General features: G+C 53.0%; 60 protein-coding genes, 3 tRNA genes and 2 pseudogenes (1 of these 65 only partly in view). 39 read left to right on the top strand and 26 right to left on the bottom strand.

What is annotated here, in order from left to right:
- Nucleotides 1-809 carry the 3' portion of an NAD(P)-dependent oxidoreductase gene (locus ACP5H1_RS00325; protein ID WP_427970744.1) on the top strand. Its footprint begins 79 nt before the window's first position, so 809 of the gene's 888 nt are visible here — the last part of the coding sequence; the start codon falls outside the window, past its left edge; it ends in the stop codon at nucleotides 807-809.
- Here the strand turns inward: ACP5H1_RS00325 and hmgA are convergent.
- From hmgA to ACP5H1_RS00305, 4 genes are read right to left on the bottom strand one after another with little or no spacing between them, the layout of a single operon-like run.
- On the bottom strand, nucleotides 806-2,056 hold the full coding sequence (hmgA, locus tag ACP5H1_RS00320; protein WP_427970510.1) for a hydroxymethylglutaryl-CoA reductase (NADPH): 1,251 nt from the start codon (nucleotides 2,054-2,056) through the stop codon (nucleotides 806-808). The two genes, ACP5H1_RS00325 and hmgA, sit on opposite strands and share 4 nt — an antisense overlap.
- Complete coding sequence (locus ACP5H1_RS00315) at nucleotides 2,049-2,468, bottom strand: Zn-ribbon domain-containing OB-fold protein (protein WP_427970508.1); 420 nt, start codon at nucleotides 2,466-2,468, stop codon at nucleotides 2,049-2,051. Before ACP5H1_RS00315 ends, hmgA begins: the two co-directional genes overlap by 8 nt.
- Before the next feature lies 1 nt (nucleotide 2,469).
- Nucleotides 2,470-3,615 carry a thiolase family protein gene (locus tag ACP5H1_RS00310; protein WP_427970506.1) on the bottom strand — a complete coding sequence of 382 codons (1,146 nt, stop codon included), beginning with the start codon at nucleotides 3,613-3,615 and terminating at the stop codon, nucleotides 2,470-2,472.
- A 10-nt stretch (nucleotides 3,616-3,625) separates the two neighbouring features.
- Nucleotides 3,626-4,681, bottom strand: a complete 1,056-nt coding sequence (locus tag ACP5H1_RS00305; protein ID WP_427970504.1) for a hydroxymethylglutaryl-CoA synthase — start codon at nucleotides 4,679-4,681, stop codon at nucleotides 3,626-3,628.
- Between the two features lie 138 nt (nucleotides 4,682-4,819).
- On the opposite strand from ACP5H1_RS00305, the gene ACP5H1_RS00300 reads away from it, so the two are divergent.
- The 3 genes from ACP5H1_RS00300 (at nucleotide 4,820) to ACP5H1_RS00290 (ending at nucleotide 6,010) form a co-directional block, all read left to right on the top strand.
- Nucleotides 4,820-4,922, top strand: a tRNA-Lys gene (locus ACP5H1_RS00300).
- 136 nt (nucleotides 4,923-5,058) lie between these two features.
- Nucleotides 5,059-5,730: a hypothetical protein gene (locus ACP5H1_RS00295; protein ID WP_427970502.1), complete on the top strand. Its 672-nt coding sequence runs from the start codon at nucleotides 5,059-5,061 to the stop codon at nucleotides 5,728-5,730.
- A 94-nt stretch (nucleotides 5,731-5,824) separates the two neighbouring features.
- Nucleotides 5,825-6,010: a chromatin protein Cren7 gene (locus ACP5H1_RS00290; RefSeq protein ID WP_013266950.1), complete on the top strand. Its 186-nt coding sequence runs from the start codon at nucleotides 5,825-5,827 to the stop codon at nucleotides 6,008-6,010.
- Between the two features lie 67 nt (nucleotides 6,011-6,077).
- Here the strand turns inward: ACP5H1_RS00290 and ACP5H1_RS00285 are convergent, their stop codons facing one another.
- Nucleotides 6,078-6,344: a hypothetical protein gene (locus tag ACP5H1_RS00285; protein WP_427970500.1), complete on the bottom strand. Its 267-nt coding sequence runs from the start codon at nucleotides 6,342-6,344 to the stop codon at nucleotides 6,078-6,080.
- Nucleotides 6,345-6,457: 113 nt separating this feature from the next.
- Between ACP5H1_RS00285 and ACP5H1_RS00280 the strand changes: the two genes are divergently transcribed.
- A complete protein-coding gene (locus ACP5H1_RS00280; RefSeq protein ID WP_427970742.1) occupies nucleotides 6,458-8,476 on the top strand; it encodes a 3-hydroxyacyl-CoA dehydrogenase/enoyl-CoA hydratase family protein in 2,019 nt (672 codons plus the stop codon).
- Between the two features lie 154 nt (nucleotides 8,477-8,630).
- A tRNA-Gln gene (locus ACP5H1_RS00275) sits at nucleotides 8,631-8,722 on the top strand.
- A gap of 5 nt (nucleotides 8,723-8,727) precedes the next feature.
- Here ACP5H1_RS00275 and ACP5H1_RS00270 read toward each other — a convergent pair.
- Nucleotides 8,728-9,558 (bottom strand): D-aminoacyl-tRNA deacylase, encoded by an 831-nt coding sequence (locus tag ACP5H1_RS00270; protein ID WP_427970498.1) that lies wholly within the window; start codon nucleotides 9,556-9,558, stop codon nucleotides 8,728-8,730.
- Between the two features lie 83 nt (nucleotides 9,559-9,641).
- Between ACP5H1_RS00270 and ACP5H1_RS00265 the strand changes: the two genes are divergently transcribed.
- Together ACP5H1_RS00265 and ACP5H1_RS00260 are read left to right on the top strand one after the other, a co-directional pair.
- Complete coding sequence (locus ACP5H1_RS00265) at nucleotides 9,642-9,962, top strand: hypothetical protein (RefSeq protein WP_427970496.1); 321 nt, start codon at nucleotides 9,642-9,644, stop codon at nucleotides 9,960-9,962.
- Between the two features lie 77 nt (nucleotides 9,963-10,039).
- Nucleotides 10,040-11,425 (top strand): FAD-dependent oxidoreductase, encoded by a 1,386-nt coding sequence (locus ACP5H1_RS00260; RefSeq protein WP_427970740.1) that lies wholly within the window; start codon nucleotides 10,040-10,042, stop codon nucleotides 11,423-11,425.
- Nucleotides 11,426-11,696: 271 nt separating this feature from the next.
- On the opposite strand, the gene ACP5H1_RS00255 is transcribed toward ACP5H1_RS00260, so the two are convergent.
- Entirely contained in the window at nucleotides 11,697-12,155 is a 459-nt protein-coding gene (locus tag ACP5H1_RS00255; RefSeq protein WP_427970494.1) for a DUF120 domain-containing protein, read from the bottom strand.
- Between the two features lie 25 nt (nucleotides 12,156-12,180).
- Between ACP5H1_RS00255 and ACP5H1_RS00250 the strand changes: the two genes are divergently transcribed.
- A complete protein-coding gene (locus ACP5H1_RS00250) occupies nucleotides 12,181-13,422 on the top strand; it encodes a hypothetical protein (protein ID WP_427970492.1) in 1,242 nt (413 codons plus the stop codon).
- 47 nt (nucleotides 13,423-13,469) lie between these two features.
- Here ACP5H1_RS00250 and ACP5H1_RS00245 read toward each other — a convergent pair whose 3' ends face one another.
- Nucleotides 13,470-14,858, bottom strand: coding sequence for an MmgE/PrpD family protein (locus ACP5H1_RS00245; RefSeq protein ID WP_427970490.1), 1,389 nt, complete (start codon nucleotides 14,856-14,858; stop codon nucleotides 13,470-13,472).
- Nucleotides 14,859-14,929: 71 nt separating this feature from the next.
- Here ACP5H1_RS00245 and ACP5H1_RS00240 point away from each other — a divergent pair, with 71 nt between their 5' ends.
- Nucleotides 14,930-15,955, top strand: a complete 1,026-nt coding sequence (locus ACP5H1_RS00240) for a hypothetical protein (protein WP_427970488.1) — start codon at nucleotides 14,930-14,932, stop codon at nucleotides 15,953-15,955.
- Here ACP5H1_RS00240 and ACP5H1_RS00235 read toward each other — a convergent pair.
- Genes ACP5H1_RS00235 through ACP5H1_RS00215 form a run of 5 tightly spaced genes read right to left on the bottom strand, consistent with a single transcriptional unit; the run spans nucleotide 15,852 to nucleotide 20,696 of the window.
- Nucleotides 15,852-16,511, bottom strand: a complete 660-nt coding sequence (locus tag ACP5H1_RS00235; RefSeq protein WP_427970486.1) for a tRNA(Phe) 7-((3-amino-3-carboxypropyl)-4-demethylwyosine(37)-N(4))-methyltransferase — start codon at nucleotides 16,509-16,511, stop codon at nucleotides 15,852-15,854. The genes ACP5H1_RS00240 and ACP5H1_RS00235 overlap by 104 nt on opposite strands.
- Nucleotides 16,489-17,307, bottom strand: a complete 819-nt coding sequence (locus tag ACP5H1_RS00230) for a class I SAM-dependent methyltransferase (RefSeq protein WP_427970484.1) — start codon at nucleotides 17,305-17,307, stop codon at nucleotides 16,489-16,491. The genes ACP5H1_RS00235 and ACP5H1_RS00230 overlap by 23 nt, the downstream gene beginning before the upstream one ends.
- Nucleotides 17,300-18,448: a PUA domain-containing protein gene (locus tag ACP5H1_RS00225; RefSeq protein ID WP_427970482.1), complete on the bottom strand. Its 1,149-nt coding sequence runs from the start codon at nucleotides 18,446-18,448 to the stop codon at nucleotides 17,300-17,302. Before ACP5H1_RS00225 ends, ACP5H1_RS00230 begins: the two co-directional genes overlap by 8 nt.
- Complete coding sequence (locus ACP5H1_RS00220) at nucleotides 18,438-19,763, bottom strand: glycerate kinase type-2 family protein (protein ID WP_427970480.1); 1,326 nt, start codon at nucleotides 19,761-19,763, stop codon at nucleotides 18,438-18,440. The genes ACP5H1_RS00225 and ACP5H1_RS00220 overlap by 11 nt, the downstream gene beginning before the upstream one ends.
- Before the next feature lie 6 nt (nucleotides 19,764-19,769).
- Nucleotides 19,770-20,696: a hypothetical protein gene (locus ACP5H1_RS00215; RefSeq protein ID WP_427970478.1), complete on the bottom strand. Its 927-nt coding sequence runs from the start codon at nucleotides 20,694-20,696 to the stop codon at nucleotides 19,770-19,772.
- 126 nt (nucleotides 20,697-20,822) lie between these two features.
- Between ACP5H1_RS00215 and moaA the strand changes: the two genes are divergently transcribed.
- On the top strand, nucleotides 20,823-21,935 hold the full coding sequence (gene moaA, locus ACP5H1_RS00210) for a GTP 3',8-cyclase MoaA (protein WP_427970476.1): 1,113 nt from the start codon (nucleotides 20,823-20,825) through the stop codon (nucleotides 21,933-21,935).
- Here moaA and ACP5H1_RS00205 read toward each other — a convergent pair.
- A complete protein-coding gene (locus tag ACP5H1_RS00205) occupies nucleotides 21,850-22,752 on the bottom strand; it encodes a UbiA family prenyltransferase (RefSeq protein ID WP_427970474.1) in 903 nt (300 codons plus the stop codon). The two genes, moaA and ACP5H1_RS00205, sit on opposite strands and share 86 nt — an antisense overlap.
- Nucleotides 22,753-23,088: 336 nt before the next feature.
- Between ACP5H1_RS00205 and ACP5H1_RS00200 the strand changes: the two genes are divergently transcribed.
- The 4 genes from ACP5H1_RS00200 (at nucleotide 23,089) to ACP5H1_RS00185 (ending at nucleotide 24,494) form a co-directional block, all read left to right on the top strand.
- Nucleotides 23,089-23,346 (top strand): hypothetical protein, encoded by a 258-nt coding sequence (locus ACP5H1_RS00200; RefSeq protein WP_427970472.1) that lies wholly within the window; start codon nucleotides 23,089-23,091, stop codon nucleotides 23,344-23,346.
- Nucleotides 23,347-23,766 carry a hypothetical protein gene (locus ACP5H1_RS00195; protein WP_427970470.1) on the top strand — a complete coding sequence of 140 codons (420 nt, stop codon included), beginning with the start codon at nucleotides 23,347-23,349 and terminating at the stop codon, nucleotides 23,764-23,766. It begins immediately after the preceding gene.
- 5 nt (nucleotides 23,767-23,771) lie between these two features.
- Complete coding sequence (locus ACP5H1_RS00190; protein WP_427970468.1) at nucleotides 23,772-24,239, top strand: hypothetical protein; 468 nt, start codon at nucleotides 23,772-23,774, stop codon at nucleotides 24,237-24,239.
- Nucleotides 24,240-24,421: 182 nt separating this feature from the next.
- Nucleotides 24,422-24,494 (top strand) — tRNA-Ala (locus ACP5H1_RS00185).
- A 13-nt stretch (nucleotides 24,495-24,507) separates the two neighbouring features.
- On the opposite strand, the pseudogene ACP5H1_RS00180 reads toward ACP5H1_RS00185, so the two are convergent.
- Nucleotides 24,508-25,477: pseudogene (locus tag ACP5H1_RS00180) on the bottom strand (aldo/keto reductase); the annotation flags it as partial.
- 67 nt (nucleotides 25,478-25,544) lie between these two features.
- Nucleotides 25,545-26,291 carry a hypothetical protein gene (locus ACP5H1_RS00175; protein WP_427970466.1) on the bottom strand — a complete coding sequence of 249 codons (747 nt, stop codon included), beginning with the start codon at nucleotides 26,289-26,291 and terminating at the stop codon, nucleotides 25,545-25,547.
- A 25-nt stretch (nucleotides 26,292-26,316) separates the two neighbouring features.
- On the opposite strand from ACP5H1_RS00175, the gene ACP5H1_RS00170 reads away from it, so the two are divergent.
- From ACP5H1_RS00170 to rpsB, 12 genes are all read left to right on the top strand, one after another.
- The gene (locus tag ACP5H1_RS00170; RefSeq protein ID WP_427970464.1) at nucleotides 26,317-26,451 is read left to right on the top strand and encodes a hypothetical protein; all 135 of its coding nucleotides are present in this window, start codon (nucleotides 26,317-26,319) and stop codon (nucleotides 26,449-26,451) included.
- Between the two features lie 164 nt (nucleotides 26,452-26,615).
- The gene (locus ACP5H1_RS00165; RefSeq protein ID WP_427970462.1) at nucleotides 26,616-28,823 is read left to right on the top strand and encodes a sodium-translocating pyrophosphatase; all 2,208 of its coding nucleotides are present in this window, start codon (nucleotides 26,616-26,618) and stop codon (nucleotides 28,821-28,823) included.
- A 203-nt stretch (nucleotides 28,824-29,026) separates the two neighbouring features.
- Nucleotides 29,027-29,410 (top strand): 50S ribosomal protein L7Ae, encoded by a 384-nt coding sequence (gene rpl7ae / locus ACP5H1_RS00160; protein WP_427970460.1) that lies wholly within the window; start codon nucleotides 29,027-29,029, stop codon nucleotides 29,408-29,410.
- 12 nt (nucleotides 29,411-29,422) lie between these two features.
- Nucleotides 29,423-29,944: a 30S ribosomal protein S13 gene (locus tag ACP5H1_RS00155; protein WP_427970458.1), complete on the top strand. Its 522-nt coding sequence runs from the start codon at nucleotides 29,423-29,425 to the stop codon at nucleotides 29,942-29,944.
- A complete protein-coding gene (locus tag ACP5H1_RS00150; RefSeq protein ID WP_427970456.1) occupies nucleotides 29,922-30,455 on the top strand; it encodes a 30S ribosomal protein S4 in 534 nt (177 codons plus the stop codon). The genes ACP5H1_RS00155 and ACP5H1_RS00150 overlap by 23 nt, the downstream gene beginning before the upstream one ends.
- The gene (locus tag ACP5H1_RS00145; protein ID WP_427970454.1) at nucleotides 30,436-30,831 is read left to right on the top strand and encodes a 30S ribosomal protein S11; all 396 of its coding nucleotides are present in this window, start codon (nucleotides 30,436-30,438) and stop codon (nucleotides 30,829-30,831) included. Before ACP5H1_RS00150 ends, ACP5H1_RS00145 begins: the two co-directional genes overlap by 20 nt.
- Nucleotides 30,832-31,042: 211 nt before the next feature.
- On the top strand, nucleotides 31,043-31,906 hold the full coding sequence (locus ACP5H1_RS00140; protein ID WP_427970452.1) for a DNA-directed RNA polymerase subunit D: 864 nt from the start codon (nucleotides 31,043-31,045) through the stop codon (nucleotides 31,904-31,906).
- On the top strand, nucleotides 31,903-32,259 hold the full coding sequence (locus ACP5H1_RS00135) for a 50S ribosomal protein L18e (protein WP_427970450.1): 357 nt from the start codon (nucleotides 31,903-31,905) through the stop codon (nucleotides 32,257-32,259). The genes ACP5H1_RS00140 and ACP5H1_RS00135 overlap by 4 nt, the downstream gene beginning before the upstream one ends.
- Before the next feature lie 11 nt (nucleotides 32,260-32,270).
- A complete protein-coding gene (gene rplM, locus ACP5H1_RS00130) occupies nucleotides 32,271-32,726 on the top strand; it encodes a 50S ribosomal protein L13 (protein WP_427970448.1) in 456 nt (151 codons plus the stop codon).
- Between the two features lie 7 nt (nucleotides 32,727-32,733).
- Nucleotides 32,734-33,225: a 30S ribosomal protein S9 gene (locus tag ACP5H1_RS00125; RefSeq protein WP_427970446.1), complete on the top strand. Its 492-nt coding sequence runs from the start codon at nucleotides 32,734-32,736 to the stop codon at nucleotides 33,223-33,225.
- A 7-nt stretch (nucleotides 33,226-33,232) separates the two neighbouring features.
- Nucleotides 33,233-33,472, top strand: coding sequence for a DNA-directed RNA polymerase subunit N (locus ACP5H1_RS00120; RefSeq protein ID WP_427970444.1), 240 nt, complete (start codon nucleotides 33,233-33,235; stop codon nucleotides 33,470-33,472).
- Nucleotides 33,469-34,188, top strand: coding sequence for a 30S ribosomal protein S2 (rpsB, locus tag ACP5H1_RS00115; protein WP_427970442.1), 720 nt, complete (start codon nucleotides 33,469-33,471; stop codon nucleotides 34,186-34,188). Before ACP5H1_RS00120 ends, rpsB begins: the two co-directional genes overlap by 4 nt.
- Before the next feature lie 24 nt (nucleotides 34,189-34,212).
- On the opposite strand, the gene ACP5H1_RS00110 is transcribed toward rpsB, so the two are convergent.
- Entirely contained in the window at nucleotides 34,213-34,410 is a 198-nt protein-coding gene (locus ACP5H1_RS00110) for a hypothetical protein (protein ID WP_427970440.1), read from the bottom strand.
- A 90-nt stretch (nucleotides 34,411-34,500) separates the two neighbouring features.
- Here ACP5H1_RS00110 and speD (ACP5H1_RS00105) point away from each other — a divergent pair, with 90 nt between their 5' ends.
- Nucleotides 34,501-34,884 carry an adenosylmethionine decarboxylase gene (speD, locus tag ACP5H1_RS00105; protein WP_427970438.1) on the top strand — a complete coding sequence of 128 codons (384 nt, stop codon included), beginning with the start codon at nucleotides 34,501-34,503 and terminating at the stop codon, nucleotides 34,882-34,884.
- Between the two features lie 41 nt (nucleotides 34,885-34,925).
- Here speD (ACP5H1_RS00105) and ACP5H1_RS00100 read toward each other — a convergent pair whose 3' ends face one another.
- From ACP5H1_RS00100 to ACP5H1_RS00090, 3 genes are all read right to left on the bottom strand, one after another.
- The gene (locus ACP5H1_RS00100) at nucleotides 34,926-35,300 is read right to left on the bottom strand and encodes a NifB/NifX family molybdenum-iron cluster-binding protein (protein ID WP_427970436.1); all 375 of its coding nucleotides are present in this window, start codon (nucleotides 35,298-35,300) and stop codon (nucleotides 34,926-34,928) included.
- Between the two features lie 123 nt (nucleotides 35,301-35,423).
- Nucleotides 35,424-35,924, bottom strand: coding sequence for a DUF2258 domain-containing protein (locus tag ACP5H1_RS00095; protein ID WP_427970434.1), 501 nt, complete (start codon nucleotides 35,922-35,924; stop codon nucleotides 35,424-35,426).
- 75 nt (nucleotides 35,925-35,999) lie between these two features.
- Nucleotides 36,000-37,001, bottom strand: coding sequence for a hypothetical protein (locus ACP5H1_RS00090; RefSeq protein ID WP_427970432.1), 1,002 nt, complete (start codon nucleotides 36,999-37,001; stop codon nucleotides 36,000-36,002).
- Between the two features lie 237 nt (nucleotides 37,002-37,238).
- Between ACP5H1_RS00090 and ACP5H1_RS00085 the strand changes: the two genes are divergently transcribed.
- Nucleotides 37,239-39,218 (top strand): AMP-binding protein, encoded by a 1,980-nt coding sequence (locus tag ACP5H1_RS00085; RefSeq protein WP_427970430.1) that lies wholly within the window; start codon nucleotides 37,239-37,241, stop codon nucleotides 39,216-39,218.
- 27 nt (nucleotides 39,219-39,245) lie between these two features.
- On the opposite strand, the gene ACP5H1_RS00080 is transcribed toward ACP5H1_RS00085, so the two are convergent.
- On the bottom strand, nucleotides 39,246-40,346 hold the full coding sequence (locus ACP5H1_RS00080; RefSeq protein WP_427970428.1) for a hypothetical protein: 1,101 nt from the start codon (nucleotides 40,344-40,346) through the stop codon (nucleotides 39,246-39,248).
- Nucleotides 40,347-40,449: 103 nt separating this feature from the next.
- Nucleotides 40,450-40,926, bottom strand: coding sequence for a MogA/MoaB family molybdenum cofactor biosynthesis protein (locus ACP5H1_RS00075; protein ID WP_427970426.1), 477 nt, complete (start codon nucleotides 40,924-40,926; stop codon nucleotides 40,450-40,452).
- Nucleotides 40,927-40,999: 73 nt separating this feature from the next.
- Between ACP5H1_RS00075 and ACP5H1_RS00070 the strand changes: the two genes are divergently transcribed.
- From ACP5H1_RS00070 to ACP5H1_RS00055, 4 genes are read left to right on the top strand one after another with little or no spacing between them, the layout of a single operon-like run.
- Nucleotides 41,000-41,824, top strand: a complete 825-nt coding sequence (locus ACP5H1_RS00070; protein ID WP_427970424.1) for an S-methyl-5'-thioadenosine phosphorylase — start codon at nucleotides 41,000-41,002, stop codon at nucleotides 41,822-41,824.
- Nucleotides 41,811-42,662 carry a hypothetical protein gene (locus ACP5H1_RS00065; protein WP_427970422.1) on the top strand — a complete coding sequence of 284 codons (852 nt, stop codon included), beginning with the start codon at nucleotides 41,811-41,813 and terminating at the stop codon, nucleotides 42,660-42,662. Before ACP5H1_RS00070 ends, ACP5H1_RS00065 begins: the two co-directional genes overlap by 14 nt.
- Nucleotides 42,663-42,706: 44 nt before the next feature.
- Entirely contained in the window at nucleotides 42,707-43,030 is a 324-nt protein-coding gene (gene pth2 / locus ACP5H1_RS00060; RefSeq protein ID WP_427970738.1) for a peptidyl-tRNA hydrolase Pth2, read from the top strand.
- Nucleotides 43,031-43,088: 58 nt separating this feature from the next.
- On the top strand, nucleotides 43,089-43,823 hold the full coding sequence (locus ACP5H1_RS00055; RefSeq protein WP_427970421.1) for an MBL fold metallo-hydrolase: 735 nt from the start codon (nucleotides 43,089-43,091) through the stop codon (nucleotides 43,821-43,823).
- A 69-nt stretch (nucleotides 43,824-43,892) separates the two neighbouring features.
- On the opposite strand, the gene speD (ACP5H1_RS00050) is transcribed toward ACP5H1_RS00055, so the two are convergent.
- Nucleotides 43,893-44,342 (bottom strand): adenosylmethionine decarboxylase, encoded by a 450-nt coding sequence (gene speD, locus ACP5H1_RS00050; RefSeq protein WP_427970419.1) that lies wholly within the window; start codon nucleotides 44,340-44,342, stop codon nucleotides 43,893-43,895.
- Nucleotides 44,343-44,574: 232 nt separating this feature from the next.
- Between speD (ACP5H1_RS00050) and trxA the strand changes: the two genes are divergently transcribed.
- On the top strand, nucleotides 44,575-45,024 hold the full coding sequence (gene trxA, locus ACP5H1_RS00045; RefSeq protein ID WP_427970417.1) for a thioredoxin: 450 nt from the start codon (nucleotides 44,575-44,577) through the stop codon (nucleotides 45,022-45,024).
- The gene (locus tag ACP5H1_RS00040) at nucleotides 45,003-45,647 is read left to right on the top strand and encodes a hypothetical protein (protein ID WP_427970415.1); all 645 of its coding nucleotides are present in this window, start codon (nucleotides 45,003-45,005) and stop codon (nucleotides 45,645-45,647) included. Before trxA ends, ACP5H1_RS00040 begins: the two co-directional genes overlap by 22 nt.
- Nucleotides 45,648-45,708: 61 nt before the next feature.
- On the opposite strand, the gene ACP5H1_RS00035 is transcribed toward ACP5H1_RS00040, so the two are convergent.
- Complete coding sequence (locus ACP5H1_RS00035) at nucleotides 45,709-49,161, bottom strand: S53 family peptidase (RefSeq protein WP_427970413.1); 3,453 nt, start codon at nucleotides 49,159-49,161, stop codon at nucleotides 45,709-45,711.
- A gap of 266 nt (nucleotides 49,162-49,427) precedes the next feature.
- Between ACP5H1_RS00035 and ACP5H1_RS00030 the strand changes: the two genes are divergently transcribed.
- Complete coding sequence (locus ACP5H1_RS00030; protein ID WP_427970411.1) at nucleotides 49,428-49,850, top strand: ASCH domain-containing protein; 423 nt, start codon at nucleotides 49,428-49,430, stop codon at nucleotides 49,848-49,850.
- A gap of 21 nt (nucleotides 49,851-49,871) precedes the next feature.
- On the top strand, nucleotides 49,872-50,711 hold the full coding sequence (locus ACP5H1_RS00025) for a KaiC domain-containing protein (protein ID WP_427970409.1): 840 nt from the start codon (nucleotides 49,872-49,874) through the stop codon (nucleotides 50,709-50,711).
- A 117-nt stretch (nucleotides 50,712-50,828) separates the two neighbouring features.
- Here the strand turns inward: ACP5H1_RS00025 and ACP5H1_RS00020 are convergent, their stop codons facing one another.
- Together ACP5H1_RS00020 and ACP5H1_RS00015 are read right to left on the bottom strand one after the other, a co-directional pair.
- Nucleotides 50,829-51,200, bottom strand: coding sequence for a hypothetical protein (locus ACP5H1_RS00020; protein ID WP_427970407.1), 372 nt, complete (start codon nucleotides 51,198-51,200; stop codon nucleotides 50,829-50,831).
- Between the two features lie 117 nt (nucleotides 51,201-51,317).
- Complete coding sequence (locus ACP5H1_RS00015; RefSeq protein ID WP_427970405.1) at nucleotides 51,318-51,692, bottom strand: cupin domain-containing protein; 375 nt, start codon at nucleotides 51,690-51,692, stop codon at nucleotides 51,318-51,320.
- Nucleotides 51,693-52,707: 1,015 nt separating this feature from the next.
- Between ACP5H1_RS00015 and ACP5H1_RS00010 the strand changes: the two genes are divergently transcribed.
- Nucleotides 52,708-54,243, top strand: coding sequence for a cytosine permease (locus ACP5H1_RS00010; RefSeq protein WP_427970403.1), 1,536 nt, complete (start codon nucleotides 52,708-52,710; stop codon nucleotides 54,241-54,243).
- A gap of 154 nt (nucleotides 54,244-54,397) precedes the next feature.
- Nucleotides 54,398-54,864 (top strand): annotated as a pseudogene (locus ACP5H1_RS00005) (malate dehydrogenase); the annotation flags it as partial.

The raw sequence follows: 54,864 nt of genomic DNA, 5'->3' as shown, positions 1-54,864 counted from the left end.
CTGGCCTCCTCGCTGGAGTTTACAACAGGACAAGGGCCAGGGCCGAGGACTTTCGCAGGTCGTATCCCCAGGTCGAGGTGTTCGCGACGCCGTCGGATCTCGCAGATAGGGTGGACTACATAATTACCGTGCTCTCCGACGATAATGCTGTAGGTGCCGTGGTCAGCGGCCTGCTGCCCCACCTCAGAGGTAAGGTGCTCATAGATATGTCAACCATATCCCCCACCACCAGCGTCTCATTAGCTAAAGAGGTTAGTGACGTCGGAGGGGTAATGTTTGATGCGCCCATGATGGGCACGTCTGTAGACGTTGAGCAGAAGAGGATCACCGTTCTTGTAGGAGGGCCGAAGGATCGCTATGCGGAGGTTGAGCCTATACTGAGCGCCACCAGTGGCAGGGTAGTTTACGTGGGACCTAACGGCATGGGGCTTTACATGAAGTTGGCCGGAAACATGATATTTGCCATATTTATGAACGGCCTCGCGGAGGCAATAAACTTCGCCTCGAGGGCTGGGCTCTCGCCAGACCAGATAATAGACCTATTTCTTAACATCAGCGGCACCAGGTCCCCCAGCAGCTCGCTTAAGGTGCCCAAGATGCTGAACTCTGATTACAGCGTGCAGTTTGCCCTTAAGCATATGAGGAAGGACACCGAGATCATGATCAGGGAGGCTCAGAAGCTGGGCGTGCCAGTGCCCCTGACATCCTTAGCATCCAATATGTTTAGGATGTCCGAGGGGCTAGGGCTAGGGGACTTTGACGTCTCAGCGATAGCCGAGTTCTACAGAAAGCTCTCCCAACAACGTTAGCCGCGGCCCCTTCCTAGCCTTTCATGCGCTTTTGCGAGCTCCCCAGCGACTTGGGAAGCCAAGAGGTTGAGCTCACCGGCCAAGGCTACGGCCGCGACTATTTCCGCCAGCTTAAGCGCGTTTACTCCCGGGGGGTTCCCACCGCCGGCCACTCCCAAGAGCTCCAGGGCCTCCCGCTGGGTTGGAAGCCAGGTGCCGCCGCCAACAGTGCCTACCTCAAGGCTGGGAAGTGTAACCGATATGTAGAGGTCGTCGCCTCTGACCTCGGTCCAAGTGTATGCCGTGCTGCTCTCAACGACTTGTGCCACGTCTTGGCCCGTGGCTATGAATATCGCCGCTATTATGTTGGCAACATGGCCATTAAAGCTGGGGCTTCCGGCCACTGCGTTGCCAAGGAGGTTCTTTGATTTGTTTATGAGGTCCACGCCCTCTGGCGTAGTCCTCATGAGGTCCCTGAGCACGTCGCCCTTGACTATGGCCTCTGAGACCACGTACTTGCCTCTTCCCAAAAGCCTGTTTATGCTGCTTGGCTTCTTATCACTGCACAGGTTGCCACTAACGCTGAGGCAGCGATGCTCACCCTTGTAGTGCTCATCTATATAGCTGCAGAGCAAGTCAGATGCAATGGTTGCGATGTTCATACCCATGGCGTCACCTGTCCTGAACACGAACCTCGGCCACAGGATGTTACCTACGATGTAAGTCTGCACATCAACGAGCTCGCCATGGCGGGTGACTTTCTTAACCTCCTCCCTTAAGGCGTCTATGTTGCCCTTTATCCAGGACGCCAGGGACTGGGCTTCGACTACGCTCGGAGTCCATATTATGGGCGCTCTTGTCATTCCATCATATAAAACCTTCGACCTGGCTCCTCCGCTCATAGTTATTGCCTTGACACCTCTGTTAACTCCTGCAACGAGCGCCCCCTCGGTGGTGGCCATAGGTACATAGAATTCCCCTCTGGCGTAGTCTCCCTGAACTTTGAGGGGTCCAACAACGCCAAGAGGTATCTGGGCCGCGCCTATGGGGTTCTCTATATTATGTCCAACAACCCCCACGAAGTCTATAACTGTTGACGCTATGGAGGTCAGCCTCACGTTGTACCTCCTTTCAAGGAACAGCCTTCTGACGAGGGCCGCTAAGTTAGGGTTGCCAAGAAAGGAGTCAAGCCTGCTGAGGCTGAGCTCCCCGGACTCAAGCTTAGAAAGGGCCTCTTCAACTTTGGAGCTCAGCTCCCCGTTAGACATCAGGTACACCCATGGAGGGCCTGAACTTCAGCGCATAGTATATTAGTCCCGCTTCCCTGTCTACCCTGGTTCTCCTCAGCACGGCCTCAACCTCTAGGCCTTTCTTGAGCTTTGAGGGATCAGTGACGTCGGTTAGCTCAGCCACTACCTTAGTGACTCCAAGGTCTATTAGCCCCACGTACACCGGTGAGTACTCTTTGGCGCCCTCAGGAATAGTATAGACCGTGGTGTATGAAATTAGCCTGCCCCTCTTTGGCAGGTCCACGAGCTCTAGGTCGCGGCTGCCGCAGTATGGGCACGCCTGCCTCGGAGGGAAGTGCACGCGGCCGCAGGCCCTGCACTTGGCTCCCTGGAGCCTGTAAAGGGAGAGCTTCATCCTCCAGTACCTAGGAACTGAGAGATCCATGGACATCTCACTCCACCCCCTCCACAAGCGCAACATAAGAGTTGGAGCCCACGCCATTGATTGAGACTGCCAGTCCCTTCCTTGCCCCCCTCACCTGCAGTCCTGGGAACTTGCCAGCGACCTGCAGGGCTACCTCGGCCACCTGGTAGACGCCGGTAGCACCTATGGGGTGCCCCCTAGCCTTGAGGCCTCCGCTGGGGTTCACCACTGGCCCCTCGCCACCCGCGGAGAACCTGCCGTTGGCAACTAGCTCTGCGGCCTTGCCGCGGGGCGATAATCCTATGGTTTCGAGGGTAAGCAGCCCCATTATCGTAAACGAGTCGTGGAGTTCTATAACGTCGACGCCGTCAGTTGATGTGATGTTCTGAAGCCTCCTGTAGGCCTCGGCTAGACTGTCTATTATGAGCGGGTCGTCAGCTAGCTCAAGGGATCCAAGGCCCGTGGCCGACTCAACGGCAGTTATTTTGGCCAGTGGGCTCTTGGACGAGTCCTTGCTGGAGAGCACCAGGGCCGCTGCACCATCGCCTAAGGGGTAGCTGTCGAGCAGAGTTATGGGGTCTGCCATAATCTGCGACTTGGACACCCTCTCCGGCTTTATGGCGAAGTTAAGCATTGCATATGGGTTCTCCTTGGCATTATTATGCATTAACGCGGGCCAGTAGGACAGCAGATCACGGTCGACGTTGTAAGTGTCTGTGTAAATTCTAGTAAGCATGGCCGCGTCGGCAGCGAAGCCCACGTTATAGAAGGACCTACTGTTGGCGTCAAACACCATTTGCAGATGCCTGTAAGTCTTTGAGCTCTGGAACTCCGTAACCTTTTCAACGCCCACGACTAAAACTTTGTCAGCTATGTTGGACTCTATTAGGGAGTGCGCCACGGCGACGGCAGCTAGACCTGAGGCTTCTCCAGCCTCCACCTTCACGGCTCTGACGCCCCTGAGCCCTAAACTTACGGCGAGGTAGCCTCCAAGGTCAAGCTGCTCGTCCTGCACGCTACTGAGCGCGTTAGACACAACTATGTAGTCTATTCCTGAGGCGCCCCCGGCCTGGTCAATGGCGTTGAAGGCTGCCTCCGCGGCCAGCTGATAGAGGTTCTTCTCATAATGTCTCTCAACCTTTACCATTCCAGCGCCTTCTATGTACGAGGCCATGGTCTCACCCCTACTTAATTGTAAAGATGATGCCCCTGCTCTTTGAGTAGAAGCCATAGTCAATCACCACCTTGCGCGCAAGATACTGTTCAACAGTGGGTGCCAGGGCCTTCCTCTCCTCGATAGAGTCCGTGACCACTATGGAATACGCGTCGCTGCCGGCGCCACTACCAAAGGGCGCCAGGAGTATCCTGTCCCCCGGCTTGGCTTTATCGAGTACCTTTGCAAGGCCTAGAAGCGCGCTGGCATTGTAGGTGTTCCCTATCATAGGCGTCACCAGGCCTTCCTTGAGCTGATCCATAGTGAAGCCCAGGTCGGTGCCAACCTTAACTGGGAACTTGCCGTTGGGCTGGTGAAATATAGCATATTTGAAGTCGCTGGGCCTCAGGCTGGTCCTCTCGAAGAGCGCCTTAACGGCATTCTCTATGTGATAGAAGTAGGCCGGTTCGCCTGTGAAGCCCTCGCCGTGAAGGGGGTAAGGCTCCTGGGCTCTCCTCCAGAAGTCGGGGGTGTCTGTCACGAAGGTGACGGAGTCCTCAATTATGGCAGCTGAGCCCCTCTCGGGGCCTATAACAAAGGCCGCGGCACCGCTCGCAGCTGTGAACTCCAGCACGTCACCTGGATTTGCCTGCGCGGTGTCGCTGCCAATAACAAGGCCATACTTTATGAGGCCTGAGGCAACCATCCCTTGCAGGGCCCTCATGCCCTCACTTGCAGCCCTGCAGGCGAACTCGAGGTCGCTTGCCATAGTATATGGAGTTATGCCAAGGGCCTCGGCAATTATGGTCGCGCTTGGCTTAACGGCGTATGGTTTGGACTCAGTTCCAAAGAATACGGACTGTATTTCACTGGATTTTATCTGAGCCCTAGCTATGGCGTTCCTGGCAGCCTCATAACCCATGGTAGTGGAGTCTTCGTCGGGGCCAGCAACGGCCTTCTCCTCCATGGCCAGCCCCTTATACTGCTCTGGGTGCCAGCCCCAGATCCTCGCTATCTCGCTCATGGGAAGCCTATAGGCTGGGATGTAGGCCCCCCAGCCATGTATGCCCGCTCTAGGTCCTGACACGAATAGCACCGTGGGACCCTTGCCCTACGGGTTAAAAAGCATATAGACACTTGACAGTAGCTCTATAGACAGTTGTCTAAACAGGCTTTCTCATAAAGATTCTTAAGCGGGTCTCCTTGCTCTATGCCTCCTGGCTGTGGGCCCGTAGCTCAGCCAGGTAGAGCGGCGGGCTCTTAACCCGTAGGCCGCGACGCCTAGCCGCGGGCGGAAGTCCCGGGTTCGAATCCCGGCGGGCCCGCCACAGCCCTGAAGGGCTCCTTGACTTTGTAACATTTACTTTAGGCCTCGGTCCGCAACGTTTCAAAACACTTTGGGGTGATGAGATTCTCGTAAGAGCTGGCACTTTTTAAGAGGGGTCATAGCAGGGAGGGGGCTTAGTGTACAGCTATTGGGAAGAGGTGGCAATAGCAGTAGCTATGGGAGCGGAGCACGCTGCGGAGCCCGATCACATAGTTACTATGAGGTTGATGAGATCCCGCAGGGACATGCTCTACTTTGGCGCGCTTCACGGGGTCGGGTTTCTTCTGCTCTCAATTCCCTTAGCTCTTGCTGTTATAGAGGCTGGCCTGAGGCTGGGCTTCATAAGCATTATTGAGATAACAGGGTATGTAGTTGCTATAATATTTGTGGTGATACTGCTCTACTCATCATTGATGGACAAAGAAGTAGAGATACCAGCTGGTGGAAGCGGTCTGGCCCAGGGAGCGTTAGCGGTAACTCCGTCGAAGCTGCTGGTGCTAGTTATGGCAATAGCCTCAGGAACTTATGAAGGCGTGTTCATCTTATTAGCGTTCTCCGCCGCCTCCTCGCTAGTCATGCCAGCCATAGGGACGCTGGCCTCTAGGGTGCCCGCAAACCTAGCCAAGATATTAGACTTGTATATTAGACTTGTCGCTGGGCGTTGCGACTCTGTTGTTCTTTTTATCGCTTCTCCTCAAGATTTTCTAGTGGTTCACTGCCCTAGAACTCAGGCGACTAACAGGCGCATCACGACAGATGTCCCACTATTATTAAAGGAAACCTTTAATAATACTTTTAAAGTTCTTTAGCATAGCTCCTTAATTTATTTTAAATTGCTCCAATAACACTTAATAGCTTAGGTTGAAAACAATACAGCACGAGACTAAGGGAGGTGCGTGGTAGATGTCCAAGCTCCCGGCTGTAAAGGTAAAGGATCCAACCACGGGCAAGGAGGTAGAGCTCTCGCCCATAAAGGTCTGGACCCTGGCACCTAAGACCAGGAAGGGCGTCAAGATAGGCCTCTTCAAGAGCCCTGAGAGCGGCAAGTTCTTCAGGGCTAAGGTCCCTGACGACTACCCAGCCAAGTAACTGGCTGGACGTTAGGGACAAATGCAGAAGTTAATAAAACTTTTTCTTTTGTTCTCGGCTCTGTTCTTTATGCGTTATTCTGCTGCGTGTTGGCGTTTAGAACATTTATTATTACCTGGACAAGGTGTTGCGGCTTTGTATACCACTTATCGTAGGTGTACTTCTGCCCCCTGAACGTCAGCTCCACGTTGTCGTCGGCGTCACGAATGCTCATGAGCTCAGAGCCCTCGCGAGTTATCGAGAGGGCGTTCTTACCCTTGTTCTCGACCTTTATGTTGTACTTGCCGGCATCCTTAGAGAGCATCTCTCTGACCTGAGAGAGGTACTCGCTCATTTAGGTTCACCTAGGGGCTCAGATTTAAGCAGCCTTATAACCTTTTTGTTATATGTGTCCCTAAATTTAACCCATTTAATATTAGGGTTTAAACTAGCTGTCAGGGACACTTGATGGTCTCAGCGAATGACGTGAAGCAAGTTCTGGTTGTTGGAGCTGGCACGATGGGTCATGGAATAGCTGAAGTCTTTGCTATAGCGGGTTACAACGTTTTCTTGGCGGATGTAAATAGGCAGATACTTGACTCAGCAATGGACAAAATTAGGTGGAGCCTCTCGAAGTTGGCCGAGAAGGGGCAGCTAAAGGAAAGCGTAGACTCCGTGATGTCAAGAATAACAGCTGTTATAAGCGTCAATCCCGACGGGAGTTTCAGTAATGACTTGGCTGCCGCCGCCTCGCAGGCAGACATGATGATAGAGGCTATAACCGAGAAGCTTGACGCGAAGCAGGCGTTATTCAGGTTTGTAGATCAGCACAGGAAGGGTAAGATTATAATGGCCACCAATACCAGCAGCCTGCCCATAACTGAGATAGCATCGGTTACATCGTCGCCGGAGCTGGTAGTAGGCATGCACTTCTTCAACCCGCCACCGTTGATGCCACTAATAGAGGTCATAAAGGGGGAGAGGACCTCTGATGACGTAGTCCAAAGCGTCGTGGACCTTGCTAAGAGGATAGGGAAGCAGCCGGTGGTTGTCAATAAGGACGTGCCGGGCTTTATAGTTAACAGGATACTGGCAAGGTTCCTCAACACTGCCTGCTGGCTGGTGGCTAAGGGCAGGGCCTCAGTGCTGGAGGTCGACTCAACGGTCAGGTTCTCACTGGGATTCCCGATGGGGGCCTTTGAGCTGGCGGACTACAGCGGCATAGATGTCTTCTACCTGATAGCTGTAGCTATGACCCAGAGGGGGTTCAGGCAGACCCCATGCCCGCTCTTCGAACAGATGTATAAGGCTAACACTCTTGGCATGAAGACCGGCAAGGGCTTCTACGAGTACCCTAAGCCTGGGGCCTACGTGAGGCCTCAGATACCTAAGGACCTGGCAGGCAAGGTGGATCCAGTGACGCTCATAGCCGGCGCTGTGAATGAGGCCGCCTGGCTGCTTGAAAACGGCATAGCTACTAAAGAAGACATAGACAAGGCCGTCAAGCTGGGGCTTGGGTGGCCTAAGGGCGTCTTTGAGCTGGCCGACCAGTACGGCATAGATTCCATAGTTGCCACGCTTAGCCAGCTGAAGCAGGACATAGGCCCTGAGTACTCCCCCGAGCCCCTGCTCACGCAGATGGTCTCCCAGGGGACCCTGGGAGTCAAGACCGGCAAGGGCTTCTACGAGTATGGCCACTACGAGGAGGTGGCCAAGAGCACCCTTATAGTAAGGTACGAGAAGCCCATAGCGTGGATAATACTCAACAGGCCAAACAAGCTGAACGCAATTAATGTTGACATGATTAACGAGCTGTCCCAGACTCTCGATGAAATAGAGCAGAACCCAGACGTCAGAGTGATCATATTAACAGGTTCAGGCAAGGCATTCAGCGCCGGGGCCGACATAACCGGCTTCGCAGGGATAACTCCCATACAGGCCGCCATATTCTCAAGGAAGTTCCAGGAGCTCACGCTTAAGATGGAATACTACACGAAGCCCATAATCGTAGCCATAAACGGTTATGCCCTGGGAGGCGGCCTCGAGATAGCAATGAGCGGGGACATAAGGATAGCTGCGGAGACTGCAATGCTTGGCCAGCCTGAGATAAACTTAGGCTTCATACCTGGCGCGGGCGGAACCCAGAGGCTTCCCAGGCTGATTGGAAGGAGCTCGGCAAAACTACTGATATTCACAGGCGACATGGTGTCCGCCAAGGATGCCAAGGAACTGGGGTTAGTGGACTACGTGGTGCCGCCAGAAAGACTAGAACAGGAGGCCAGGAGCCTCGCGCTTAAGCTTGCTGAGAAGCCCCCGTTAGCTCTGCTGGCCGCCAAGCTGGCCGTAGAAATGGGCCTTGAATCTAACATATGGGCTGGCCTGGCTCTCGAGTCTCAGCTCTTCGGCCTGCTTTTCAGCACTAAAGATGTCGTTGAAGGTGTTTCGGCGTTTCTGGAAAAGAGGAAGCCATCATTTAAAGGGGAGTGAGCTCCCATTAAAACTATGACATAAAACTATATTTTAATGGGGTTGTTTACTTGAGACAAAGCCTACCTTTTACTTTTAGTAGTCACGCCTCGATACTGGGCTGGCATTTCGTTTAAAAGGAGGCCGCGCATCTATTTGGATGGCCGGGTGAGGCAGCCGGGTCGTCTAGCGGCCCAGGATGCGGGGCCTTGGACCTCAAAGGGAGGAGCCCCCGTGACCGGGGTTCGAATCCCCGCCCGGCTACCAGCTTTTCATATAAGCTGTGCTTTGACGTTCATGGAGTTGAGCTCATCTATTAACGCTTTTCTTATGGATGAGCTGGCCCCCTTCTTTTCGATCAGGGCAGAGCGGGCGCCGTTAGGAAGAGACTTCTCCACGGCCTGTCTCAGGGCTCCAGGGGCCAGCTCGCCTAGGACGTGCTTTGAAAGTATGTGGCCCATGCAAACCTCTGACGAGAGCTCGAGCTCCGTGAACCTTGCTGGGTAGTGGGTGGAACCAAGCCCTAGGACTGGGCTGCACTCCTGAAGCGCGTTAGAGGACTGCAAAACGTCTGCCACAGCGTTAGCCATGGCCTTTAGGGCCAGCTCGTCGTTCCACTCTTTAGTCGTGCTGCCGATTTCTATAAAGACGAGCGGCTTCCTGTTAGTGGTGGGGCCATGATGAGTCGCCTCAAGAGATATAGCATAAACCTCCAGCAGGCCTAGCTCCCTGGCATGATAGTAGTACCTCTGCAGAAGAGGCTTAGCCAGATGGGCCGGCGCGAAGGAAAGCTCGGCCGGCCTGCCCCCAAACAGGGCCTTAGCTGTAGGGTTTCCTGTGAAATGCACCGTGAGTGACTTCTTACCGCTCTCCGATTCGTGCCTTGATAGGACTATTGCAGCGTCTGCGCTGGGCTCGGGTGTCTTGTCAAGGAACTCGAACTCCGTCTGATCGGCATCAAAGCCCGCTATCACCGCGTTCTCAGCCTTATAACAAATGGAGGCTGCAGGACACGATGTAGGCTTAGCATTGATGAGGTTTATCAAAATTTCCGATGCCCTGACGCCCACAGGGTCCCTAAGTGAGAACACGACTGAGAGCATGCGCGGCGCCTTCTTAGATGAGGAAACCGTACAGCATAAAATAAGGTTTTCCCATAGCCTACTACGTTGGGCGGGAACCGCTAATGGGCACGTCAAAGGTTACTTTTAACATAATATATGAGGATCCTAGCCTAATCATTAGGGGACTTGAGGCCATAAGGAGGGACTTAGAGAGAGCCAACTGCGCAATGACAGTTGGCCCCTCATGGATTGTGGCCTCGTGCAGAGGCACCTTTGTTAAAGCACTCGCACTCCTTCCTGAGGGTATAGGAGAACCTTTGAGGTCTCATAGCTCCATAACAGTGACTGCGGAGGGCGAGCCCAGCGAGCTAGTCGCTATCTCTGGGTTGATTCTTGAGATAGGCAAGTCGACAGGCGGCGGCGTCCTGCTCTCTCAGGAGTAAACCTTTAAGGAGCCCCACGGGGTAAGGATGTTCTAAGTATGCCACTTTAAATCCTAGCCCTTAATATAAATTACTTGGTGAATGCCTTGAGCAGAATAGTGATTATAGGTTCTGGGGCCGCTGGAATGTCGGCGGCTTCGAGGGCCAAAAGGCTTAAGCCTTCAAACGAAGTGATAGTTATAGACTCCAGCAGGTGGGTAAGTTTTGCGTTCTGTGGGCTGCCCTACCTAGTTGGCGGTGAGGTTAAGGATCTCGATGAGCTCCTGTATTATCCTCCAAGCGAGTTTACTAAGAGGGGGATAGATCTTAGACTCAACAAAACGGTTATTGAGGTCGACCCCGACTCTAAGAAGCTTACATATGTAGATAACAGCACGGGGACTAAGGAAAGCCTTGAGTGGGACAAGCTTGTTCTAGCCACAGGCGCTAGGTCCAAGGCGCCTAAGCTTTGGCCCGAGATAAAGGGGGCCAGGAACGTGTTCTATATAGTGCACATGGAGTCAGGCCAACAGATAAGGGACTACGCAAGGTCCCTAGGGCCTGGCAAGAGGGCTGTAGTTGTAGGCGCTGGCTATGTAGGCCTAGAGATGGCCGACAACTTGGCCAAGCTGGGGCTTAAAGTTACAATAATAGAGGCCATGGGACAGGTGGCCCCAAGGATGCTTGACCCTGAGCTGGCCAAGATAGTAGAGGACAGCATAAGGTCCAAGGGCGTGGAGGTGGTAACTGGCGCGGCCGTCGAGAGATTCAATATAGCAAATAACATGGCCACAGAGGTCGTCACGAGCAAGGGCACTTACCAGGGCGATACGTTTGTCGTGGGTGTTGGCATAGAGCCTAACAACGAGCTGGCCAAGCAGCTAGGCCTTAAGCTCGGCCAGAGCGGCGGCGTCATAGTTGATGAGAGGACCCTCACCAGCAATCCTGATGTCTACGCGGCCGGTGATGTAACTGAACATAAGGATCTTGTAACTGGGCAGCTAGTCTGGAGGCCGTTTGCCCAGATAGCTAACAAGATGGGGCACGTCACTGGCAGCAATCTTGGAGGTATGGACTCGGTCTTCCTTGGAAGCGTTGGCACCTCCGCCTTTAAGGCATTCGACGTCGTAGCGGCGAGGACGGGCTTAAGCGCCTCTGAAGCCTCCAAGGCCGGCTTTAAGCCAGTGGAGGTGTCCCTGGAAGCCGGCACAAAGGCCCACTACATACCAGGGGGCAGCAAGATATCGCTTAAGGTTGTTGCCGACGAGAAGACTGGAAGGCTGCTTGGTGCACAGGCCGTGGGCTTTGACGAGAGCGCCTTCTGGAGGATAAATGTAGTGGCCTCGCTGCTGACCAGAGGAGGCAGTGTGTGGGATCTGTTTAACGCAGATTATGGTTATCAGCCCCTGCTATCGCCCGCGTGGGATCCCTTGGTAATAGCGGCCAGGCTTCTCATGAGGACCTTCGGCGAGAGGCCCTGGTAAAACATCGCGTGGGTTAGGATATTCCTTGGTTGCGGTAGACTTAACAGGAGCTTTTACTGCCGTTGTCTGCTGAGGCTTCTAATGCTGTTCTTTTCTAAACGTCATATTAAAAGGCTTGACCTAAGAATTTATGATATAAGGTTATGGCGCTTTAGCGTAAGTCTTAGGCAATATAAGGGGCCGTATCAGTACGACGAAGATCTACGCACGGCAGTTTACGTCGGCTCACGATTCTAATAAGATGCTAATCATAAGGTGAATTTGGATCTTATTACCCGGGCACTTCTATGGTCACTGTCACCTCCGAGCCGTCCGTTAGGTTTAAGAGATCCCTAAGTTTAATCTCCGCTACGAGCTCTATGACATCACTCTTATACACGGTTATTTCAGGTCTCACTATGAACACTTTGACCGTGTAGTTGAGGAGCGCAGGGTAAGCCAGTACTCTTCCAAGCGTCATGCCAGGGACTAAAGGAGGATCTATTATTACGGGGTCTGCTTTGTTTAATGCGGCAGTAAGCGCACTTACATAAGGCTCCTCCACCTTAAGGTTAAGGGTCCCCGGAAAGGGAGAAAAACCCAAAGCCTTCCTTATGTTCTTTGCATACAGGTTGACGAAGAACTCGCCTTCACCTAAGCCGCTAAACACTTTAGCTTTAATGTCTGCCCTCAACTTCTCATCACAGTAAGTAAGGAAGATCTCAATAATTTTTAAAGTCCCTTGGAACATGCTTCACCTAAGGTGCCATTAGGCATTGAATGTGAGGAGGCTCGCTGCAAGAATTATGGCTCCCTTAATAATTATGCTGTTTGTTGCTGGCATTTTCATAATCTCTTTACAGCCTCGCGCCTTTGCGCAGCTGCCTTTTAGCGTATCCTCCTCGAGTGCCACTAATGGAACTCTTACTGTGAGTAACCTGTTTTATTATATAGAGCTTAATCTGCACAACGGCTTGAGGGCTTCTTCATGGCTTGTAAATATTACCTCCCCTTCATTACTTCCAATAATTCCCACAGGCAACACGCAGGTGCCAAGCCCCTTGATATCAATATCTAGTCCAAACTCAACGGAAGTCCCGCTTCCGGGTAACCTGACGTCAACTACGTGGCTGGCCACTGTGGTGCGAAGCACCAACAACTCCGAGACTTTAAAGTTGATCCCTGCAAGTGACGTATCATACCCATTCGGTATAGTAGTTTATATGACGTTTAGCAGGCTTGAACCCTACGTGAGAGTCCTTATATCAGTCACCAACATGGGGGACAGGCCTGCATTTGCCTACTTAGCTTATGGAGCAGGGGCTGCCGGCCTGACAGGTACCTGGGCTGCAGCAGCGCAGCTTGAAAATGCGTCAAACGGGAGCTTCGAAGTTTTAAGTCTCTCCAACAGCTCGGAGGTCTCAGGCCTTGTATTAACAGCGTTAGCAGCTTATTCTAGCAACTCGACGCCAGCAGCGGCTTTAGGCATAAGTTCTATAGACCATCCATCTTCAGTGGAATTCCTCGAGGGCAAGTTATTTGGAATAAATGAGTCGCAGGCATATATTATCACTTTCGTAAGAACGCCTGTTCTGAAGCCAGGTGACAACTTTAATGTAAGCCTTAACTTATTTGCTGTAGGTTTTAATCCGTTCGAACTGGCCTCTGTAGGCTCCCTGGAGGCTGCTGAGGCCCTATATCCAGGAATAGAGAGCAAGGTGCCTCAGTCGATGAACGTAGATGGGGTGGTCTCCTCGCTTAACACAGAGCTTTCGCTTCTGAACAACAGCGTCAAAAGCCTCACGCAGGAGGTCAATAACCTTAGCGCTAAGTTATATTATTATGAGAGGCAACTATATATAACAAAGAACGCAGAGGGTTACTACGCTCATTTGGCTAGAAGGGGAGGCATATTGGCAGGTGGCATGTTTGTCGTTGGGGTTATCGTAGGTGTTCTGGGAGGCGCATATCTTCTGAGTCCCAGCGGGATTGAAAGAAAGCAAGTTAAGAGAAAGTGACTACCTCATTTACATCGATTAAGAAAAGTACGCATTTTTAAAATAGCTCACATCTGGTCAGCGCGAGAAAGGAGCCTTAAGGCTAGGCTTACATTTGAGCACCTCTCAAAGCTCCAGAGCGTCCTTAGGCCAACATCCATGTCGCTGCTGGGCACGGAGCTTCCCACCAGAGACTTAAACTTCGACTCAACGCCCTCCTTGCTCAGCGGGTTCTTATAGTGGCCTGGCGGATATATCGAGGTCTCTGTGAAGGTGCGGCCATCCTTTAACTTCACTGTTATGGAGTTCCTTATGCCCTCGGGATACAGCTTGTCGCCCTCTGGACTTATGGAAACCTTCATTACCTTAAGCACCTTCCTTACATCGTCAGCTAAGTACCTCTCGGGCCTAAATGTGTCCAGCCAAACCTTGCCGTCCAGCAGGGCAGCAGCTATTATATAAGGCATGCTGTGATCCGCGGTCTCCCTGGTCCTTGGGTCCCACTTCTCAGGGTCCTTAACTATTATGTTATATCCAACGGTGAAGGTTTCAACGTTGACGGACTCTACATCGTCTGGGCCTATGGACCCTGCCTCCTGCCTTATCTTAAGAGCAGCTTCAACAGCGCTCATGGCGTGGTACTCTACAGGCCAGTACTTTATGCTGGTTTGAAGGAGCTTGTAGCCCTCGTTGCCCTCTCCCCCCATCTTTGGTATGTCGAAGGTGTCGCCGCCCAGGGCCACCTTGAAGAGGCCAAACTCGCCGCTGAATATTGGCGAGGGGCCCGTCATGCCGCGCCAGGCCAGGAGGGCTGCAAAGAGGCCGTTGCGCGCTGCGTTAGCAGCGGCGCACCCCTTCCACATGCTCAGCTCCCCGGCCCTCGTCTGCCTAAGGGCGGCGGCGTTTACCGTGGCCAAGTTTATTGCCTGAGTCATCTTGTTCTCGTCAAGGTCAAGCACCTTGCCAGCACCTACGGCTGAGGCTATTGCTATGTAGAGCACGTGGTCCCAGCCCCTGTTCCTGACGCTATATGCATCTGCCAGCCTGGCCGTGACCTCATATGCTGCCACTATCCCCTCTATAACCTTGCGTCCGTCAGCCTCTGCGATTTCAGCGGCTGCCATAACTGGGGCTATGTTGTCGCTCGGGTGAAGGGCCTCGCGCGAGAGGTAGGTGTCGTTAAAATCAAAGTACCTGGCGGCGCAGCCGTTGGCAAAGGTAACATGGTCTGCGGGCCCCATGAACTTTGTTCCCCATATGGTGGCAGGCAGCCTGGAGCTAGCTGATGACTGAGCAATCCACCTAGCTATGCTGGGCGGGGTCTCATTGAAGGCGCCAAGGGCGACGCCTAGGGTATCAACTATTCTCTTCTTAGCTTCCTCTATAACCTCAGTTGGAAGCCTATTAAAGTTGAGGTCAACGGCCCACTTCGCTATGCGAGAGGCTAAGTCCTTCACGTTACCACCACAGGTGAGGGCTCTTTACCCTTATTAATGTCTGACGAAGACACCTGTTACGAAGAGCCGCCTTGCTCACGTACTCGAAGTACCCCTTCATAGTGGATGCCAGAAGGTACCTGTCAGAGGCTTACGGCTACCAGGTCTCGCTTAAGGACCTGGCCGAGGATCAGAAAGTCTTCGAGCTGGCCAAGACAAGGCTCCTTGACGCAGTAAGGGAGGGCAAGGTAAGGGTTTTCCACGAAGTCAATACTGAGGAGGAGGTGGCATCCTTTTACCTGGCAGCTGCGGCGGCCGCGGCGGCCAACTCAAAGAGGCTTGAAGAGATGTTCTCAAAGGCCGAGGCTAGGAGAGCCATGGAGTTCCTCAAAGAGGAGGATGAGGAAACGCTTCTCATGCTAGCAAAAAGGCTTGGAGTCAGCGTGAACCTTGCCCACGTGAAGATACCGTGGTCACAGCTAAGAAATGGTAAGATAACCTATAAACTTCTAAGATATGCAGTCCCCGTATCAGATTACCTTAAGGTTGTGGTCCCTGTGCCTCACGAGAGGTGGTCCTTGGTAAACTCAATGGTTAAGGGCGGTCTCGTCTTTATGGACGAGGAGACCCTGAGGGAATTCTTATCGCTCGCGTCTGAGAAGGCTATCTATAAAGTAATAGATGCGTTGCGCGCTGAGGACTATAAGCCGCTGCTGTTGGCCCAGGAGGCGCTCATTGCGTTAAACGCAAGGGACTCTAAGGTGTCTGTTAGCCAGGAGGGACCTAACGTTGAGGCCTTTCCGCCGTGCATGTTAAAGCTTAAGGAGAAAGCAGAGACTGACGAGGAAATATATGCCTATATTTCGTTCTTAGCGTCCCTTGGGGTTGATCACAAGACCATAGGGGACGAGCTGGCCAGGTTACTTAAGCTGAGCCCTGGAGCCGGAGAGGCTTTGGCCAGGAGCTTGATAGAGGCGGGCCTCGGATCCACTTACAAGACCTACAGCTGCAAGTTCATGAAGAGCAAGGGCCTTTGCCCGATGGATTGTGGAGCCTCTCATCCTCTCCTTGCATATAGGAGGAACCTTGCGAGATTAAAGAAGCCTGTACCTTCATAGCCAGCTCAGATAGCTTGGCAAGCCTCCTCCAGCCCTCCTCCAGCGCGCTGTTAGCCATGTCAACTATAGAGCTCAGCGAGTCAGGCCTAACCATCCAGAGGCCCTGAGACCTAAGTGGCATGGAGAGCTGCACGGCGCTGAGCATCTCTACAACGAACTCCTTTCCGTCAGCCTCTATGTACATTATGCCGCTGTGCTTGAAGCCAGCCTCCCTGGCCGCCAGCATAAGCTGCCTCACAGTCTCAACGCCGTAAACTCTGGCGTGTATTATGGGGCCCGTTACCTTAAGCCAAAGGTTGTCAAAGGGCTTAGCAAGCGCGGATGCCAGCTGATATATGCTTATCTTTGAGTGAGTTTTAAACACGATCCTAGCGGAGTCCCTGAGCCAGTGCCACTCGCCCTCAACAATGGTTATTCGGCCTGTGCAACTGCTGGTAGTCCTGATAAAGGGGCCATTTAACTTCATCAGGTAGCTCTCAGCGCAGGGGTCTAAGTACCCTATCAGCCTCTCCTCAAGGAGCGTCCTGCGAAGCTCATCGTTTTTTAACGTAGACATCCAGTACCACCTGATAAAAGCGGGGTCCTACCATTCTTACTACGCGTGAGGCCTCAAAGCTCCAGCTAATTTCTTCAGCGTTTCTTATATGCTCGGCGAAGAGCTTCCTTGCGTTTTCCTCTGGGTCTTCGCCTTTACTTGCATGTATGTGAAGGTAAACGTGAACGTAGCCTTCACCATCTATGGCATCTACGGCGTACCTAAAGTAAGGTACGGCCAGATCGGGCAGCGGCATAAGAACTCTGTTGGCGACACCTCTGAGCCTCTCCTCTACAACATTTGCGGCGTCCCCAAGGTAAGGTAAAACTCTCCCCTCAACCTTGTTGAGCCTGATGTTCTCTACCATTTTTTCGAATGCGTCCGGATTAATGTCTATGCTGTGGACAAGCCTTGCGCCAGAGTACCTGGCTATTATTATTGAGAATATCCCAACGCCGGCGAACATGTTCACTACGATCTCTCCGCTCCTTACAAGTTTAGCTACCCTCATGTGTTCATAGCTTAGCCTGGGAGTTATGAAGTCCTTAGCTATGTCTACCTTGAAGCTGCATCCGTGCTCCCTGTAAACGGTCTCCGTCCTCCTCTCTCCAGCCAGATACACGAGGTTACTCCTCACCTTGTAGGGCCCTTCGACCGGTCCCTCAGCAAGCCACACGGACTTAATGCTTGGGCTCTTTAAGAGCCCTTCACCATATCTTCTGGCCAGCTCTAGGTCAGGCTTCGTTCCGTGAGGTGGCTTGATAATAGCTATGTCACCGATGACCTCGACTTTAAACCTGGCGTTTTCATCAGGCATCGGGTTTCACCATAAGCGAAATGAAGAAGCCTGGATGGCCGTCCTCAGGTGAAAACCTCAGGCCTAACCCGTTGTAGCTAGCTTCTCTCGGCATTGGATAAGGCTTGACCACCTCAAAGCCCAGCTCTGTAGCAAAGGTTACGTTGGCCTCGTTTTCTATGTCTGTAAGGGTACAAGTTGAATACACAAGCCTTCCCCCAGGTTTGAGCACCTTCCAAGCCTCGCTTATGAACTGCCTTTGATACCTCGAAAGGACTACCGCATCAGCGAGCAACCTGGTATCATATAGCTTAGGGATCACGCCCAGGTTTGTACATGGAGGGTCTATGATCACTAAGTCGGCTTTACCTTCCATGTTAAGCAGCGATGAGGCCCTCCTGGAGTCGCCACCTATTACGTTAACCCAGTCAGCGCCAAGCCTGACTAGGTTATTCCTGAGCTTCTCTACCTTGCTTGCGCGATCTATTGCTATAATTCTTGACTTTCTACCGGCAAGTTGCGCTGCCAGGCTAGTTTTGCCCCCAGGCGCGGCGTTAAAGTCAATGATTGTCTCCCCTGGCGATGGCGACGCTATGGCAACAGCCCACATGCTTGGCAGGCTCTGGCTGTAGATGAGGCCTTCGTTGAAGCCCGGCAGCTCCCTGACCTTAGGGGTGGCGTAGACGGACTTTGTAACTTTAACTGCGATGCCTTTCTTGTGCTCGGCCATTTCTTTGCCGTCCATTATGGCTACGCCCTCCGCCACAGGCCTGCCGTCGATAGTGACTATAGTGACCTCATCACCTGCCTTGACTCTCTCAGCTTTAAGCACGCCAGGTCCGTATAGGTCACTGCCTACGTAGACCGACTCAGCTGACTTCTTATCGGCGACCACTACTTTATCGTGAAGATCCACCTTAAACGGACCCTTCACGTCTACCCAGATGGCGTAAGGGAGCTGTTCATCAACGTAGAACCTAGCGCCACTGCCGGATAGCAGATCTAACATCGTCGCGGTGTCGACTTTAAGATTGTTAACCCTCAGGTAAAACCTCCTGGGAGGCCTCAGAAGAGACTCGAGGAGACTTCTTACGCCTCTCCTTGAGATGGCACTTAACGATTCAAGTAAACCTTGATCATAGATTAGGCTCTCAACGCTCATGGTCGCTCACTAGAATTACGATGACGTTATTAAGGTTAGATCCCGTGGGTCCTGTCTTTATGAGTGCATCAGCGGCGGCCAGGGCATGGTAACTGTCATTCTCGATCAAGGCCTTTACAGGGTTTACGCCAGACCTGTACATTAAGTCTATGGAACCAGGAGTTATAGCTGCCCCAGCAGCGTCCGTAGGGCCATCTATGCCATCGGTTGCCATCGCTATCATTAGGGCCTCATCTCCGCGTATGCCAAGCCTCCTCAGCTCAAGGGCCCAAGAGATCGCAAGCTCCTGGTTCCTTCCCCCAAGGCCGTGGCCTTTAACGCTGACGCTGGTTTCACCGCCAACTACTATAGCTGCCGGCGGCTTCAACGGCACGCCCTTTCTAATGATATCAAACGTTATTGATGCCAGGAACTTACCTACTTCCCTCGACTCGCCCTGGGCAGTCGTCGTCAATATAATAGTATTGTAGCCCTCCTCTGAGAGGGCTTTAGCCACACCATCTACTACATCAAAGGCGCTGGCAACTATTACGTTAGTTACTCTTCTCAGCCGCGGATCTCCAGGCTTTAAGGTCTCCTCAATGGCCCCCTCTTCGCCTTTTCGAAGGACTTTAACGACGCTCTCCGGGGCCTGATCTAATAGCTCATACCTTTCCAGGACTTCAAGCGCGTCGCGAAACGTCGTAGGGTCAGGCGCGGTGGGTCCCGAGGCTATGTCCTCTAGGAAATCCCCTGGCACATCGCTGGCATAGAGGCCGTAGACTTCGGCGTTGCCAGACGCCTTGACCAGGCCTCCTCCCTTGACCCTTGAGAGGTGTCTCCTTACTACATTTATCTCTGATATGGAGGCCCCAGAGTTTAGGAGGAGCCTGTTAATGGCCACTAGGTCCTCGAGGCTAACGCCTTCAATGGGGCTTTCGACCATCGCAGAGCCTCCGCCTGACACCAGGACCACTAAAGGTCTCTCGAGCTCTCCCGCCTTCTTTGCTATCATTAGAGCTTTTTCTCCAGCCCTTAGGCTGCCCTCATCAGGCAACGGGTGGCCAGCCTCGATGATGTTGATGTTGATTTTATCAAGGGCGACGTCATAGCTAAGGCCCCTAGGCTTTACTATAAGGCCTTCAATAGGCTCCAGGCCGCTGCCGTCGATGAAGCCCTTGAGCATGGCTATGGACGCTTTGCCCATTGATATGACTAAATAGCCGTCTTTTAGGGCCTTCACAAGCTCGCGGGCCTTAGACTTGACCTTGCCGTAAAGCGAAGAGGAGTTTAATGAAACATTTATAATTTTCTCCTTGAGCTGCTCAGGCCTCATAGCGTGTCATCCAGGGAATAGGTAGCCAAGCACCCTTGAGTGCTTTTGTTTTGCGTTCACGTTGACCAACAGGTACCTGTCAAGTAGTGGGAGAGGTTTAGATAAGGAGAGCTCCATGGAGCCATTATAGTACCTATCAATGTTTGCCACCACGGCCGTCCCTCCGCCCACCACATGTAAAGTCCCGGAGCTCGGCACCTCGGTCCAAGGATACGCCTTCACTCTTAGGGCCAGCTTACTGACTGTTTTGGACGGATCGGGCACCAGAGCGTAGACTTCCTTAAGTTCATCAACCTCGGCCCCTTTGACTGCAAAACCTATTCTGACCCCGGGCCCCACAGAGTCCACTTCTTCATCGAGCACCTCTATGCTTTTTATTTCAACCTGTTTGTTTATGGGCACCGCGTAGAGCTTATCATGTACGTATACATTCATTTTAGTGTAGCCAAGGATGACAGGCCCAACACCCTTGACTAGGAACGCTCGGTCTATGAATACATAGCTCTCGTCACGAGACGACACTTTCTCCCCATGTGCTAGCAGGGACACGGCGAACTCCGACACGCTCAGCGTGCTGAGCCTCAGGCCACTGCTATTTACTAGCTTCTCCACGCTCTCTTTAGAGTCGGCTGCTGCTAATCCAAGCTGTGAAGATGAGGCGTCAACAAGTGTTAGAAGCTCCCCGTCCCTCCAATCCATTTCATACCCTGTGACCACGACGCCTATGTCGGCTAGAGACATAGATATGGCCGCGTTGATGACAGTGGCTGGGTATTCCGTGGGCACTATTATGGACAAGAGCTTTCCCTCGGAGAGCCTCTTGTAGTACATGAGGAGTCGCCCTTTATCGTTAAGTTTTGCTATGGAACCGGCCAGCTCTTGCGCTCTGTTCATGTCCGCCGATACCAGGGAGGCTATCACTCCGGTTAACAATCCTTAGCCCTAAGAGTGCTCACAGCGCTGGGACTTTAATACACTGTAACAGTCTTAGCGTCCTGGTAGGGCTCACTTGTGCTCCTGAATTTAACCTCCAATGATTTAAGATTAATGGGACGAGCCTTGGATGCGCATATCAGCGACGCCTACGGCAGGCCGCTTGACAACCTTAGAATAGCCGTGACGAGGGAGTGCAACTACAGGTGCTTCTTCTGCCACATAGAGGGCGACCCTTCGGGTGGTCCCGCCAGAATAGGAACCAGCCCGCCTCAGCTCAGGCCAGACGATTACTACGTGGTAGCCGCTGCGGCCAGCAGGCTCGGCATAAAGGCATTCAAAATAACCGGCGGGGAACCGCTGGTGAGGAGCGACATAGCTTCCATAATATCTAACATAAGGGATGCGTCAGGACCTGACGTGGACATATCGATGACGACTAACGGCTACCTACTCTCCGCCTATGCCAAGGCCCTCTACGACTCAGGTCTGAGAAGGGTTAACGTGTCCCTTCACTCGCTTAACAGGGAACACTACAAAATAATAACTGGAGTTGACGGTCTTGATCATGTAATTGATGGCATAGAGAGGGCCTTAGACGTAGGACTTAAGGTAAAAGTGAACGTCACGGTAACCAAAGTTAACGTTAACGACGTGTGGGACATCATAGATTTCGCCTCTAGCAGAGGGGTGGCCGTTCAGCTGATAGAGCTCCAGCCTGTAAACGAAGGCCTTAGGGTCTTCAAAGATATGCACGTTGACTTATCCTCCCTGGAGTCTAAGCTTAAGGAGTACAGCAGCAAGGTGGTGCTGAGGCCTCTTCATAATAGACCCATCTATATTCTTAAGAACGGCGTCACCGTGGAAGTTGTAAAGCCGTTCAACAACCCGCTCTTCTGCGCTGGTTGCCGGAGAGTTAGGCTGCTCTCGGACGGCCGCCTGACCCCCTGCATAAATTACATGGGCCCAGGCGTCAACGTACTTAAAGTGCTCAGGGAGGCGAGGACTAAAGAGGAGGCCATAGATGGCGTAGTGAAGGCTCTAATTAAGGTCAACCAATTAAGGAAGCCCTTCTACATGTGGCCTCTTGGCGGTGATGGCCATACCCTAACCTCCTATAATGTCGCCGGTAGACTTGTGTTGCCTAAGAAGGTTATGTCAATGGCAACGACCCCAGCTGGGCCAACGGCGCGGCCGCATGAGGTACAGCCAAGGGAGCAAATAGGAAAGCGACTATGAGGGTCGGGTTGGCAAGTATGAATATAGATTTAGCAGCCTCTTTGTTGGGCGAGCTGGAAAACCTGTAGACCTTGTAGGCGGCCACAGCAGTTAACGGTGTAAGCAGAATGTCGCCTAGCAGCCCCTTGGAGGTTACGGCCCAGTAGAGCCACATGCTGGCTAACATCACTGTTAAGAGTCCTATTACGGCTGTTGAAACTCTTCTGGGCGGCGCGACGACAGGGTACATGGGTATCCTCGCCTTTTTGTAGTCATCATAATAATAGTACACTATGAACCATATGTGCATGGGTATCCATGCTAAGACTGCCAGGGCAAGGAAAAGGGCCGCCAGGCTATAGCCGCCAGCGGCGGCGGCCCACCCCCCTAGTACTTGCATGACGCCAGCGATGCCGCCAAAGATTATGTTCAGTGGGCTCCTTCTCTTCAGTAGTATGGTGTAAACTGGTATATCGAAGAGGAACGCCAGCAGAACCGCTAGTAACACGTAGAAGTTAAGAGCCATGGCGGCGGCCGCCCCTATCGCTATCATGACCAGCGACGCCGCAAGACCTTCGCGGTAGCTGAGCTTACCAGATGGTATGGGCCTCTTTCTGGTTCTATCCATTGCAGAGTCTATGTCAACTTCCAGGACCATGTTAAGGGCTGTTATACCGCCTATGGAGCCGAGCGATGTTATGGCAAGTAATAGCAGCTTGGTGGCGTCGAGAGGGCCTCCAGCCGCAAAGTAAGCGCTATAAGCCGTAAACGTCAGTAGCCCTAGCTGAGGGGGCTTTGTCATCTCAATTATATATCTTGCTTTTGATAAGACGCTCATGCTTAGCCCTTGAGAGCTGGTATTGCAGTACATATTAAATAATGTCTGTTAATACCTGTATTTGCGCTTAGGAGTTGCGGCAGGGGCTTAGGAACGCGTTGGCGCTAAAAGGTGATAGAGCATTAGCTTAAATTTGATTTAGGAACCCCATGGAACTAAGCCCCTTAAATTGTTATTATGAAATATTTAGCTTCGCATACGTCGTCACTGATGCAGATAAATAAACCTTTTAAAATAACAGTAACAAAGCTAACCAGGGGATTTTAAATGGGGTCATCAACTGAAGGCAGCCAAAATAAAGGGCTAGGCCTGGGTCTTGTAGGCGTGGGCCTGGCCTTGATGCTCGTAGTGTTTTACTTCGCAGTAGCGGCCTACCTTTCCGTGCAAAACGTAGAAAAGTTCAAGTCTACATTTGGCGGCGCTTTGAGCTATCTTCAGGCCAGCGCCTCGGCTAACTCCACCTTTGGGGCTCTGGGCGCATACGCAGACTTGATAATTGTCATTCTAATAATGGTCGTCTTCCTTAGCATAGCCTTAGCCGCAGGCTCAATAATACTCGGTAAGGGCGTCGAACTCCTGAGGGGAAGCAAGTAAATGGTTAGCCTTAGGACTATGTTTATAATAGCAGGCCTTGTAATAGTCTTCGTGATGACCTATCCCTTAGTAGATTTCGTATACTCTGCCGCGTCGCAAAAAGGCCTGTTGAACATAACTGCATCGCCTATGACAGGGGCATCTCCCTGCAATAAGAGCTCAGAGAAGCTCACAGTTACATATAATGGAGCCGCGCCTCTTTATTCTGCATACTTTAGGCTATCTCTTGCCTTGTCTAACGGTGACGAGGTTAACATAACTGTGGCCAAGGCCGCTTTATCACAAGGAGAAAGCTTTTACGTGTGCATACCCTTGGGTTACCTGGAGAACGCCTCCTCTGCAACGTTTGTACTTAGCGGAAATATTTATGGCATATATCCCATCACCCTAAGCCTTAAAGCAAGGCTCAACAGAGGGTGACGTCAATGAACTTAAGGGAGGCGGCGCTAGAGGCGATTAAAGGCGTCGTTGATGGGCTCCTTTACGTGATACTTTATATGTTCTTAGTTCCCTTTATCTTGGGCTTTATAATTCATCAAGCCGGCGTGGAAGGCTACCTAGGCTATCTAACCAGTGCATATCCGGAGGGCATATTAATAACATACATAGCCATCTTTGAAGCCCTGGCAGTGGCCAGTAGAATATTTAAAGATAAAGTCATAAGTCCTTTCCTAAAGTCCTTGGACTCCCTCTTGGGGGTATTAGTAATAGTGTACCTTGTTAACTACATTATGCCTGGAGGCTACATAAGGATATCCCTTGAGCTAACGGCTTATGAAACTGTGTACGTATCTATAGGCATTTACCCTCTGATACTTGCTTTTCTCCTGACCATCTCACTCCCCCTCGCAGTACTGCCGTTCGCGGAATACTTCCTTTGCCGCAGCAGTTAGGCCTACGCCGACCTAATGTGACGTTGGTAAATGAGCGCAATCGACGAAAGAGCTCAAGGTTGAGCGTAGTAAGTTGGAGCCTTCAAGAGCGACAGGACTTCATCGCAATATAGTTTGGTTTTTGGCCCGCGCTAACGTTTATAAGATGTCCTAATCAAGAGTAGTTGGGTGGACCGGCAAGTGGGCCGGTAGCTCAGCTGGAAGAGCGCCGCCCTCGCACGGCGGAGGTCCCGGGTTCAAATCCCGGCCGGTCCACCTGCTCTTGCTGTTTAAACCTGTCGGTCTCGTTAATACTTTCATAGTTTAAGTCAAGGAGGCGAGACTTCCAATAAGAGAGCACCTCCTCAACGGTGCTCTTATCTAAAGGTGGCCTTTCCACGGCTTTTACAAACCTTTGAAGGTCATGCCTTGAAGTTATGTTAGGTAGAACCGAGCTCACGTTCTCATATGCAAGGACGTACTTTAGGGCTAGCTCATAAAGCTTAAGTCCCGCTCTGTTAGCAATATCCGTTAGACCTTTCGATTCAGCCAAGGCACGCTGAATCCATGAGTAGCTCTTAAGGCCTCTGTGGAGGCTTGGACTTTGCTTCAGGGGCCACCTCTCCTCGTCGAGTACGTCTGAGGCGTGCGGTACTCTGATGAACTGAGCAACGCTGTCAAATTTGAGCAGCTCAAGCCCTGGAAGCTGCTCAATTGCATTGAATATGTGCTCAAGCGCCTCGTAACCCATGTAAATGGCGGCCTTGCCCTCCTCGCCCCAGCCTAGCGTGGGCCCCAGCGCGACACCTACCATCTTTGCCTCGCCGCTCCTCTTAACTTCCCTCAAAAACTCTAAGACATCACGGCTCTTAATTACATTCATTATAGGGTTATGCAGCATAAGTATGTCAACATATCCAACTCCGAGCCTTTCAAGGGACCTGGACAGCGCCACTCTAAGGTAATCTACGTTGAAGTTGGGCTTTACACCGCCACAACCGTAAAAGTCAAGACCTATCTTTGTTAAAATAACGACATCGCTTATCCTTGGACCTAGCGACCTGTGAAGGACCTCCTCCCCTCTGCCCCTACCATAGACGTCCGCCGTGTCAAAAAAAGTTTATGCCGAGGTTTAGGGCCTCTTTAATGATATCCTCCGCTATGCTGGTATCAGCGCCCCACTCGTTAGTGACAAGTGACCAGACGCCGACGCCCAGCTCGGAAACCTCTAGGCCGTTCGGGAGTCTCCTATAGTTCATGGGCCGTCGCTAAGGGCCGTTTCAGGGCGCGGCATTAATTTCTTGTACTTACGCGTCGGTGAGGCTCTTAGATGGCCAACCCCTTGGTAGTGCCATAGATATATGAAGTAAGGAACACGCCGCCAAGAACTCTATTAAGCGTGGCCCTATCCTGGACTAGGACTTTGTCAAGTTTAAGGAGGAGGCTAGGGTCCAGGGACCTGGAGGTTAAAGCGATGCCCGAGCCTTTGACGACTTCGCTGGCGAGCTGCATATAGACCTTGACAATACCAGCTATGACGCCTTTTGCTTCGTCAAAGAGTTTAGCTAGTCCTACAAGCTGTTCAACGCCCTTAGCGTTTATCATAAACCCTTTGTCAAGCCCCTGCGCTACTTCGAAGAGATCGCCAAGGGTGGGAGCCCTAAGCTGCACGTTGCTCGGGGATATTCCGTTGTTCTCAAGGAACTGAAGCAGGTCAGAGTCGCCGACGTCGCTCAGAGATTCCATGAACGTCTCAACGTCGTATAGAGAGCTGCCATAGAGCAGCCTGGTGGTTACAACTTTAAGGTTATCAGGCATCTTCAGGTTGGCGGACTCTGAATAGCCTTCCACGGCCCCAGCAACTATAGCAGCGCTCCAGAGGCCCACGAGGGGGAGCTCGCCGCTTGCGTCAAAGGCCGATCTTAGCGCTTTGCCAATTATTGCGCCTAGTCCTAAGTCCTTTGAAGAGATCCTTCCTTCGGCAACAAGCTGAGACCTCTTGTAGGCCTCATCTATATATGGAACCACCTCCACGACCTCGTATAGCCTCCTCTCAAAGTCGCTGTCAGTCATAAGCCTGTGGACGGCCCCAGGCTTAATGGGAGCTGATAGCGTAAGCATCAAAGACCTTTTGACTGTGGAGAGCAGCCCTCTCACCCTTATGCTGTGGGCCTCAGGAAAATATTACGTTCTGCCCTCCGACAGCGACCCTGAGGCCGCAGGCCTTGCCTGATGCCGCCTCGTAGTTATGGCTTACTGAGAAAAAGATAAAGGCGAGCAAGTAACTGGAGACGCGAATTCTAGAAACTGTATAAGAGAATGTGTGTATTAATTGTGAGTTAAGAAAGTTTTTAACCCTCTACTTTCATTTTCTTAATATGCATGGTGTAGTCATGCATGAAAATAGACTTATTGATAGCCTCTGTTAGCGCAGTGGTGGGCTTCATAAGCATAGTTATAGCTATTTGGCTTGCCAGGTGGGTGCTCTCCCAAGACCCAGGGCCTGAGAACGTCAAGTTCATATCTGATGCTATTGCAAGCGGCGCCAAGGCCTACCTGTTCCGGCAGTACAGGACGCTCTTCATAGTGCTGGTAGCGCTGGCAATAATAATAGGTGTAGGCATCTCGGCAGTTAATCATAGCTACACGTTAGGAGGGTCGTCTGCTGCGGCGTTTATAGTTGGCGCTCTAGGCTCTATGGCCGCAGGCTACATAGGTATGTATGTGACTACTAGGTCTGCCTCAAGGGCTGCAATGGCAGCCAGGAACAGCGTCTTTGCCTCGCTCAGGGTGGCCTGGCGCGCCGGTGCTGTGATGGGACTCTCGCTTGCAGGCATTGCGCTGTTCCTTATAAGCGCCCTCTACATGGGCTTCACGTCAATAATACCAAGCTCGTGGGCCCTGGCCCTGGCATCTATGGCCTTCGGCGCCAGCCTTGTCACTCTATTCATGAGGGTAGGTGGGGGCATCTACACTAAGGCTGCGGACCTCGGCGCTGACCTCGTAGGCAAGGTGGAGAAGGGCATACCTGAGGACGACCCAAGGAACCCTGGAGTTATAGCAGACAATGTGGGCGATAACGTAGGTGACGTAGCTGGAATGGCCGCTGACGTCTTCGAGTCATACATAGTCATAGTGACAGGCGCCATATTCCTTTCGTGGATAATGGGTTGGTCGTCAACGTATCCACAGCTAGTCGTGCTGCCGCTGCTTTACGGCGCCCTGGCCCTGATAGCGACCTTCGTCGGGATCTCGATACTGAGGCTGAAGGGGTCCCAGCACCCCCTCACTGCAATATCGATCGACATATATGAGACGATAGCGATATCCATAGCGCTCTTCTTCATAGTTAGCGTGGCGCTGCTCGGTAACCTAGGCCTTAAGGTGGCCCTGGTGGCCCCGCTGGCGGCCTCCCTAGGGGCGGCGGTGGCTCCCCTGGTGCTTGCGCTTACCGGCTACTACACGCACTACACCTACAAGCCAGTCAAGGAGATAGCCAACCAGGCCCTAATAAGCCCCGCTACTGTGATAGTTACGGGCTACGCCTATGGCCTGATAAGCGCTATACCTGTGATTCTACTGATAGCGTTCGTGCTAGGCCTGACCTACGCCCTAGGGTACTTAGCCTTCAGCTCTCTTGTGTCTAGCAGCGTCCTCAGCGGATACTCAGGCTTCCTAGCCGGCATATATGGGACGGCCCTTGCTTCTGTGGGCCTGCTGTCGGTGGCTGGCATAATAATAACCGCTGACTCCTTCGGGCCAGTCAGCGACAACGCTGCTGGCGTGGCCGAGATGGCAAGCCTGCCGGAGGAGGTGAGGGACAGGCTTGACGTTCTTGACGCCGTGGGAAACACTACTAAGGCGACAACCAAGGGATACGCCATAAGCAGCGCCGCTATGGCAGCGCTGGTCCTGTTCATAGGCTTCATATTTGAAGTTATAAGCGTTGCGGGGAAGTACGTGGCGGACCCTGTTGACCTGTTAAATGGCATAAGCGTGATTAATCCTAACGTGCTCATCGGCGCGTTGATAGGCGCTGTAGTAGTTTACGTGCTCGCCAGCAGAACCCTTGGAGCCGTAGGAAAGACCGCGATGGAGATAGTCGAGGAGATAAGAAGGCAGTTCAGAGAGAGGCCGGGCATAATGGAGTGGAAGGAGAAGCCCGACTACGCCAGGGTCGTGGACATAGCTACAAGGAGGGCCTTACAGGAGTTCATGATGCCGGTGCTGGTGGCCATAATAGCGCCTATTGTCGCTGGCCTCCTGCTTGGGTGGCAGGCCATAGCAGGACTTATCATGGGCGCCATATTGGTAGGCGTTCCAAGGGCTTTGCTGATGGCCAACGCTGGGGGCGCCTGGGACAACGCCAAGAAATATATTGAGGCCGGGCTTGACCCAAAGCTTGGAGGCAAGGGCAGCGATGCGCATAAAGCCGCAGTGGTTGGTGACACCGTGGGAGATCCCTTCAAGGACACCACAGGTCCATCGATGAACCCATTAATAAAGGTCCTTAACACGCTCTCAGTGGTCTTCGCGCCCATGATAGTCGCCGCCAACGCAAGCCTAGGCGTATGGATGTTAGTGCACGGGCTCCTTGCATTGTAATAGACCTAAACTATCTTGAGAAGTTAGTTAATATAATCAAAATAAGCATGTTCTCTTCCTTTTTAATGACCAGAGGCCTTCCTTTGAAGGCCTCTCGCAAGTTAAGGGCCATGGGTTACTTTCGACTTATTAAAGGCTAGTTATTCTTTTAAACCCGTCTCAGCGGTGAATTCGTAGCGACGCTAGGAGGAGGATGAGGGTCCATGTCTAAGCCCAGCTACGTGCTGTTTGAGGTGCCGGACGATCTAGCGGAGGACGTGTATAAGCTTGTGGCTAAGGCGAGGGAGACTGGCAAGGTAAAGAAGGGCACTAACGAGACCACCAAGGCCGTAGAGCGTGGCACAGCAAAGCTAGTGGTGATAGCTACCGACGTTGATCCACCGGAGATAGTTGAGCACTTGCCGCTTCTGTGTGACAGCAAGAAGATACCCTTCGTTTACGTCCCCAGCAAGAAGAGGCTCGGCGAGGCAGTTAAGATAGACGTGGCGGCTGCCAGCGTGGCGATAGTAGATCCCGGTGAGGCGGGCGAGGATCTAAAGAAGGTAATAGACAGGGTAAAGGAGCTCAGGTCTAAGTCAGGTAAGTGAGGTAACTAGGGCATGTCCAAGAGGGAGCCGACATCCTTTACACAGGTTGTAAGGATTGCAAACACAGACGTACCAGGAGAAGACACTGTAATCTACGGCCTCTCTAGAATAAAGGGCATAGGCTACACTACCGCCCTTGCCATAGCTAGAAAGCTTGGAATAGACCCCACGGCCCGCATAGGCTACCTTCAGCCTGACATCATAAAGAGGTTGGAGGACGCAGTTAACGACTTAACGCGCCTCAGCCTGCCTTCCTGGCTTTATAATAGAAGGAAAGATTATGAGAGCGGCCAGGACAAACACTTAGTAGGCGCTGAGCTGATATTCGTTGCAAGGCGTGACATAGACAGGGAGATAAAGATAGGATCCTGGCGCGGAGTTAGGCACAAGTTAGGATATAAGGTCAGGGGCCAGAAGACCCACACCACTGGAAGGACCGGAATGACTGTAGGCGTTAAGAGGGCCGCGGCTGTCCCAGGAGCTGGTGGTGAAGGAGGTAAGGTGAGCAGCAGTGGGGGATCCCAAGAAAAGTAGACATAAGTGGTTAACCCCGGGTCACCCCTGGATAAAGGACAGGCTTCAGCACGAGCTAGAGCTGATAGGTAAGTACGGGCTTAGGAACAAGAGGGAGGTCTGGATAGCGGAGTCTATAGTGAGGAACTTCAGGCTGAGGGCAAGGTCCCTCCTGGCCCTGCCAGAGCAGGAGAGGTCTATAGCAGCCAAGAACTTACTGGACACTCTGTACAGGATGGGGCTTGTGGGCAAGGACGCGGTGCTGGACGACGTGCTTGGGCTTACAGCAGAGAACGTGCTTGAGAGGAGGCTTCAGACGCTGGTTTACAGGAAGGGGCTGGCAAGGACTATTTATCAGGCGAGGCAGCTGGTGACTCATGGGCATATAGCTATCAACGGCAGGAGAGTCACGAGCCCTGGCTACATAGTCCCACGCGATGAGGAGGATAGAATAGAAATAGCCCCAGGAAGCCCACTGAGGGCGAGCGCGCAGCAGTCCGGTGGTGAGCAGAATGTCGCTCAGGGAGCTTAAGTGGGGGGTAGCACACATATACAGCAGCTTTAACAACACGATTATTCACATAACTGACATGAGCGGCGCCGAGACGGCGGCAAGGGTATCGGGCGGCATGGTAGTTAAAGCCGATCGCGAGAAGCCGTCCCCGTATGCAGCTATGCTCGGAGCCGCCAGGGCCGCGCAGACGGCCATGGACAGAGGAATAACGGCCATACACATCAAAGTCAGGGCCCCAGGGGGCCACGGTCCTAAGACGCCAGGGCCCGGAGCCCAGGCCGCCATAAGGGCGCTCGCTAGGGCAGGCTTTGTTGTAGGAAGAATAGAGGACGTGACCCCTATACCTCACGATACCACTAGGAGGCCTGGAGGAAGAAGGGGAAGAAGGGTCTAAACCAACTACTTGCATTTTACATGGGCTTATGCTTTTACACCTTTTTGCCTCTTCTTTATTATCACGAGGGCCACGTTAGCCCCGCTACGAGGGCCTCAATAAAGGCCAGGAGTTCAGCCCTTCGACGCGCTGTGGCGTTTTGGTCTCAATGGCGTTGGAACTACCTACAACTTATAACTGAAACCTATCCTAGCCGTTGTGGGAACAACCGATGCAGGACCAGAAGGTTAGCATAGTTGAGCTCAGCAACAACAGGATAACCGTGTCTATGGAGGGCTTCCCTGTGGCCTATGGTAATGCTCTCAGGAGGCTTGCGCTCTCAGAGGTCCCTACCATGGCGGTCGATTTCGTGTACTTTTATGATAATGAGAGTAGCGTCTATGATGAAATAATAGCTCATAGACTTGGACTCCTGGTCCTTAGGTCTGACGAAGCCCTCAGGAGGTACGGCTCACCTGAGGAGTGCTCTAACGCAAGCGAGAACGACTCTCACTGTTTTGCTCAGGTGTACCTGGAGTATGAGGTTCCTCAGGACGCTGCCAGCGGCGTCTATGTAAAAGCGTCAGACCTAAAGTTCTCAGACCCTGACATAAGGCCTGTCTATCCTGAGACGCCCATAGTGTACCTGGCGCCTGGGCAGAGAATTCACTTAGTTGGATACGCAAGGCTAGGCAGAGGCTACGAGCACGGCAAGTGGAGCCCGGCCTCAGTATCGGTCCTCAGGTATTCAGTGCACGTTGAGTATGATCCATCGAAAGTAGCATCTGAATGCCTTGAGTGCATCTCGGCCTACCAGGACCTGGTGGGAGCCATTAAGGGCGGCAGCGCTGGTATGCTGGAGCTGAACTATAAAGTCAACACCAGCGCCTTAAGGTACTGTGAGGAGGAGAGTTGCAAGGGCGCCATAAAGGTCATCTACGATCCATCAAAGCTTTACTTAACGGTGGAGTCCACTGGAGCCCTTGAACCCGCAAGGATTATATGGGAGGCCACAAACTGTCTCGCAAGGAAGGCAGATAAGCTGTTAAAGGAGCTTGAGGAGGCGCAGGTTGTGGAGGAGGTAGGACCCAAATGAGGAGGGTAGTGACTACAAATGAGACTATGATTGAAACTCTCAGACTGCTTAGGTCCAAGGCTAGGGAGAAGCCCATCTGGGGAAGAGTTGCCGAGCTTCTGAGCAGACCAGCCAGGAGGCGCCCTCAGGTAAACCTAAGCAAGATAAACAGGTATGCGTCAGATGGGGACTTTATAATAGTGCCTGGCAAGGTGCTAGGCACGGGGAGGTTAAATAAGAAGGTCACGGTCGCGGCTTTCACGTTCTCAGCTAAGGCCGCGCAGCAGATAGCATCTGCGGGAGGAAGAATTTTAACCCTCAGGGACGCCGTGAATGAGGTGCAGGACTACACCAAGGTTAAGGTACTGGTGTGAGGTGTTCATGGTTGAGCCAGCAGGCGGCTCGGGAGGAGCTAATAATTGACGGAAGCGGCGCCATACTAGGTAGGCTTGCCACCTACGTGGCCAAGCAGCTCCTCAGCGGCAAAAGGGTAACTATAGTGAATGCAGACAAGGTTGCTGTGAGCGGTGACCCTGTCAGGCTCATCTACTTCTATAGGAGGACAATACTTGGGGTCAAGGTACACCTCTCCGAGAAGTGGAGGCCCAAGAGGGCCAGGAGCCCCCAGATGCTAGTTAGGAAGGCGGTAAGGGGCATGCTGCCGAAGAACGACAAAGGCAAGGAGGCGTACTCTAGGCTGAGAGTCTATGTGGGGGTACCTAAGGAGCTTGCTGGTAAGAACGCAGCAAAGCTCCCAAGCAATATGACCGTGGAGAAGCTCACAAAGTCAAAGTACGCTACACTAGCAGATATAGCTAGGCAGCTTGGCTGGAGCAGGTGAGTGAGCCATGTCTGAGCAGGGTACCGCGCAGCCCAAGCAGGTTCAGGCCGAGAGCAACGTTATAATATCCGTGGGCAAGAGAAAGACCGCCATAGCCAGGGCCTACATAAGGCCTGGCCAGGGACGCGTGAAGGTCAATGGAGTCCCTGTAGAGGTATGGCCTGTTGAGGTGGCAAGACTTAAGATGATGGAGCCCCTCGTCATAGCCGGCGATGCAGTGGTTAGGCTAGTAGATATAGATGTTAGCGTACGCGGGGGAGGCTTTATGGGCCAGGCAGACGCCGTAAGGATGGCAATAGCTAGGGGGCTTGTTGACTTCTTCGACAAGTGCGTTATCAGTAAGGACAACTGCGAGCAGAGCAAAGCGATAGCACAGAAGCTCAGGAACCTCTTCACGGAGTACGACAGAACTATGTTGGCTGGCGACCAGAGGAGGACAGAGCCAGAGAAGTACATGAGGTACAGCGCGAGGAGGGGATGGCAGACATCGTACAGGTGACCTGAGCTTGCTTCCCCCTGTCAGGTGCATGACCTGCGGTGCGCCCTTAGGTCACCTTTGGGAGGAGTTCCGTAGGAGGGTTGAGGCTGGGGAGGACCCAAACAAGGTGCTTGACGACCTGGGAGTCTATAGGTATTGCTGCAGGAGGACCCTCTACACCAGCGTTGTTTATATAGAGCAGGTGGCCAGCTACAGCGCTGTGAGGGTGAATAGGCTAAGGGTTGAGGGAAGGGGTGACCTCCAGTGAGTGACGAACAGAAGCAGGAAGAGCCTAACCCTGAGGCTGAGAGGGAGGAGGCTGAGGAGAGGTCAGTTGAGGGGCAGCAGATAAGTGAGGCTGAGGAGCAGGGCCTGCTGGTTCCCTCCGACCTCTACAAGAAGGCTGGCGTTGTCTATGGGACACAAATATGTACAAAGTACATGAGGCAGTTCGTTTACAAGGTCCTGCCTGACGGCTTCTACCTGCTTGACGTGAAGAAGATAGATGAAAGGATAAGGATAGCGGGCCGCTTCCTGGCAAGCTTTGACCCGTCAAAGATAGCCGTGGTGGCCACTAGAATCTATGGCCAGAGGCCCGTCACTGCCATGTGTGAAAAGATAGGCTGCAAGCCCGTGGTTGGTAGGATAGTGCCGGGCATATTCACTAACCCGAAGCTAGACATCTACGTGGAGCCTGAGGTTGTTGTGGTAACGGACACCAGGACTGACAGGCAGGCAGTAGTGGAGGCCTCAAAGATAGGAGTACCCGTGGTGGCGCTTGCAGATACAGACAGCAGGGTAGAAGACGTAGACTTAATCATACCTGCCAATAACAAGGGCAGGAGGAGCCTGGCCCTCGTCTATTGGCTCCTCACGAGGGAAATAATGAGGAACAGGGGCCTGCTCCAGCCAGGCCAGGAGCCCCCCTTCACTTATGAAGACTTCATGGCTGGTAAAGTGGCTGAGGGCTCTGGCACGGCTTAGTCTCTGCGCGCATGTGACTTTTTCTTATCGGCACTTATCCCTTAACACCGCCAGAAGCTCCCTTATGCTTTCTGTCTCCTGGACTATAGCCAGGAGCTTACCTGCGCTTTTCTCGTCCTTGGCCATTTCGCTGGCGGTCCTCTCTATGAGTTCAAGCCTTATTAGTACAAGGTCTATGAGCTCGTGAGGGGTCCTTGAATGTAGATCCTCCAAAGTGGGCACCTTTTGAACCAGCGAGAGGGGTGGGGGTAACGCTTAAAAGGATAGGGGGGTTAATATAGCGTACGGACCCTTAAATAGGGGGTGGGGGGTGTGCAGAACATAGAAGAGGAGCTGCTTGAGAATACACCTAAGGTCATCGGCCGCCACGTTTATGGGAACCTAAAGGGATGCCGTAACGATGAAATTCTAAGGGATCCTCAGGCTATTGAGGAGCTGCTGCGCGAGGCGGGCAGGGTCGGCAGGATGACCATACTGGACGTTAAGTCGTGGAAGATAGGCGAAGGCGTAAGCGCTGTTGCAATAGTGCTTGAGAGCCATATAACCATACATACTTGGCCTGAGTACAAGTTTGCTACAGTTGACGTCTACAGTTGTGGGCCTCGCAGCGATCCCCTCAAAGCGTTCAATTATATAGTCAAAGCGCTGGAGCCTGAGGATCTAATTATGGGCTCCGCGGACAGAAGTCTGGAATAGGGGCGCCTAGCCCTCAGGAAACCTTATTATTTAGTTCCTGATTATGATAGTAGCCCTTCGTCTCGTAAAATGGCGCCTAGGTCATCAATATTATCAACTCTAACCCCAAGCACCACCGTCTTGCCCAGGGATCTCAGCGCCTGAACTAACGTAGGGCCCATATGCATCGCTATTACAACGTCAACATCCTTTAAGGTCTCCAGAACGGCCAGGTGCCACCTGGCATGCTCGGGGCCTCTCTCGTGCTCTTCACGATGATTATAGCTCTCGTTATGAGGGTGCTCTGCATTAACCTTGCGGCACTCGACATTCTCTGCTTTACCATCCTTATTAATATAAGCAACTAGGAAAAGACCTGACCTAGGTCCATGAAACGTCATGCTCATACAGTCGTCCGTCGGAACAGCCACCTTCAAGGGGTCTCACCTATTTCGAATAAGCGATACAAGTTTAAAAGCGTTGTACTTGATATAAGGCCCTGCAAGTGCGACAGCCTCTGTTTGCGTGGAAAATCAGGTTCGGAGATCCCTGATAAACGCCTAGGCCTGTATTATTTCCTTAATCTTGTTGAGGCTTTCCTTAAGCTTGTTATTCTCTTCGGACAACTCCTGGACTTGTCTTCTGAGGTCCTCGAGCTCCTTTTCATAGGCTTGCTTGCACTCGTCTTCATTGACGAAAGCCGATATCTTTATGTCGTCAAATACTAATCTCTTCTCATTCTCATCATAATGAAGCGTTACGGTTATTCTTACTAGGTCGAGCTTCCCAAGCTTCCTCTTCTCTACAATCTCATGGTAAAGGTCCTTGTTAAGCTGGGCTATGTCCCTTATGATGACGTCCTTTGGTATATATTTTCCAAGCGCTACAAGCGCCACCCTTCTGAGCTTGTCGGCATACCTAGCAGCTATTATGATGCCGGTGCTTATTTGATACTTGTTGGCGCCTAGCACGGAGCCTCCGGCTACTGTAACCTCATACTCCTCAGCTCTCTCGAGATCCCTGGAGACGCTCTCATCCGAGGAAGGGTTCTGGGCGCTCACGGGCCTCACCGCTATTTATTAATACGCTAAGAACTCTTAAATTTTAGCAGAGCTTCTTGATAAAGCGGCACCAGGTTAGTCTGGCCCACAAAGCTCATAGATCCTTATCTTTCTTCTTCCTCTCATCTTATAACGTGCGCATACGCTTCCCTCAGCCTCAAGTGACTTGAGGGCCGAGTACACGCCCCTTAATGTGAACTGCGGCGTTTCTTTCCATATTTCGTAGGCGCTCAGGCCCCCGCCGCGCGATAATACGTCGAGTATTCTCCTCTTGAGTGAGGCCTCCTCGAGGGACCTCGGCCTCTTTAGCTGAGGCTTTCTAATCCCTCCACTTATCAGCGCCACCCCTCTTTCCTCCGTCGACGCGTAGGCATAAGCAGAGGCTGCCAGGAACTTAATGTAAAAGCCCCTTCTGGCTAGCCTTACCAAGCCATTTATAACCTCTTCAGGCTCTATCTCGACGATCTTAATGGTCCTCGAGAATCCCAGAAATGACGGCAGGGGGCTGCCCTTCACCACAACAGCTATGACCTCTACAGGCGGGACCCCCTCGAGCTCATTTAAGCCCTCAGCTATGGAGAACGCTAAGAGGCCAGACGACGAGGGCACGTAAACTCTCTCCACATTCGGCGAGCTCTCAACAAGTTCAAAAGCTATGGTCTTCAGGCCTTCAACGCTGAGGGGGTTCTCGTACTGCAGCTCTGGCTTCCCCCTGAACTCCAGGGAGCCTCCAAGGGACGCTATTCCTATGATATCCTGTGGGTCGAGTTCCTCGGGCTCAGCTACGACTGATATCTCGGAGCCCGCAAGTTTTGCATAAAATGCAAGCGAGTAGGCAAAGTCGCTTTCGTACTTCACTCTGTAGGTTTTGCGGCGCATAACACTTACTATAACGGACGAAGCTCTATCTGCATAGGTTCCAGTGGGGTTCCTGTTCTCCAACTTGCACAGGACGCCGTTAACCTTAACTACGGGGGTGAGGCCCTCGCCATAGCTTACTACCTGAGGAGGCCTTATCGCCAGCATCTCTGAGTACCTCCACATGCTTGCATAGTTAGGCCTTATCTTGAGCTTCACGTCATGGCACCTATAAACCATGGTGAACCCACAGCGTGGGCAGGCCATTAGTGACATATCATTACTGACGAACCCACAGCGCGGGCAATAAGACTCGCATTTCAAGGCAGGCCCCTATAGCTACTTCTGGCGAAATAAAAAGAGAATTCTGATAGAGGCTAATGTAGTCTCGAATTATATACAGTGATGTGTGCTTATTTTTAAGCTAATCCCACAATTAAGGGAATAGGTAAGAACATGTCCGCAGAAGGCTTTGGAGGCAAGCCTATACTCATACCTCCCCAGGTCTCTTACCTTAAATCCCTCGCGGAGAAGGACCCTGTTAGCTTCTGGGACTCCGTCGCCAGGGAGGAGACGAACTTAATTTACTGGAAGAGGCTGTGGGACAAGACGTTTGAGTGGGAGCCAGGGAAGCCCTACAGGTGGTTTGTGGGTGGCGTGACGAATGCAGAGTACAGCCACATAGATTTCCCTGTGGAGAAGGGCTTTGGCAACAAAGCCATATACATCTATGAAAACGCGGAACTGGGCATAACAAAGGTCTACACGTTCGCCCAGTACAGGTCTATGGTATTAAAGTACGCCGCTGCCATGAGGGCCCTTGGCATTAGAAAAGGCGACAGGGTGCTCCTCTACATGCCCACAAGGGTTGAAGCCATAGCTGTGTTGCACGCCGCAGCCAGGATAGGCGCTATAGCGTCTTCGGTGTATGCAGGCTTCTCTGCAGGCAGCCTGAGGGATCGTATAATTCTGACCGGCGCAAAGGCGGTCTTTACCCAGGACTTCAACATGAGGAGGGGTAAGCTGATAGAATTGAAGAGCGTTGTAGACGACGCCATAAGGTCTATTGAAAAGTCACCCGTGGAGAAGGTAGTGGTTTTCAGGTCGGAGTACACGGAGAAGGAGGCACCTATGGCTAGGGACCGCGACCTTTACTTTGACGAGTTCCTTGAGATGAGCAAGCAGGGCTCCTCTGACGTCGAGTGGCTCGAGTCCAACGAACCACTGCTAATAACCCCTACCTCAGGCACAACAGCCAAGCCCAAGCCAGTGGTCCACAAGCATGGGCCGTTCCAGGTGCACGTGGTTACCATGGGCAGGTGGGTTTATGACCTCAGGCCCGAGGACACGTGGTTCATAACGAGTGACGTGGGCTGGCAGGCAGGAGTTAGCTACATGGTGTGGGGCGTGCCTATATTCGGCGCAACCAGCATAGTATATGACGGCACGCCCGACTGCCCGAGGCCGGATATGTGGTGGGACGTCATAGAGCGCAACGGCGTCACCAAGCTCTGGATATCACCAACTGGAATTAGGCTGCTCAGCAAGTACGGCGCTGAGTATGCAAGGAAGCACGACCTGTCAAGCTTAAAGGCGATCTTCAGCGCGGGCGAGCCGCTGAACCCTGAGCCGCTCCGCTGGCTCATGTATGACGTGCTTGAGGGCAGGGTTCCAGTTATAGACCATTACTGGCAGACCGAGACTGGGGGTCCAGTGGTTGGCAACCCATATGGGATCCAGATGATACCGATAAAGCCTGGCAGCGCTGGCATACCGCTGCCTGGAATTTTAGGGTATGTGGCCAACGAGGAGACAGGGCAGCCCGCCAAGCCTGGCGAGAAGGGGGTCTTTGTAATGAAGCATCCATTCCCCGGTTATACGTCTGAGCTGTGGCAGGACTATCAGTGGTACCTTAAGTCCTACTGGGAGGCAAGACCTCAGCTTAAGGGCCTCATATACTCAGGCGACGCTGCCGTGGTTGATGAGGACGGCTACATATGGTTCCTCGGGAGAGCCGATGACGTGATTAAGATATCCGCGCACCGCATAGGGACCTTTGAGCTTGAGAGCGCGCTGGTCTCCCACCCGGCCGTGGCAGAGGCCGCCGTGATAGGGGTGCCCGACCCCACCAGGGGCCAGGTAGCCGTAGGCTTCGTGGTGCTTAAGGAGGGCTACAAGCCCAGCGAGGAGCTGAAGAAGGAGCTAATGGACCACGTGAAGAAGGTTTACGGTCCTATAGCTGTCTTCAAGGCCATAGAGATAGTAAAGGCCCTTCCTAAGACCAGGAGCGGAAAGATAATGAGGAGGGTCATAAGGGCCGTTTACCTTAATGAGCCCCTTGGAGACCTTTCAACCCTGGAGGACGAGAGTGAGGTTGACGAGATAAGAAGGGCCATAGAGCAGTTCAGGGCAGCTATGAAGGAGAGCGGCCAATGAATAATTAGGACTTTTTGCGTTTAGCCCTCATTTTATAAGGCTCAGCGGCAGGGGCTCCTTCGTTGGCTTAACTATTAACACCAGGAACACTATGGAAAGCCCAAGGAAGAAGAACGCCACGTGAGGGTTAACAGGCCATATGACGGCAGCCGCCGACTCAAGAACGTACGGCATTAAGTTATACCTCCTCGCTGAGGGCCACCTCAATATAACTGGTAACATCAGGGGCGCGTGTATGAGGACAAACATGACCAGTACCCCGAGCGCCAACATGTGTATGAGCACGAGCGTGGGCACATCGAGGCCTAGGCCTCCCAGGAGGGTCGCTAAACCTGTGATTATCAGAAATGCTGCAGAGAAAATATGACCGTCGACGAAGTACAGCTCTCCAGCCCGGGCTACAGGGTTCTTGGACGCCTTAGCAATAGCTACAAACTTTCGCAGCTTGGTTAGCCCCAGGGCGGGCAGCGAGATAATATCCGTCGCGCCTGATATTATGAGGAAGGGCCTATAACCTACCTTGAGCACGCTCAGCGCCTCTGTTAATAGCAGCAGCTCCAGCAGCAGTCCCCACGCGAGGCCCTGCCTCTCTTCAAAGGTAGCGGGCAGCGAGTGATAGGTTACGGCATAAATAGCGCCAAGGCCTAGGAGGGTGAACGACGCGAGCGCCTCATGGAGAACCGACGACTTCAGCAGCGCAAGAGTAAGCCCGCTGACAAGAAACGCTGTTCCCAAGATAAGGTAAGAGAGCTTCACGTCACTTTTTAGGCCTGTTAACGCTGCGCCCCAGATGGGCGATATAGAGAAGATTGCCAGGGAGATCCCAAGGTAAAGGTAAGACTTGAGCAACAAGGTCATAATAGATGCAGCCAAAATTAGCCACTCCGCTGCTATGGAGAATAACAGCCAGGCCTGCGCTTTGGCCGACGCTCTTAGGCCTGAGACTACATAAGGGCCAGCGACGGCCGTTATGAGAAGCGGCACCACTAGGTTAAACATTATGACTCCGTGCAGTATCTTTAGGCCTACCGTAACTATATACAGCGATACTAGGAGACCTGCTATCATGATATATATTAACGCCCTTGAAGTGGCCTGCAGGGCCCTTACGAGCTTCTGATACTGCATCCCCGAGCCCTCCCAGATCTTTACTCCATCTAATGTCTTAAAGGCTGATGCTAAACCTTTAGGTAAAACCCTCGGGGAGCCCGGCCAACTTGTGAGTTGACATCTAATGGTGAGGTTCTCCATGTATCTGCTCCACCGCGTGGTTGACTACTGGCATAAGTATCTCAAGGGCTATGCCCATCGCTGAGGGGTTTCCGGGCACGACCACTACAAGAGAGCGACCCACTACGAAGGCAGATGCCCTGGTAAGTATGACTCCATAGCCCACGCTCTCGAGACTCTTGAACCTGAACAGCTCGCCAAAGCCTGGAAGCTCCTTAGATGCCAGCCCCTTAACCACGTCATAGGATATATCCCTGGGCGAGGGCCCCGTACCGCCGCTAACTAGGACGACGTCTGTGCGCGATATGGCATCAAGGACTGCAGATTTAATGATGTCAGGGTTATTTGGCACCACTACGTTATAGACTAGCTGATGACCCTCTTTTGCAAGCCTCTCCTTAACTAGCGGCGTCACCTCGTCAGCCTTCTTGCCCCTATATACGTGGTCGCTTGTTACCACAAGGCTAAAGTTCACCATGACGGCCTCCCAGCCTGGGGGTCCTTTGTTAAACTTAAAATGTTAATCTATGCACTTACAAGGGGGCTTTGAGATGATGGAAATAATCTCGCCCCCAGGGATAAGGGCGCAGGTCGGCGTCATAGGCGGCTCGGGCCTCTACGAGGCTGGGATACTAAGCAACCCAGTTGAGGTCAAGGTTAACACGCCGTACGGCGAGCCAAGCGACTATATAACTGTAGGCGAGGTGGCCGGCGTCAAGGTAGCCTTCCTGCCGAGGCACGGAAGGGGGCACAGGTACCCGCCCCACATGGTTAACTACAGGGCAAATATATGGGCCCTGAAGGCCCTTGGGGTCAAGTGGGTCATAAGCGTCTCGGCAGTGGGCAGCCTGAGGGAGGAGATGAAGCCTGGAGACATAGTGCTGCCAGAGCAGTTCATAGATATGACCAAGGACAGGAAGTACACTTTCTTCGATGGGCCCGTTACGGTTCACGTCAGCATGGCAGACCCCTTCTGCAAGCACCTGGTTGATGAGCTTTACAACAGCGCGGTCAGGCTGGGCTACAGGGTGCACAGGGGGGCCACGTATGTGTGTATAGAGGGCCCGCGCTTCTCGACTAGGGCGGAGAGCAGGGTCTGGAGGGACGTGTTTAAGGCGGACATCATAGGCATGACATTAGTGCCTGAGGTTAACTTGGCCTGCGAGGCTGAGCTATGCTACGCCACCCTTGCCACCGTAACCGATTATGATGTTTGGGCTGAGCACCCCGTGACGGCCGCCGAGGTGGCAAGGGTTATGGAGGAGAATACCGAGAAGGCCAGAAAGGTTCTGTACGACATAATACCCCGCCTCGCGGGCTCACCTGACGAGTCGCGCTGCAGCTGCTGCAGGGCGCTTCAAAATGCAATACAGTGAAATTGAGCCCCAGGTGAGGAGCTCCATAGAGGCCGCCAAGAGGCTTTTGAGGCCCAAGATTGTAGATGGAACTCTTCTGATATCATCACATAGCGCGATTCCCGCAGCAAAGTCCCTATACATTTCCATGCTCTCATCAGGCTTAGACATAACTTTAGCGGGCCCCACGGAGGCCTCGACACTCATAATGCCGTACAGGGACGTAAACGAGGTCTTAGTGTTTTCCCTGGGACCTAAGGACAGCAGGGCTGTGAGGGCCGCAGAGGAGGCGGCCCTCATGGGCATAACTACCTACTTTATAGCCCCCCAGCTAGATGACGTGTTGGAGGCCATGTTGTCTAGGCATGAGGAGATCAGCAGGATAATGCTACCCCCTCAGGCGCCGTTGTTGACTATGATAGTTGCCTCATCGCTCTGGTCCTCGGAAATGAAGGGACCAAGGGGTGACAGGTTAAAGGCCGAGGCTGCTGATGTAGGCTCCTCCTTCTCATGGGTAAGTGAAAAGTACGGGCAGCAGGCCGAGGAGGCCTCAAGGTTCCAGAGGTTCGCAGCCGTTTATGGACCCATCATGGAGCCTAGCGCTAGGTACCTGTGCAGTGTAGCTGCTGAAAGGTGCGAGGCGATGCTACTACTAGACGAGGTTACCTCGTTTAGCAGAATTACAGTCCCTGTAGTTGAGGTTATAAGCAGCGTGGAAGAGCATGACTATAAGGATGTGGAGCTTTCCATGAAACTAGCTAACCTAAAGATAGTCAAGCTCTTATTTAATGTGGACCCTGTCACGGCTAACCTTTACGCCTCAATTGTGGCAGCACTGATAGGAGGTAAGGTTATTTGACTCATGACACGAAACAGGCCATAGTGCTTAGAAGAGACCTCCAGATGGGAAAGGGCAAGGCGGCAGCCCAAGCGGCTCACGCCGCCTGCGAGGTGGTGCTCTCAATAATAAGAAGCAACAATTCTGAGTGGTCGCGTTGGCTAGACTCCTGGCTGTCACAGGGGCAGAAGAAGGTGGTGCTTAGGGTTGAAAGTGAAGGTGAGCTGAACATGATCTATGAGGAGGCTAGGGCAGCCGGCCTACCGGCGTCCATGATAGAGGACGCGGGCCTCACTCAGCTGCCCCCTGGAACTAAAACAGCCGTGGCCATAGGTCCTGCGCCGGCTGAGCTAGTTGACAAGATAACGGGAAAGCTTAAGCTGTACTGACTCTAAGCCACATAGGCATAAACGGCTTGAAGGCTTCCATAAAAAGATCGGGAGCGCTGTGGAATCCGTTCCCTGGCTTAGGATAACTTTGCTTGTAGACCAACAGGCGAGGCCGCCCTACGTCGCCGAGTACGGGCTCTCCCTGCTTCTTGAGACTGAGGAGTGGAAAGGGATCTTCGACGCTGGGCAGAGCCCCCAGACGCTTCGCAGGAACTCGGAGCTCGTAGGCATAGGGAATAAGTCTTTAGACTTTGCAGTCATATCTCACGAGCACATGGACCACGTAGGAGGGCTTTCATCGCTCAAGCAGCTACTTAAGGACGACGCTCCAGTATACATGCCGGCCGGCGTCAACTGGAGACTGCTTAAGAGCGCTGAGGACCTAGGGCTCAATGTAAAGAGACTGATGACTGGAACTCGGGTGACCAAGGCAGCCTTTATAACGTCGCAGCAATATGGTCCTCCCTATGAGCAGTCTCTAGTAATAAATCTTGACGGTAACAATGCAGTAAGCTTCTTGGGATGCTCCCATCCTGGGCCATCACGTATGGTGAGCAAGGTCTCGTACGACCTCTCTTTGACCCCCTACGCCGTGGTAGGGGGCCTTCACCTGGCCTGGGCGCCTTCGGATAAGGTAAGGCTGGAGGCCGAGGCGCTGAAGGCGCTGGGGGTTAAGGTTATCGTTCCACTTCACTGCAGCGGCGACCTAGTTAAGTCAGAATCCTCAAGGCTGGGCATGAAGGTTCTGCAGGCGTCCGTTGGCGACAAGATAGTTTTGCCTCTAGGTCTATAACTTGTGGCGGCCCGAGGCTCTCATGCAAACAAAATGCTCCTCGTCTTCAAATTGAGGCGCGGGATCTATTTAAGACGTGACCGCTATGCTTTCGCTTTCCTTTTTACGTACAATGACCACAGGGCTCGAGGCTGGGAACTGGGTCCTGTCAGCATAGTTATAGGTATAGTACTCGGGCTTTAGCCTTTCAACTATGACTTCAAATGCCTTCTCAGGCTTTGTGTGCTCGCCGCATGTGTATGCGTCAACAGTGGCGTAGCGGTACTCCGTCCAGGTGTGCACCACAATGTGGCTTTCGTTCACGAGCGCTATTACAGAGACTCCGCCCTTGTGGCCGCCTATCTTCCAGCTCATGATCTCTATTAGGGTGGCGTTGGCAGCCTTGACAGCGTCAAGCACGGCCTGGCGTACTAGATTTTCGTCCTCTGCTATCTCAGGTGGTATACCATATAGACTTCCAAAAACATGTTTACCTACTATATAATCCCTTGAGACCTCCGTACTGGGGCTACTTGACACTTTTCAGTTCATGCCCTCCTTAGGGCCTGGTACCTTTTAATCAAGTGTGCCTAATAAGCTATTCTGCGGGAGGAGAAGGGTAACAAACGTGGATTTAGGCTATTAAAAATACCATTCTTAATTTTACATATAATTTTTTGTCATTTTAGAAATTTAAAACCTTTCATATAATATATTAAGCAACCCTTTTTAATTCCAGCTTAACCTTATAAACTTTTTTTGGGCTTGAGGCATGTCAGCAGAAAATGATGATGAGGAGCTGAGGAGAATTCTCCAGAAGAAGAAAGAGGAGCTCCTTGCTAAGCTTTCCTCCCAGAGCGCCGAGGGCGATTCCAGCGGCGGCAACGGCGGCCAGGAGCCCCGTGTGGCGGAACTTAACGACTCATCGTTTGACGAGTTCATAGCCTCCCACAAGGCAGTAGTGGTCGACTTCTGGGCCCCGTGGTGTGCGCCGTGCTTTCTAGTGTCGCCTATAATAGATGACCTGGCCCTTCAGCATAAGAGGATAGCTTTTGCCAGAGTTAACGCCGATGCAAGCCCTGAGACAGCCTCTAAGTACTACGTGATGAGCCTGCCAACAATAATGTTCTTCCTTGATGGCCAGGAGGTCGATAGAGTTGTTGGCGCAGTCCCTGAGGAGGTGTTGGAGGAGAGGGTACAATGGCTAGAGTCAAAGCTCTGACGCTAGGGATAGACTCACTCACATACAAGTACTTCATGAAGTGCAACGCCAGGAACCTCCTGACGCTGCTGGACACGACATTCAGAGGCGTCACGGAGAACACCACCGTCCAGAACCCTCCATCAGCGTGGCTGACGGTCCTTACCGGTAAAGAGACGCGCGTGCAGGGCTTCCTTACCTCTGTGCCAGAGGTGCCCCTGATTGCAGAGACCAGCGCAACAGTAATCAACATACCTTTAACAAACCCCACCTACGGGAAGCCCAGCTTTCCAATGGACGTCACGGTGAGCGCAGAGGAGGAGATAAATGCTGTGCGTGACGCAATACTGGAGGCCTTGGAGTCAGGCCCAGTAATAGCTGCTATAACGGCATTGGAGAGGATCTCCAAGTCGGACGTGTGCTCATTATATGCAGCCATAGACGCAGCAGTAAGGAAGGTCGTGCTGGAGGCTGACGAGTTCATACTGTTCTCTCCCTATGGCCCTAAGTCCCAGGACGGGTATGATCCATACGGCGTTTACCTTGCCAGCAGGCCAAGGCCTAACGAGCATGAGACGGTAAAGCTATGGGAGATAGGCCAGGTATTCAGGTCTATGGTCAGGGGCTCGGCCTCGTATTTTTAGCGGCCAATAAAAAGAAAAAGGGTCAGATTAAAAGGGTCCCTTTTAGCCGAAAGTACCTAGTTCATACCGACTTCCTTCCTATTAATATACCTGCCAGCAGCGCTGCCATGACAACGCTCACTATTACATAGTATTCTGTCGGCGCAGAGGAGGCTGCGGCCTTTGTTGCAGTGGTCTGGGCTGCCTTGAGGACACCCATGAGATTAAGCATGTTAACCTTGGCGGCCTCCTGCACGTTTGTCGAGCCTGACAGCAGAGCAGCTGCCGAGGGCTCCACCCCTTTAACGCTCTCCGTATTACTCGCCATTGTTGACAGCGCCGAGATCTCTTCAGCCGAGTGCGACTCCACGTAGGCTAATAGGCCTTCGCCGTCGGCGGGTGCGGCAAACGGCGCAACACTTATGTTATAGCTGATGGGGTACAGGTTCACCGCATTGGCGCCTTCGCCGCTAACCACCAGGGTCCACGGACCCGCCAGGCTGTAAAGCCCTTCGCCTACATAGGGCGACAAGAGGTACGAGGTGTAGACCGATGGAACATATACCTTTCCGACCCACATTCCTAAGGAGCTGTCGTACTGCAGCGGTATGCCGACCTCAAACCCCAGTAGCATTACGTTATAGAGGTCCTGGGTAGGCACAAGGGTGGCAAGGAAGGTCCCCTGGGTCACTGGAGTTCCGTTGGGGTAATCTATGGAGGCGTAGACGTTCAGCCACACGCCCTCTATAGAATATGCAGCCGTAATTATATCTCCGCTAAGCTGCGTGGGGGCTACGTAGAAGGACTGGTTGAAGTAGCCAAAGAGCGGCCCAGTGCTCGTGTTCTCCTCGCTGACGAAGACGGCGTTGTACCATCCTGGAGGCATGTTGCTCGGTACAACGAAGTACCCTATCTGGTAGTAGAGCAGCGGCGAAGGCGCCGGCTGCAGGGGTACCTGGGCGACGAGGGTCCCATTGAGGTTATATATGTCCACAAACACGTTGCTGGTGAAGTAACCAAACCCGAACGGGTCAGAGACCATGGCTAGGAATATCAGTGCCTGGCCTGGCGAGACGCTGGGGGTGCCGTCGTTGAGAGGAGTAATGACATATGCGTATATGATCTGCTCTCCAAAGTAGACGTACTCATAGGCGTCACCGTCCACAGCCCCATTAGCAGCCGTAGTGTAGATGTACATTATGTAAGCGCCCTGCGGCTCCGGGTAGGGCAGTAATGCTATGCCCTCGTAGAGGCCTGGGTACTCAGTCACGTTAACTGGCAGCAGGGTAGCGTTGAAGTAATTGATACCGTTGTGATAGAAGGCAGCTGTAATCGAGGGCGAAGTGACCGGAGTCCCGTTGGGATAAGTTGCGTAGACCTCCACCTGGAACGGCTCATTAACCGGTATGGCAGGCGCGTATGGGTAGGGGACGGGCTCTATGATTGTTATGCCAGTGCCTATGTAGACGTCGGTGGCGCCAGCGCCACTAACGCCTGCAGAGGTGCCGTTAACGAGCACAGTCCACACGTTGGGCGGCAGTCCAGGCTTGACATAAACTTCCCCTACCCAGTAGGTGCCGTTAAACTGAAGCGGAACCTCCTCGCCAAGCCCCTCCGTAGTGAAGACGTACGCGTTGAACTTGCCGCTTGTCACGGGCGTCCCGTTAGGGTAGTATATTGCTGCCACCACCTCGAACGTAGAGTTATAGAAGTACCATGAGTACTCAGCCCCAGGCTCATAGGTTGTCACCGCCACCTTGAGCGACGGGAAGTGGGTCAGCTCATACTTAATTGCGTAAGCCAGGAGGCCGGCGTTTGGGGAGCCGAGCCCTGTGACCAGGTTATAGCCAGCGTGCGCCAGGTATTTGCCGTTGTAGCCGAAGGTTATCTGGTGGAAGGCCATATCATACAGGGTCTTGTTCTTATAAATGGTGTAAAGCAGTGGGTTAATGAGGCCTAGCTTCATTCCTAGGTAGCCATCTATATCAGCAGTTATGCCGGCCCAGAGTGGCGAGGCCAGGCTGGTGCCTCCGATAACTATCATCTGCCCAGTTGCTACCTCCACGAAGCCCGTGTATGGGTTAGCGTCAGCGGCCACGTCAGGCGTCGTCCTGAACGAGCCGTTAACGACGCCGTACTGATACCAGGGCTTGGGGAACAGGCTTGAGAACCCTCCGGTTGAGGCCACCTCGCTGAAGCCGTAGCGCGGGCTCACCGACCATGCGGTCTCGTAGCCGTAAGTGCCCGTCGAGTTAAGGAACTCTATGGAACCCGATGTGACGTTGACGTAGAGGCTGGTGCCCCCCACTGCGGTTACAAACGGCGATGAGGACGGGAACAGCACGGCCCCATAGGTTGTCGGGGTGGCGTCGAAGGCGCCCTCGTCGCCTGAGGAGGCGAAGAAGCTTATGCCCTCAGCGGCGCCAAGGGCGAAGTAGTAGTCTGCGAACGGGTAGTTCAGTATGAAGGCCGGGTAGGTGGTGTAGACCCCTGACTCCGCGAAGAGGTTCTCAGGCGCCCCCCAGCTCATGGAGACCACGTCGGCCAGGTCGGTGCTTACGACATAGTCTATGGCCTCAAAGAGAGCGTTTCCGTTGTTAGATGCGATGACCAGGTATATGTGGGCGAAGGGGGCCATGCTCTGCGCCGCCTCGACATCTAAGGCAGTCTCTATGTACCAGCCCGTTAGTAGGCCAAGCGACGGGTGGTAGGGGCCTATGGGTATAACCGTCAGGTTGGCCGGCGGCAGGTTAAACAGCTGGTCGAACTCCGCTACGTCCTGGTAAATCAGGGGGTCGCCGTAAGCGTCTATTATGGCGATTGACGCGTTCTGGCTATAGGGGATTAAATTCGTCACGTTGTACGCGCCTTCAAAGTCGGCCGGCGTGTAGTAGGTGTATGACGACGCTACCTGCAGAGGAGCTGGCAGGCTTGAGTTTGCAGGTATGAATGTGTAGTGGCTTATCCTGCCGGCGACTATGTATTGCGGCTTGAAGGTGGTCCTGTTGGTGAGGCCCAGTATCAGGGTTCCCTGAAGAGCCTCTGGTATCCTGGGCATGCCCACGGGCGCATAGTAAACCTCCCCGTTAGGCCCCTGGTAGAGGTCAAGTTGAACTCCAAATACCTTTTCAACAACGGAGACAGGCGCCTGGACCATCAAGGAGAGCCTGTCAGGGCTTACGTAGGTCACTACGAAACCGTTCTCCTCAAGGAAGTTTTCAATGCTATTAAACTCCTGCTGTGAGGGCGCAAAGAGCTGGAACACCTCGCCCCTCGACAGCGGCTTGGCCTGGTGCTCAGCGACCTCCTGGGCTATTAGCATCAGTTCGTTGAGGTTTCTCGGCGGTATGAGAATAGAGAGGCTCACTAAATAATTGGGGCTGAGCGGTCCTATTACACTGCCGTTGAGCTGAGGTCCATAGTAGTTTGCGCTAGGTTCAAGGGCCTTAGCTGAAGGTACCCAGGACACTGCTGATGTAAACGAGATTAGCATTAGTAGGAGTATAGTTAAGCCAACTAGCTTCCCTCCTTTCATAAGGCTACACCCTTTTAGGTGTCTGGTATCAGAGGTACATGCTGTAGTATTTAAGATTATGTTAAAATAGTGTTTCTCAGAAATAAATAGACTGCGACCGCTATAGATTTCGTTGTTAACGCGCTGAAGGCTTCGTCAGAAGCGCTTGGGAATGGTCAAGGCATTGTGCGAGGTCGTATTTCGCGTCTAGTCAGTTAGAATTTATTGGCAGAGGCTGGGCACGCTACAGCGGCGGGAGAGAGAATAAGTTGGTCAGGAGCTTAAACATGCTTACTGTAAAAAAGAAGTACTTAAAGCTCATACTTAGTGGAAGGAAGACCAGTACCATAAGGCTTGGTAACCTTCAGGTGAGGGGCAGGTACCTTAAGGTCGTCACCTCGGGCAGGCCTGTAGCAGTGGTCCGCGTGGAGGAGGTTATACATAAGAAGGTAAAGGACCTGACCGATGAAGATGCGGAGCTCGACGGGTTTAGCGGCCTGGCGGAGCTCTTTAGGGAGCTTAGGTCAATATATGGAGACTTCATGCTTGATGATGATATAACTATCATAAGGTTCTCCCTTGTAAGGACCATAGAGGGCTCCGAAGCTGGTAGGAGCCGTGAAACGCTCGGGAATAGGGCACCTGCGCACGGCGTTGATGTAAGCAGGGCAGGCTCGCAAAGTAGAATTAAAAGGGCCGAGAGACGATAAAGATGTAATAGGTGGTGTTCGATGGCGACGCCAAGGGTCAGGACGTACATACCAGGCCTTGATGAGATACTTTATGGGGGCATACCCGAGAGGAATGTCGTCATGGTATCTGGAGGCCCTGGCACTGGCAAGTCCATAATGGCCCAGCAGTTTATATACAACGGCCTTATCAGGGGGGAGCCTGGAGTTTATGTGGCCCTTGAGGAGCATCCAAGCTCCGTCAGGAGGAGCTTCAGGCACTTTAACTGGAACATAGATGAGTATGAGAGGAAGGGGACCTTTGCCATAGTAGACGCCTTCACCACGGGCATAGGGTCAGCGGCGCAGAGGGAAAGGTACATAGTAAAGGACCTTGACAATGTTTCGGAGCTCGTGGACGTTGTCAGGCAGGCCATTAAGGACACCAAGGCCAAGAGGGTCGTGATAGACTCTGTGAGTACCCTGTACCTCTCCAAGCCAGCCGTTGCCAGGAACATAGTAATGATATTGAAGAGGGTCGTCTCCGGCCTGGGCTGCACGGCATTCTTCGTGAGCCAGGTCTCTGTAGGTGAGAGGGGCTTCGGAGGCCCTGGCGTTGAACACGCGGTTGACGGTATAATAAGGCTGGACCTGGATGAGATAGAGGGCAAGCTTTACCGTTCAATAATAGTTTGGAAGATGAGGGACTCCAAGATATCCATGGTAAGGCACCCTATGGAGATAACGGATGAGGGCATAGTAGTCATGTGGGACAAGTACCTTAAGGTCGCGCCTAACTCAATATCTATAGTTGCGCTCCCAAAGGAGGAGGTCGAGGAGATGAAGAGGTCCCTCTCGGAGAGCTCCGGGAGCGCAAGCAATAAGGAAGAGTATGAGGAGTAAACAAAAGTAATCCTCAGCAAGGGTGAACGGTCTTCACAGCCCAGGGCTCAGCTTACCGTCGTGTCATCACAGTTTCCGAGATTCTACCTTAATGGGGACATTTAATAAGCTTAAAGCTCAGCTGTTGGCCTTTAAGGCGCTTAAGGTCACGTTCTCGCCATTTTCGTCAAAGAGCTTTATCTTCTGGGTTCTTATGAGCAGGTTCTTCTCGGATCCGGGTTCTATGTAGCCGCCCATGTTAACCATGAGTTCTATGGAATCGTCATCTACAGGCGAGACCACGGTCCTGAAGACGCCGGCCACGTAACTTGACACTTTGACTTTGACTTTCCCAGCAAACGTCATTCCAGGCGCGTCTGTGCTGTCACTAAGCATTACATCCTCAGGCCTTATGCCAAGCCTATACTTGCCCTCAAGCTTGGGGTTAGGTGAGGGCACCTTGACCGAGCTGGATAAGTAGATGAAGCCGCCGGAGACCGAGACGTTCACTATGTTTATGTCGCCTCAATGACTGTTATTTTAATTACAATAAAGCTAAACTAGCTTCATGTTAACCCTCAGGCTAAACCCTATCCTTAAGGTAACCTTCTGTTGAGCGGCAGGACCTCACGCGTTAACGGGCTGAAGGCTCATATCGTCTTCGTAGCTTATAGCGCACAGGAACACGGCCTCCTCATCAGATGGGTTTTCTATGCTGTGGGGTTCGTAGGGGCCTGTGTAGAAGAAGTCGCCTGCCTTCAGCATCTTAGTGAGACCATTTATAGTAACTTTGAGGGTTCCCTTAATTATATACACCGCCTCCACGTACTTGTGCTTATGATAAGGCATGACTCCGTGCGGCTTCACCACAAACCTCCTCAAGGCTATCTTATCGGAGCCGTCAGCCTTGCTGACGAGCCACTGCACGGTAACGCCCCTGGTGCCTGGCAGGAGCGCGGAGACGTCCTGCGGGGGCACGTCTGCATAGTTGCCGAACTTCATGCTACCCCAGGCACGTAGGGCTGCGGCCCGCGCAAATAAGCTTAAGCTCGTGCCTTGCAAGAGTCTTCGTAACCCTAAGTGTGGCCAACGCTGGTCGCGGGGGGATTTTGCTTAACATGATAGCTGTCAGGCCCGCGCACCGGTCGCTCCACAGGTCGGTCGATCAGTCCTAGCAGCGGTGCACATTTGCAGGACGCCCGCGGCCTTGCCCCTCCAGCGCAGCCCCAAGGTCAGCCATCGGCGGCGCGCCCTCAAGCTGGGGCGACCGGCCCCATTGGTTAACCGCCCTGTCAAGCAGGCGAGGTTAACTCCAGTTAAACCAAGTGCAGCGGATGAGGGGGGTGGAGTTAAGTGCGCGTTAACTCTAAATTAAAAATGCTAGCAAAAAGTTAACCTAGCTGATGGATCCCCTCTTGCCCCAAGGAGGCCGAAGGCCCCTCAAGCGACCCCGTGCGGCGTTGGCTCCCGAAGGTAACACCGGCGCCTTGAGCGAGGGGGCCCTCCCAGCGGCGCTATACAGCTCAAAGGACGGCACTTCATGAAGGGTCCGCTAGGCCGGTGTTACCTGCCGGCTGCTGGGGTTCCGGGGGGGTCCACAGGTAACACCCGCCTTAGGCGTCGCCTGCCCTCCGGGGCTCTAACAGTAGCTGAAAGCCCTGCAACTGTGCACTAACTTTCTAAATATTTTTTAGAGTAAAATGGCGGTTTACGGGCCTTTGCAGGCAGGCTGTACTGGCCTCTAAGCTCCCTGGTAAGTTTATCGATAGGCGGGCCGGTTGCGCTCAGCAGCGGCTATGAATATTGTAAGTCGTCGTACCGCGGCAGGCCTTTAAGGCCTGGAAGGCGGTAGCCCAAGCTGAGTAACCCTTATAAGTGGGTAGCCTCACACGCGAGAGAAGGCATTTTGGCGCGGAAACTGGGAGGCCCAGGTTTCGGGCCATCGGACTCTTCCAGGTCAGGCTCGTCTGGCCTCGCTCCACTGTCCATAACTCGGTACGATCCTAACAAGGGCCAGGTGGAGCTCACGGCTGGCTTCCCCGAAGAGAAGTTCCTTTGGAACCCTGACATACACCCGGTGCCTATATCTAGGAGAACGTGGGGGGCGCTGACTTACTTCCTGATATGGGTGTCAATGGCCTTCATAGTGCCTTCATGGACTTTAGCCAGCATAGGACTGCTCCTGGGCCTGACGCCGCTTCAAGCCATATTCACGGTGTTCCTAGGGAACCTAATAGTGGTCATTCCTATGATAATACAGTCCCACGGAGGGGCAAGGTATGGCATAGCTGAGCCGCAGCTCACAAGGACCAGGTGGGGAACCTACGGCGCTATGTTCCCAAGCTGGGTGAGGGCCGTGATAGGGGCAGGGTGGTGGGGTATAGAGAGCTACATAATAGCAGAGGCGGCCACGGCGCTTTACGCCATGTACACGGGCAAGACCTCGACGATAGCCTACACCGTGGCCCACTTCCAGAACTACCCGTTCGTGCTGGCAAAGGACTTCCCAGGCATATTCTGGGCCACGTTTGTGATCGTTATAGCGGCGCAGATGCTCGTCTTCTACCTGTCGCCCATAGTGAAGTCGCAGCCTGCCCTCAGGTGGCTCGCGAGGGTAGGAGGGCCCATAGTTATGATCGCCTTCGTGAGCCTATGGGTTTACTTCATGAGCGCGGCCAGGTGGTCAGTCAACCTGTCAGCTATATCGGGTCAGGGCCACTTCACCTGGCTGGGCTTCCTGGCGTTCCTTAACGCTAACATAGCCTTCTGGGCGACCATGGCGCTTACGATGCCGGACTACACCAGGTTTGCAAGGTCGCAGAGCTCCCAGGCCTATGGGCAGCTGACCATGCCGTTACTAATGCTTGCAGTGGCGGCCTTCTCCGTGATGACAACCGCGGCGGCCTACGAGCTCTATGGCAAGGTAATATGGGATCCCATAGTCCTAACGGCCCTCTACATGGCGAGACCCCTTGGCTACTTCGTCCTAATATCCATAATGTTGGCCACATTCTTGGTTAACGCCTTTGCCAACGCCGTCGGGCCCGCGTATGACATAGCCAACACGTTCCCAAAGCACATGAGCTGGTTTAAGGGGTCCCTGGCGCTTATCGCGATAGCGGTTGGCATAGGCGCGTGGAGCTATTACGGCAACGCTTACAGTTACATAACTAACTGGCTGCTGACGTACGGCGGCCTCCTCGGAGGCATAGAGGGCGTGATAATATTTGACTATGCCGTGATAAGGAGGTTTAAGCTTGACCTGGCCGACGTGTTCACGAGCGACGGAATTTATAGGTACTGGCACGGCATAAACCCAGCGGCTGTCATCACCTTCCTGATAGTGACAGTGCTCATATATGCCCCTCTGCCTTACCACCAGGTCCTCTTCAACAGCTCATGGCTGCTCTCCTTCACGGTCTCAGGGCTGATATACCTGCCGCTCATGAAGTACTGGGTCATTCCAAAGTATCAGCCGCAGCTCAGCGGCGGCCTGCTAAGGGGCTACCTGAGCCCATACACTAGGAGGATATTCATGGTGGAGGGCAACTGACCTTTTGTGAAGATAACAAAAATGATGTTATGGCTTGATTCTACTGGTTTTACTGAAAAGCGTGTTAAGGGCTCAGGCCCGCGCTAGCGCGAGCGTGGCCAGGGTGTCAGAGGGAGAGCCGGCTACAGAGGAGTGGTACTCGCTCAGCATCAACATGCACAGGTTCTACGGCGGCAAGATAGAGGTCCTGCCGAAGGTGCCGGTGAGGGGCCTCAAGGACCTCGCGGTCTGGTACACTCCAGGAGTCGCCGCCGTGAGCAGGCTCATAAGCTCTAACCCTGACCTCTCCTTCGAGCTCACCTCCAGGTGGAACACCATAGCCGTCGTAAGCGACGGCACCAGGGTGCTGGGCCTCGGCAAGGTCGGCCCGGAGGCGGCCTACCCGGTCATGGAGGGCAAGGCGCTCCTCTTCAAGTACCTCGGGGGAGTCGACGCGGTGCCCATAGTGCACAGGTTCTCAAAGGCTGATGACTTCGTGAGGTTCCTAGAGGCCATAGAGCCCTCCTTCGGCGGCATAAACCTTGAGGACATAGAGAAGCCCAAGTGCTTCACCATACTCGACGAGGCCAGGTCTAAGCTCCAGATACCTGTCTGGCACGACGACCAGCAGGGCACCGCCAC

This window comes from Acidilobus sp., from assembly GCF_049973875.1.
GTDB lineage: Archaea > Thermoproteota > Thermoprotei_A > Sulfolobales > Acidilobaceae > Acidilobus.
Note: the sequence above shows the minus strand (reverse complement) of the source record. Positions and strands in the feature narration are given on the sequence as shown.

Excerpts from the sequence above, each read along its gene's own strand:
- hmgA (WP_427970510.1), bottom strand. The coding sequence starts at position 2,056 with ATGTCTAACGGGGAGCTGAGCTCCAAAGTTGAAGAGGCCCTTTCTAAG.
- ACP5H1_RS00315 (WP_427970508.1), bottom strand. The coding sequence starts at position 2,468 with ATGTCCATGGATCTCTCAGTTCCTAGGTACTGGAGGATGAAGCTCTCC.
- ACP5H1_RS00310 (WP_427970506.1), bottom strand. The coding sequence starts at position 3,615 with ATGGCCTCGTACATAGAAGGCGCTGGAATGGTAAAGGTTGAGAGACAT.
- ACP5H1_RS00290 (WP_013266950.1), top strand. The coding sequence starts at position 5,825 with ATGTCCAAGCTCCCGGCTGTAAAGGTAAAGGATCCAACCACGGGCAAG.
- ACP5H1_RS00285 (WP_427970500.1), bottom strand. The coding sequence starts at position 6,344 with ATGAGCGAGTACCTCTCTCAGGTCAGAGAGATGCTCTCTAAGGATGCC.
- ACP5H1_RS00280 (WP_427970742.1), top strand. The coding sequence starts at position 6,458 with ATGGTCTCAGCGAATGACGTGAAGCAAGTTCTGGTTGTTGGAGCTGGC.
- ACP5H1_RS00270 (WP_427970498.1), bottom strand. The coding sequence starts at position 9,558 with ATGCTCTCAGTCGTGTTCTCACTTAGGGACCCTGTGGGCGTCAGGGCA.
- ACP5H1_RS00265 (WP_427970496.1), top strand. The coding sequence starts at position 9,642 with ATGGGCACGTCAAAGGTTACTTTTAACATAATATATGAGGATCCTAGC.
- ACP5H1_RS00255 (WP_427970494.1), bottom strand. The coding sequence starts at position 12,155 with ATGTTCCAAGGGACTTTAAAAATTATTGAGATCTTCCTTACTTACTGT.
- ACP5H1_RS00235 (WP_427970486.1), bottom strand. The coding sequence starts at position 16,511 with ATGTCTACGTTAAAAAACGATGAGCTTCGCAGGACGCTCCTTGAGGAG.
- ACP5H1_RS00230 (WP_427970484.1), bottom strand. The coding sequence starts at position 17,307 with ATGCCTGATGAAAACGCCAGGTTTAAAGTCGAGGTCATCGGTGACATA.
- ACP5H1_RS00225 (WP_427970482.1), bottom strand. The coding sequence starts at position 18,448 with ATGAGCGTTGAGAGCCTAATCTATGATCAAGGTTTACTTGAATCGTTA.
- ACP5H1_RS00220 (WP_427970480.1), bottom strand. The coding sequence starts at position 19,763 with ATGAGGCCTGAGCAGCTCAAGGAGAAAATTATAAATGTTTCATTAAAC.
- ACP5H1_RS00205 (WP_427970474.1), bottom strand. The coding sequence starts at position 22,752 with ATGAGCGTCTTATCAAAAGCAAGATATATAATTGAGATGACAAAGCCC.
- ACP5H1_RS00195 (WP_427970470.1), top strand. The coding sequence starts at position 23,347 with ATGGTTAGCCTTAGGACTATGTTTATAATAGCAGGCCTTGTAATAGTC.
- ACP5H1_RS00190 (WP_427970468.1), top strand. The coding sequence starts at position 23,772 with ATGAACTTAAGGGAGGCGGCGCTAGAGGCGATTAAAGGCGTCGTTGAT.
- ACP5H1_RS00175 (WP_427970466.1), bottom strand. The coding sequence starts at position 26,291 with ATGACTGACAGCGACTTTGAGAGGAGGCTATACGAGGTCGTGGAGGTG.
- ACP5H1_RS00170 (WP_427970464.1), top strand. The coding sequence starts at position 26,317 with ATGGGAGCTGATAGCGTAAGCATCAAAGACCTTTTGACTGTGGAGAGC.
- ACP5H1_RS00165 (WP_427970462.1), top strand. The coding sequence starts at position 26,616 with ATGAAAATAGACTTATTGATAGCCTCTGTTAGCGCAGTGGTGGGCTTC.
- rpl7ae (WP_427970460.1), top strand. The coding sequence starts at position 29,027 with ATGTCTAAGCCCAGCTACGTGCTGTTTGAGGTGCCGGACGATCTAGCG.
- ACP5H1_RS00155 (WP_427970458.1), top strand. The coding sequence starts at position 29,423 with ATGTCCAAGAGGGAGCCGACATCCTTTACACAGGTTGTAAGGATTGCA.
- ACP5H1_RS00145 (WP_427970454.1), top strand. The coding sequence starts at position 30,436 with ATGTCGCTCAGGGAGCTTAAGTGGGGGGTAGCACACATATACAGCAGC.
- ACP5H1_RS00140 (WP_427970452.1), top strand. The coding sequence starts at position 31,043 with ATGCAGGACCAGAAGGTTAGCATAGTTGAGCTCAGCAACAACAGGATA.
- ACP5H1_RS00135 (WP_427970450.1), top strand. The coding sequence starts at position 31,903 with ATGAGGAGGGTAGTGACTACAAATGAGACTATGATTGAAACTCTCAGA.
- ACP5H1_RS00125 (WP_427970446.1), top strand. The coding sequence starts at position 32,734 with ATGTCTGAGCAGGGTACCGCGCAGCCCAAGCAGGTTCAGGCCGAGAGC.
- ACP5H1_RS00085 (WP_427970430.1), top strand. The coding sequence starts at position 37,239 with ATGTCCGCAGAAGGCTTTGGAGGCAAGCCTATACTCATACCTCCCCAG.
- ACP5H1_RS00080 (WP_427970428.1), bottom strand. The coding sequence starts at position 40,346 with ATGCAGTATCAGAAGCTCGTAAGGGCCCTGCAGGCCACTTCAAGGGCG.
- ACP5H1_RS00075 (WP_427970426.1), bottom strand. The coding sequence starts at position 40,926 with ATGGTGAACTTTAGCCTTGTGGTAACAAGCGACCACGTATATAGGGGC.
- ACP5H1_RS00070 (WP_427970424.1), top strand. The coding sequence starts at position 41,000 with ATGATGGAAATAATCTCGCCCCCAGGGATAAGGGCGCAGGTCGGCGTC.
- ACP5H1_RS00065 (WP_427970422.1), top strand. The coding sequence starts at position 41,811 with ATGCAATACAGTGAAATTGAGCCCCAGGTGAGGAGCTCCATAGAGGCC.
- pth2 (WP_427970738.1), top strand. The coding sequence starts at position 42,707 with ATGGGAAAGGGCAAGGCGGCAGCCCAAGCGGCTCACGCCGCCTGCGAG.
- trxA (WP_427970417.1), top strand. The coding sequence starts at position 44,575 with ATGTCAGCAGAAAATGATGATGAGGAGCTGAGGAGAATTCTCCAGAAG.
- ACP5H1_RS00040 (WP_427970415.1), top strand. The coding sequence starts at position 45,003 with ATGGCTAGAGTCAAAGCTCTGACGCTAGGGATAGACTCACTCACATAC.
- ACP5H1_RS00035 (WP_427970413.1), bottom strand. The coding sequence starts at position 49,161 with ATGAAAGGAGGGAAGCTAGTTGGCTTAACTATACTCCTACTAATGCTA.
- ACP5H1_RS00030 (WP_427970411.1), top strand. The coding sequence starts at position 49,428 with ATGCTTACTGTAAAAAAGAAGTACTTAAAGCTCATACTTAGTGGAAGG.
- ACP5H1_RS00025 (WP_427970409.1), top strand. The coding sequence starts at position 49,872 with ATGGCGACGCCAAGGGTCAGGACGTACATACCAGGCCTTGATGAGATA.
- ACP5H1_RS00015 (WP_427970405.1), bottom strand. The coding sequence starts at position 51,692 with ATGAAGTTCGGCAACTATGCAGACGTGCCCCCGCAGGACGTCTCCGCG.